This is a genomic window from Lacticaseibacillus songhuajiangensis, from assembly GCF_003946025.1.
Lineage (GTDB): Bacteria > Bacillota > Bacilli > Lactobacillales > Lactobacillaceae > Lacticaseibacillus > Lacticaseibacillus songhuajiangensis.
This window is the reverse complement of record NZ_RHNR01000004.1, coordinates 1-57671: the sequence shown is the minus strand read 5'-3', so window position 1 is coordinate 57671 and position 57671 is coordinate 1. Positions and strand designations below refer to the sequence as shown.

Below are 57671 nucleotides of genomic sequence, written 5' to 3'. Positions count from 1 at the left end.
ATGATGAAGGCAGAAGAATGATGGAGGTAACAGAGTTGGCAAAACGCTTATTTGAGTATCGGAACGGTGACGAGATGCAGTTGTCACTGCTTGTGAAATCCGCAGACACCCGCATTGCTAAGAACGGTAAGAAGTTCATTTCCTTTATTTTGCAAGACAAGAGTGGCCACTTGCCAGCCAAAATGTGGGACGCATCTGACGCTGCCATTGAGCAGTTTAAGTCTGGCGTCGTGGTGCGCATTACCGGCAAGCGCGAGCTCTACCACGACAACCCGCAAATTAAGCTTTACAGTATCCGCCTCGCCACCCAGGAAGAGGGCGACAACCCGAAGAACTTCCTGGAGCAAGCACCAGAGAAATCCACCCAGATGGAAGAAGAAATCGGCAGCTTCGTGTTCGATATTCTCAACCCGAACTGGAACCGCATTGTGCGCAAGTTGCTGGCTGATCACCACGATGCCTTCTTTAGTTACCCAGCGGCTAAGGCCAACCACCATGCCAACGGTGGCGGCCTGGCCTTCCACACGCTATCCATTTTGCGCCTTGCCAAGCAAATTGGAGAGCAGTACCCGAACATCAACGTGTCCTTACTATACGCAGGCGCAATTCTGCATGATATGGGCAAAACGATTGAACTAAGCGGGCCAGTCTCCACGGAATACACCGTGACGGGGAACCTGATTGGCCACATCGTGCTCATCGATGAAGAGATTATTCGCGCCTGCATCGAGCTGAACATCGATTCAACCAAGGAAGACGTGGTGATGCTTCGGCACACCGTCCTGGCGCACCACGGCCTGCTCGAATACGGCTCACCAGTGCGGCCACAGCTGCCCGAGGCGCAGATCCTGCACGACCTGGACGAACTAGACGCTTCCATCAACATGATGACCAACGCGGTTGCGCGCGCGGACGAAGGGGACTTCTCCGAACATCTCTTTGGGATGGACAACCGGCGCTTCTATAAGCCAGCCTCCATTCAGCACTACTCTGGGCGGGATAGTCAGAAATAAGCTCGACCATTTAGCGATTCGGATTTCCCGAACCGCTATTTTTTTTGCACTGCATTAATAAGCCAAGCGCAAAAAAAACCACCGCTATTCGGCGGTGGAAAATTATATTGGGGGGAATTTTTTTAGGGAGTGGGTAAAATGAATGAGTGGAAACCTGTCAATAAGGTAGCACTCATGTTGATAGGTATGGATATCATCTATCCATACACCTAATATAGCAGACCTATTTAAAAAGTGGACGCAGCATTTGAAAAGTAACGTTCTGTTTTTTGGAATAATTAGGCATAACTGATACTTGATTTAGTAATTTAGATGATTTTGTGCATAAATGCAGTCACAATCGACTTTGTCGGCCAATTTACTGTTGCCGCCAGCATTTTGGCAAAACAAAAAGGACCACGCTGCCGTGATCCTCAGTGTTACTTATTAGTTGCTGGTGGTTGTTGCAGTGCTGCTGGAAGAAGAGCTGCTGTCAAGGTAGGTTGACAGAACATCCTTCAGGTCGTTGTCCTTAATCTTGACGTCGGCCTTCTTGAGAACCTTGGCAATGACCTTGTTCATGACGGTCGTGTCGGATTCCCATGTGGTGTAAATCTGCTTCTTCAGTGCCTTCTGAACGGAGGCATCGCTGAGCTTACCCTTACCTGGGGTGCTGATCAGACGAATGACGTGGTAACCGTACTGCGTCTTAACAGGCGTTGTGGTGTACTGGCCATCCTTGGTCAGCTTGAAGGCAGCCTTCTTGAAGGTGGAATCAAGCTGAGTATCGGTGTTGTCAAAGGCGGTCAACTTACCACCGTTGCTCTTGGTACCAGTATCGGTGGAGTTCTTTTTAGCAAGCTTGGAGAAGTTTGCCGTGGTGTTCTTTTCCTTACCGAACTCGTCGATAATCTTCTGGGCCTGAGCCTTAGTCTTAACCAAGATGTGCTGAACAGTAATCTTTGGTTCGTAAGACTTGTACTGGCTAGCCAGCTTAGCCTTGCTAATCTTCTTTAAGTCCTTGAGGGCAACCTCGGACAGAAGGGAAGTGCGAATCTGATCCTTAAAGGAGGATTCGGTGTAACCGTTCTGGCTAAGAGTAGAAGCAAAACTTGAGCCGTATTGCGCCTTAACGGCGTTGAACTGCTTGGTCACTTTAGACTTGGAAACTTTGGAACCGTACTGCTGATCAAGTGCCTTGGCAACAATCATGCTGCGCAGGACCTGCTGGCCAGCAGAACTCTTCTTCATCTCTTTGTAGTAGTCGTCCTGGGAAATCTTAGCACCCTTCATACTTGCGACGGTGGAGCTAGAGCACCCTGCAAGCAAGACGGCAACGGCAAGTCCGGTGAAGCCGACGATCCATTTCTTCATTTTGACACATCCTAATCTATAGTATTATCCGCGCATGCGAATCTGGGTTCTAATATAACACAAGCGGCGCTTCTGTGCGCCGATTCACAGTATTTTCACAAATCCTTAGTGAAAAGGTCGTAGCAATTCCGTGCCCTTGACTGGGAAAATGAAAACTGCCACAAAATACAGGAGCATTGTCTTGATTTTTCAAAAAGAGCTTATAGTCCTGACCTATTTTGATAAATCAGTGTAGGTAATCAGCCACGACCCAAGTGCCGACTTAGCTTTCTTAATCTTGACGGTTACGGTGTCACCTTTTTTTACAGAGATTTTCGGATTCTCATCACTGATGAAGTTGAGATGTTTACCTGCCCACATCGTATGGCCGAGTGTTCCGTTTGGGACGACCTTTGCCACTTTGAAACTTACGGTTTTACCGTTAATGTTCTTTCCGGCATTGAGCGCAGACTCCGCTTTCGCAGCACTGGGATAGTCGGCCTGTTTTTGACCACACGCAACTAGGACAAGGCTGATTGAGAATAGGGTGAGAATGGTGGCGATGATTTTTTTCATTTAGTCGTCCTCGGTATTTGTTGTCTCTGGCAGGGCGTCGTTAATCCGTGTCATGCTGTCTTCAATTTTTGCCAAGTGCGGTGCCGTTTTGAAGTTAAACGCCTCGACGTCCTTTTGGATGCCGTCCAGTGCGGGCTCAAGATTCTCGACCTGCGCGGTTTGCAGCTTTTGCAGCGCAGTCTGCAGCTTAGTGATGCCATGGCGCAACTGCTGAACGTCTTGCATGGTGTCTTGACCCCATTTCTGGGCTGCAGCGCGGTTTTCACGGCCGCTGTGCTTGTTTGTGAGGGCACCGAGCACACCACCGAAAACGAGTCCGGCGACTAGTCCTTTACTAAAACTCATGCCTAGTCCTCCAGCTGCTGACGGATGCCGGCGGCGATGGCTTCCAGCTTGGCACTGTCATATTGGTCAGAGTGGTCACCAAAATGAATGGAGAAGTCATCATTGGCGCTGTAACGCGGGATGAGGTGAATGTGAGAATGGAAGACACTCTGGTAGGCAAGCTCACCATTGTTGTTGATGATGTTCATTGCTTTGATGTCGGGGTTGCTGGCCTTAATTGCCCGCGCAATTTTCGGCAGACGGGTGAAGACGCGGCTGGCTAGATCTTCGTCATAAGCGAAGATGTCGGCAACATGCTTCTTCGGCACGAGCAGTGTGTGGCCAGGCGTTGCTTGGCTCAAATCAAGGAAGGCCTTGACCTCGTCGTCTTCATAAATGGTCGTGCTGGGGATTTCCCCGCGAATAATTTTGCAAAAAATGCAGTCGTCCATGTGATTCCCTCTCTTCTTTAATTAATCCATATACCCGTATGTTATCATTTTGGTAGTCACAATTACAGATTGGAAGGTACGCTAAATATGAGTTTGGAAATTAAAAATCTGGTTGGCGGTTATGGGCAGTTGCCGGTCCTCCATGACCTGAGTTTCAGCGTTGCCGCTGGCGAAGTGGTCGGCTTAATCGGGCTTAACGGTGCGGGTAAGTCCACGACCATCAAACACATTATTGGTCTGCTGCGGCCGCAATCGGGCAGCATCACCGTCAATGGCGTTACGCTTAGCGAAAATGAGAATGCGTACCGCCAAGCGATTGCCTATGTTCCGGAGACGCCGGTGCTTTATCCCGACCTCACCTTACGTGAACATCTGGAGTTGAGCATGATGGCGTACGGACTGGACGAGCAGCTTGCTTGGCAGCGGCTCGACCCAATGCTCAGTAAGTTCCGCCTCGATAATAAACTGGACTGGTTTCCCGACAACTTCTCCAAGGGGATGAAGCAGAAGGTGATGATTGCGGCGGCCTTCATGAGTGATGCCCAGCTTTTCATCATCGACGAACCATTTACCGGTCTCGATCCAGTGGCGGTCCACGACCTGCTTGACCTGGTTGCGGCCAAAAAGCAGACGGGCGCCAGTGTACTCATGTCAACACACGTACTGGCGACAGCGCAGGACAACGCGGACCGCTTCGTACTTCTGGGCGATGGTCACCTGCGTGCCCAGGGGAGCCTCGCGCAGTTGCGGGCACAGATGCAACTGCCAGATGCCAGCTTGGATGACATCTATATGCGCATGATTCAGGAGGCCTAGCCGTGGACACATTATGGAGTAAACGGCGCGGCCGCCATTTGAAGCTGCAAAGCAAATACTTGCAGCGCGTCTTCAATGATCACTTCGTCCTCGTCCTGCTGATTCTGTTTGGGGCTGTACTATACGCGTACAGTCGTTTCGTGAAGAGTCTGCACGGCAGTTCCGCCTTGCTCATCGTCGCTGTCAGCGCCGCGTTGGCCTTGAGCTTAAGTATTGGCCGCCTAGCGACTTTAGTGCAAAAAGCAGATGCCGTCTTCTTGTTGCCCCAACTCGGCAAAATGCAGGCATACTTACGTGGGGCTTTTCGCTATAGTCTCGCCCTACCACTCACGGTGCAGTTGCTGGCGACTTTGGCTGTTTGGCCAATCATGCGCGGCGGCGCAGCTGTTCCCACTTATTGGGTGCTACTGCAGATGCTTGCCCAACTGGCTTGGAAACTGGCTGACATGTATTTGCAGGAACTTGGGCTGTTCTGGAGTGGACTGCAAACAAAGCGGGCGCGACTGGCACTGATGGTGCTTGCTTTTGGTCTGACGCTCGTGGGTTTGTCGACCAGTCCAGTTATTGCCTTAGCAGGCGCTGGGGCTGTTTTCGTCGCGATTCGTCTGCAAGCGCGGCGCATTCTGAGCGTTGCGAACGTGAACTTAGAGCTCATGATTAAGACGGAAGCCGCGCGGCAGGCGCGCATTTACCGTTTCTACAACCTTTTCACCGACGTCCCCGGATTGGGCGGGGGTACGTCGCGGCGGCGCTACATGGATGGCCCGCTGAAGCGAATTCAGCGCACGCAACAAAACAGCTGGCTGTACCTGTATGCCCGCGGGCTTGTGCGTAGTGATGAATATTTTGGCCTGACATTTCGCTTGGGTCTGGTTGGCGCCGTCCTCATCCTGATTGCGAACCAGTGGTGGCTTGTGCTCATTATTGGTTTGGCAATGCTATACCTGCTAGACGTGCAACTGGCACCACTGAGCAAACGCTATGACGAGATTGTATTCACCCACTTGTTCCCGATTGACCGCGCGCAGCGGGTGCCGGCTTGGCGCCAGGTGGCCATTGGCGCAACCTTAGCAGCAGCGCTGATTATGGCCGTAGCGGCAATTGTGCGCTTTCACGTCCTTGGCTTGGGCATTAGTGCGGCGTTCTTAGTTGCCGCGATAGTCATTCCGGGTGTGTTTGTGGTGGCGCGCGTGCGCAAGAATATGTAGAATATACTTCGGACTGAAAAAACTGCCGCGTATCGGTCCAGTGGACCCACGCGGCAGTTTTTATTCGTAGTAATGATGAATTAATAGAAAAGAAGAGGATTATTATATGCGTTTGCGCAACAAATCGTGGGCAAAGCCGCTGATTGCGGCTCACCCCGACATGATTAGCATTACCCCCAAGGGGATGCAAGGCAAGTGGCAGGAAAAATTTGCTACCGAGCAACCACTCATGCTGGAAGTGGGCTCCGGTAAGGGCCAATTTATCATTGGCATGGCCCAGGCATACCCAGAACGGAATTTCATCGCCCTGGAACTGCAGGAAGTGGCAATCGCGTACATTCTGCGGAAACAAGTTGAACTGCAGTTGCCGAACTTGCACCTGATTCTGGGTGACGGCGCGGACTTGAGTGAATACTTTGCACCGGAAGAAGTTGCCGGCTTGTTCTTAAACTTCTCTGACCCATGGCCAAAGACTCGCCACGAGAAGCGGCGCTTAACCTACAAGAGCTTCTTGGCGCAGTACGAGAACATCATGCAAAAGGGCGCCACCCTGCAGTTCAAGACGGATAACCAGGGCTTGTTTGAATACTCCCTGGTCAGCATGAACAATTACGGGATGCACTACGATTTGGTCAGCCTGGACTTGCACAAGGATGCGCGCGTTGAAGGCAACATCGAGACCGAATACGAGCAGAAATTTAGTGCTAAGGGCGGCCGCATCTATGAACTCAAGGCGCGCTTTAGCACGGCTGATTAGTCAAAAGTAATCACACCGGTGGCGATGTCCGCGGTGAAGCCGTGTGTGCGCCGCCCATTTTGGGTCGCAACAATGACGCCGCCGCGCATTTGCAGGCTATCGGTGTTGCCAGTAGGGATTTCCGTCATCCAGCCGCCAAGCACCGGCAGGCTTTGCATGTCTTTTGCAGCCTGCAAGAGTGACTTGATGCGGCGCGCGTGGACAATCTTGCTGCGCTGGACACTGGCAGCGGTCGCGATGGCAAGAAGACCGGTGGCAATTACTAGGCTGATTTTGGTAGATTTACGCATGGGGCGCCTCCTGTGAACTTGATTGATGCTTTCAGTATAACGCATCATTAGTTGGCGCCGGTAGCAGATTGAATTACGGGGTGTGCACGGCACACCGATTGGGAGGATATTATCACGATGTTGATTTCTAGTTACAACCACGCCGCACTTGGCGACGTACTCATCACCTTCGTTGCTGAGGACACAGACGCGCAAGTCAGCGAGAAGCGCGGTGATCTCGTGCAGATTAAGGACGCAAAGGGACAGCTGCTCGGTTACAACTTCTTTAACGTATCAAGTACACTGGGTCAGCTCGCTGATGGCCAAGTTTTCCTTGATCAGCAGCAGGTTGCCAAGCTTAACGAGCTCATTCAGGCTGCCGGCTTTGCTGAAGAATTGACCGCTGATGACGCACCAAAGTTCGTCATTGGGGTGGTCAGTGAGTTTGCGGCACATCCAGACTCTGATCACCTCCACGTGACGCAAGTTGATTTAGGCAACGGCCGGAGCGAACAGATTGTTTGCGGCGCACCGAATGCGGCGCTCAGTCAGCACGTTGTTGCGGCTTTGCCGGGTGCCATGATGCCAGACGGCAAAATGATCTGGCCGGGTGCACTGCGCGGCGTTGATAGTTACGGTATGCTCTGCTCCGCCCGGGAACTGGCGCTGCCGAACGCACCGCAGAAGCGCGGTATTCTGGTACTGCCTGACAGCATTCCTGCTGGGACCCCGTTTGATTTTGCCAAGGCTGCTAAGTTCCTGGCTAACGCGTAAATCCTAAATCGCAGCGACTAAAAACTTGTGCAAGTACCGGTGCATTTTTTTCACCTTGTGTATGTCATCACGGGTCTGGTCCGGACCAAATCTGTGCTATCATTGAACCACAGCTGAAGGAGGGATTGTCATGGCGCATTATGACGGACCGGCTTTTAACCGCGAAGGGCAAAAGCCTGATTCTCCGGCGCAAAAAGCGCAGGAACCAATCACGTATCACTCTGTTGATCCGATGTCCCAGTTTGTGACCCCACCAAGTGTGGCTTCACGGACGAGCAAGGCACCGGTGATTAACTACGCAGATATTACCGCCAAAATGCAGCGGCCGGATGATGCGGTGATTCTCATCGCCGGTGCTGATGATGCTGCGGTGGATGAGGATAGTGCCGAACCAGTTGCAGTAGCCCAGGTGGAGACGCCAGGTGCAACTGCAAAAGCACCAGAAACTACCAGTTCGGCGCAAGTAGACTCTGCGCACGTCGCTAAACGGACGCCGCGGGCTGTGCCGGTCGAGGACGAGTGGTGGCCGGTGGAACTGAACGCAGAGCCAGTGGTTTTGCGCGATGACTCACCAGCAGCGCAGCAGCACCGCAGCACGGTAAGTGCACTTACACCGAATTTTGCGCCGCTTCCGGATTGGAATGTGACGCATGACGCGGTGGCTGCATACTTGCGGCAAAAACAGCAGTAAGCTGACCAAACGAATATAGAAAGAAGAATTACTTCATGAGCGAAGAAACTGACTACTTCATTGGTATTAAGGGTTCCGGAATGAGCGCTTTGGCCCTCATTCTGCATGATTTAGGCCACAAGGTATTGGGCAGTGACATTACCCAGTTCACGTTCACACAGCGCGGTCTGGAAAAGGCAGGCATCGAGTGCTTGCCTTTTGACGCGGCTAACCTGAAGGAAGGCTACACCATCATTGCAGGGAACAGCTTCACGGATGAACATCCAGAAGTTGCCCGTGCCCGGGAAATGGGTCTCAAGGTCTACCGTTACCACGAATACCTTGGTAAGCTGATTGAAAACTACACCAGTATTGGCGTTGCCGGTGCGCACGGTAAGACCAGTACCACTGGTCTGCTGTCCCACACGCTCAGTGGCGTTGCCAAGACGAGTTACCTGATTGGTGACGGGACCGGTGTTGGCCAGAAGGATTCCCAGTTCTTCGTGTTTGAAGCGGACGAATACCGCCGGCACTTCTTGGCATACAGCCCAGACTACATCATCATGACCAACATCGACTTTGACCACCCGGATTACTACACCGGTATCGAAGACGTGTACGACGCATTCGAAACTGAAGCCAAGCAGGTTAAGAAGGGCATCTTCGCTTGGGGCGATGATCCTTGGTTGCGTAAACTCAAGGTTGATGTGCCGGTCTACTACTACGGGGTGAGTGATAAGGATGACTTTATCGCTAAGAACGTGGTGCGTTCAACTGAAGGTTCTGCCTTTGATGCTTACTACCATGACGAATTAATCGGTCACTTCATGGTGCCACTGTTTGGTGAACACAGCGTGCTCAACGCGCTGGCAGTGGTTGCGGTTGCGTACACTGAAAAGCTGGACCCTAGCTTCATCGCCCGGGAATTGGCCACCTTCAGTGGGGTTAAGCGCCGCTTCTCCGAAACTAAGGTTGCCGATATGACCATTATCGACGACTACGCACACCACCCAAACGAGATCAAGGCAACGCTGGATGCTGCTCGGCAGAAGTACCCAGACAAGAAGCTTGTGGCGGTATTCCAGCCACACACCTTTAGCCGCACGATTGCTTACCTTGACGAATTTGCGGAAACGCTCGACAAGGCCGATGAAGTTTACCTGACAGATATTTTCAGCTCCGCGCGAGAACAATCCGGCAGTGTCAGTGCCGAAGACCTTGGTGCCAAGATCAGTCATGGTGGCCGGGTGCTCAAACTCGACGACATGAGTCCACTACTCGAGGAGCAAAACGCGGTCGTTGTCTTCATGGGTGCCGGTGACATTCAGAAGTACGAGAACGCCTACGAAGATCTGCTCAAGCAGAAATCTGAGAAGTAATTCTGGAGTTGATGAAAAGACAGGGGGAACCGCTTAGGGGTGGTTACCACTGTCTTTTTTTGTTTTTTCAAAAGCTGTGTTTTCGCAAAATGTGACAACAGGCAGATTGCTGGCCATAAAGTTATTTATCGGTCTAAAGTCCGGTGGACGCAATCAGCATAAGTGTGTATACTTGCCTGTTAATAAGAGATATTTGAAAGGAATGATTAGATGCAAGAACGGCGTTCCGTCAGTGAGACGGGTATTGGTCAATTTTATGGCCACTTGTATGGCATGATGGGATTAGGTTTGTTGGTGACGGCAGCCGTTACTTACCTACTGGGGGTTGTCTTCCAGGCTCAGTACTTGGCATTCATCAGTACGAACCAGGTGTTCTACTACGTGGCGATGTTCCTGCCGTTTGTCTTTATGCTATTTGCTTCCAGCATGAAGTCAGCGCAGAATCCGGCCCGAGCGACCACGATGTTCTTGCTCATGGCGGCCAGTGAGGGGACGACCCTCTCCATCTTTATGATGATGTTCAAGAGCTCGACAGCCATCGCGGCACTTCTGGTGACCGCGGTGATCTTCGGCACCATGGCGCTGGTCGGGATTTACGGCAAACGGGATCTCAGCCGTGCCGGCAGTATCGCGACAATGTTCCTGATTGGAGCATTGGTCATGAGCTTCCTGAACTTCTTCATGCACTCCACTGGGATGGCGATGATTTTGAATTATGTTATCCTCGGGGTCTTCATCGTGCTGGTTGCCTATGATAACCAGCGCTTGAAGCAGATGTATTCCTACGCGGAAGCGGAAGGCGACGTTGCCGTTCGTTCTTTGGCAGTGCAGGGTGCCATCATGCTCTACCTGGACTTCCTCAACCTGTTCATCACCATTCTCCAAATTTTCGGAATTAGCGACAATCGTAACTAAAGTTAATTGCAAGAGCCCTGTGAGGGGCTCTTTTTTGTTGTTACTGCCCGTCAGCGTAAGTCCGCGCCCGCAAGGGTGCGACCTGCACTTTAAACAGCTTTCACAACGCCGCAAGGCGATGGGGTCGGCAACTCCGGTGGTGGTGCGCTTGGGCTGCGCTCCGGGAACTACGTCGGGCGGGGACCGCTTCAGCCCGCTATCGCGGTCTTCCACTGGCGGAGTTGCCGCAAGAACAGCGTCAACTCCGCGCTCCCGAGATGATTGTGTGCAGCCACGACGGCAAGTGCAGCCGTCCTGTCTCCAGACAATCATCTTTTCGCCCGACTCCGTTCCCTGCGCTTCGCCCAAGCGCACCACCATCTCCGTGGCCGACACGTTACTGAGTGGGGACAGTACGACTAACGATTGCGCGACGGGTACAAGTCAGATTGACTTCAATTAGAGATTGAAATCACGGTGACAGAAGGTGTTGGGTTATTGTCACTGTGTCTACCGGTTCGTTGATGTGTCACACCGCACATGATATGAAATCATCAGGTTAACGTCGTCCGGAAATAACAACACCACAGTATTGTGAATGCACTTAGGGTCTGGGGTGGATTGGTGTAGCGGGCAGGGACGGAGTTAGCGAAAATAAAATTGGCGGTGTATTCCCGACATGATTTTCGTCGGGGGTGCACCACCAATTTTATCGGGAGCGGGATATTGACGCTGGGCTTACGGCAATATCCCCAGTGGAAGACGGCGTAGCCGGCTGGAACGGTCCCCGCTAACGGAGTTCCTGCCCGCGAAGCCAATCCGCACCAGACCCGACCTTCGGTCTACCCCACTATTTTCAATTCCTGCATCCTTGCGGATGAAAGTTTCATGACTTATGCTGACGGACAGCGTTTGCCATCTTTGGTACAATAAGAGCAGACAAAACACAGGATAAAGAGAAACGAGGTAGCCTAGTGGCAGACACAGTATTGTTAATCGATGGTAACTCCATCACGTTCCGCGCGTTTTACGCAACGTACACTTCGCTAGATAGGTTTACCAACCACGCCGGCATTCACACCAACGCCATCTTCGGCTTCAACAACATGCTTGATATTTTGCTTAAGCGGATTGAACCCGATAAAGTGCTGGTGGCGTTTGATGCGGGCAAAACGACCTTCCGCACCAAGAAATACAGTGACTATAAGGGTGGTCGGCAGAAGACGCCTACCGAATTGCTCGAGCAGATTCCACTCATCAAGAAAATGCTCGCGGGTTACGGCATTACTAACTACGAACTGGCCGATTGGGAAGCTGACGACATTATTGGTACCTTGGCCAGGCAGGCTGAGGCTGCCGGTGATGACGTCATTGTCGTGACTGGGGACCGGGATCTCACCCAGCTGACCACTGATAAAGTGACGGTTGCGGTGACGGTGAAGGGTGTCCAAGACATTGAAGAATACACGCCAGCCCACGTTGAAGAAAAGCTGGGCGTCACGCCGCGTCAGATTATCGATTTGAAAGGCCTGATGGGAGATACTTCTGATAATTACCCCGGTGTAACTAAGGTCGGCGAAAAGACAGCCATTAAATTGGTCAAACAGTTTGGCTCGGTCGAAAACCTCTACGCCAACATCGACGAGCTCAAAAAGAGCAAGATGAAGGAAAATCTGATTAACGATAAGGACGCGGCCTTCATGAGTAAGGACCTGGCCACAATTCGCCAAGACGCGCCAATTACTGTGGGCTTAGCTGACATTGACTATGTAGGGCCAGATGTCCCGACTTTGCGCGAATTCTTTACTGACATGGATATGAAGACTGCAGTTGCGAAGCTGGGGGCTGATCCGAACGCGGCAGCACCCAAGGCCGACTACACCGTTTTGACACTGGACAATGTCGACGCATTGGCTCAGCTCAAGGCGCCAGTTGCCTTTGAACTGGAGATGCTCGGGGAAAATTATCACACTGAGGATGTGTTGGCGTTTGTGATTGGGGACGCCAAGCAGACTTTTGTCAGTCGCGACTTGTCGCTACTTGATGACCTTGAAGTGCACATGCGTCTTGAAGACGATGCGCTGGACATGACTGTGTTCGATGCGAAGCGCAACATTATCGCCGCTCGCCGTTTGGGCTTGAACATTGAGCCAAAATTCGATGCGCTCTTGGCCTCGTACCTCATCGATCCGGATGATAATAGCACGGATCTCGGGACGCTCACACGGGAACATGATTACCTGAACTTGCCGAGCGATGTGGATATTTATGGCAAAGGTGCCAAGCTGCATGAACCAGAAGAAGCCGAGTTGTTCAACCACTTGGCACTGAAGATCCAGGCATTGCTGGCGTTGCGGCCAAAATTGACTGCAGAGTTGGCGAAGCAGGAAGAAACCAGCCTGTTCACCGACCTTGAATTGCCACTGGCGCGGGTCCTTGCTGACATGGAGTACACCGGCATCACGCTGGATAGCGCGACGCTTGCCGAGATGGGCGATCAGTTTGCCGGCAGCATGGCCGTGCTTGAACAGAATATTTATCGAGAAGCTGGTCACGAGTTCAACCTGAACTCGCCAAAGCAGCTGGGCGTGATTTTGTTTGAAGAGCTCGGCCTGCCGGTCATCAAGAAAACCAAGACCGGCTACTCCACCAGTGTCGATGTGCTTGAGCAGCTGCGCAGTTCGCACCCCATGATCCAGATGATTCTGGACTGGCGGGCGTTGGCCAAAATTCAATCCACCTATGTTAAAGGCTTGCAGGCCGCTGTCCATGCGGATGGCAAGATTCATACCCGCTACCAGCAGACCTTGACCCAAACCGGCCGGCTGAGTTCGGTGGATCCAAACATGCAAAACATTCCAGCTCGTGATTTGGGTAAGCAGATTCGCCGCGCATTCGTTCCGAGCCACGACGATTGGGTCATCTTCAGTTCTGACTATTCGCAAATTGAATTACGGGTGCTTGCGCACATTTCCGGGGACGCCAACATGCAAGAAGCCTTCAAGGAAGGTCGCGATATTCATGCGAACACCGCGATGAAGATTTTCGGCTTGAAGGATGCCAGTGAGGTCACACCTGACATGCGGCGGCAGGCCAAGGCCACAAACTTCGGGATTGTGTACGGGATTAGTGACTTTGGTCTCGCCAAGAACATTGGCATCACCCGTAAACAGGCCAAGCAATTCATCGAGGGGTATTTTGCACAATACCCGCAGGTGCACGATTACATGGATAAAATGGTCAAACAGGCTAGTGAACAGGGCTTTGTTGAGACTCTGTTCCACCGGCGCCGCTACCTGCATGACATTAACAGCCGTAACTTTAACCTGCGTAGTTTTGCGGAGCGGACGGCGATGAACACCCCAATTCAGGGAAGTGCAGCCGACATCATTAAGATTGCCATGGTGCGCATGCAAAAGGCCTTAGCAGAGCAACATTTGCAGGCCAAAATGCTTCTGCAGGTGCATGACGAACTGATTTTTGAAGCACCGGCTAGTGAGTTGCCCGTCCTGGAGAAGCTTGTTCCCCAAGTGATGGACTCTGCCGTTAAGTTGGACGTGCCGCTGGTTGTTGAGAGTCACGCCGGCAAGACGTGGTACGAAGCCAAGTAGGAGGGATTAGATGCCTGAATTACCAGAAGTGGAAACCGTGCGGCGCACGCTCAGTGGGCTGATTACGGGCAAACAGATTGTGGCAATTGGGACCGACTGGGAAAAAATCATGAACGGCGGCCTCCAGTATTTCCAGGACCAACTGATTGGCCACCGGTTTACAGGTGTTGACCGCCGCGGGAAATACCTGCTGCTCCGATTGGATGGGGATCTGACCATCGTTAGTCACCTGCGGATGGAGGGCAAATACGCCCTCATGGTCAATAAGGACATGCCTTACGTCCGCTTTCAGCACGTTTGGTTCACTTTCAGTGATGACAGTGAGCTACGTTACTTTGATTCGCGCAAGTTCGGCCGGATGACGATTGTGAAGACCGGAACGGAAATGCAGGCTATTGGTGGTCTCAGCAAAATCGGCCCAGAACCGGTTGCCAGTGACTTTTTGGTCGCCGATTTCACTAAGAAGCTGGCGCGACACAAGAAGGCCATTAAGACGGTGATCTTGGATCAGTCAGTGGTTGCTGGGGTGGGCAACATCTATGCGGATGAGACCCTGTGGCTGAGTCGGATTCACCCGGAGCAGGCCGCCAACAGTTTAGACGTTGCTCAGATTCAGCGCTTGCATGATAACATCATTGACGAGCTTGCCGAGGCCATTCGCCTCAAAGGCACCACGGTGCATTCCTTCGTGGATGCTGAAGGAGAGTCAGGCGGTTTCCAGGATAAGCTGCAGGTATATGGCCGCAAGGGTGAGCCGTGCAGTCGTTGTGGGACGCCGATTGTCAAAATTAAAGTCGGTGGCCGCGGGACGCACTTTTGCCCACATTGTCAGGTGCGTACAGACCTGGCTGCAGATAGTGAGGATTAGGATATGACCTATAGATTAGGAATTACGGGCGGTATTGGTACGGGCAAGTCTAGTGTGCGCGCCGATTTTGCTGCCAATGGGGTGCTGACCATTGACGTCGACCAGATTGCGCGGGAGCTGATGCGTGCCGGTCAGCCGCTTCTTGAAGAAGTACGCAAGGCATTCGGGCCAATGATGATTAGTGGCGATGGTGAACTCAACCGCGGTGCACTGGCACGCGTGGTGTTTGCTGACCCCGCAAAACTAGCGAAGCTCAACGACATTGTGCAACCCGCCATTCGGGCTGCTTTTAACGCGCAGCTCCAGGCCGTGCCAGCAGACACCGACTTGGTCGCCTGCGAGGTGCCACTGCTGTTCGAACAGAACTACGATAGTTACTTTAACGGTGTGGCGGTTGCGGATTGCGACGCCCAGACGCAGTTGCAGCGCGTGATGGCGCGCGACGGTTTGACAGAGGTTGCGGCCCAGCGGCGCATTGATGCCCAGATGGACCAGGCGCAAAAGCGTAAGCGCGCCGACTTTTTAATCGATACCAATGGTCCCGAAGAACTGCGCAAGGTGCAGGTCATGCAGCTTGTGAGCCACTTGCGGGGTCTCTAGACAAGGCGGTAATTCGTCATTGACCGCAGCTTGCACCCGGCTTTTGTCACGGCGGCGTTTTCTGGTATAATTAAGCCACTTACTACGAGGAGGGATACCAGTGCAGTGTCCACATTGTCATCACAATAGTTCACGCGTTGTCGACTCACGGCCAACCGACGGCGGTGAGGCCATCCGCAGACGGCGGGAGTGTGAAAATTGCGGGTACCGCTTCACGACTTTTGAGCGCGTCGAGCAGACACCGCTGCTGGTCATCAAGAAGAACGGTACACGCGAAGAGTTTAACCGCGAGAAGATTCTGCGCGGTTTGATTCGGGCCGCCGAGAAACGGCCGGTCACCATGGAACAGATGCAGCAGATTGTTGAACAAGTTGAATCCAAGCTGCGTTCCATCGGCGAAAACGAAGTCTCTAGCCAGAGCATTGGCGAGCAAGTCATGAAACTGCTCGCCGACGTTGATGACGTGGCTTACATTCGCTTTGCCAGTGTTTACCGGCAGTTCAAGGACATGTCAGTGTTCATGAAGGAACTCAAAGAAATGATGAATCGCGAACAGAAAGATTAGGTTTGCGTGGTGGTCCGGGCCAGTTGCTAGCTGGGCGGGCCACTTTGTTTTTGTAGGGGGTAATGACGATGCAGCGACCGGCAGAATTAACACCACAGAGCGACTACCTGGTCACGCGTGCGCAGCTGATGAGTGACCTCGATCGGCAGACGCTGGTTTACCTATACCAACCGATTATTGGGCCACTGGCCACCGCGCTCTACCAGACGCTGTGGACGCAGGTGCGGACGTCGCCCCAGTTCACACGTGACCGCCAGCCGCACCGGCGCCTGATGCAAACGCTCGGCAGTGACATGGATGCGCTGTATGCAGCGCGCGTGCGCCTTGAGGCAGTCGGCTTAATTAAGAGCTATACGCAAGTCGACACCGTGCGCCATTACGTGTACGAATTGTACGCACCGATGCGGCCGCAGGATTTTCTGAAAGATGACCTGCTGAGTCTGGCATTGTACGACGTTCTCGGCAGTGCGGGCTTTGCCGAGGCCGCCGAACACTTTACAGTGACGCCAGTACGCCGCAGTGACATGACGGACGTGAGCAAGTCGTTCATGGACGTTTTTCACATCGCAAGCAGTCCGCTGAACCCACCTGCCGCAGTTGAAGAGCAGCGGCAGCGCAGTAGCGAAAAGGCCAACCCAATTCCCCGTGTTGATACGAGTTTAGTGGATTGGGAACTTCTCGGTCGCCTGCTGGAGAAGCAAAATCTGCGCAGCGACGAATTACTGCGCCAGCGCATGCCGATTGCCCAAATCAGTGGCTTTTACGGCATGAGTACCAGCGAGTTGGCCCGACTGTGTGCTCGGGCGATAGACACGCTTACTGGCCGCATTGATATCAAGGTGTTGCGTAATTTGGCGGAGCGCGATTTTGCCAAGCGGGATGTGGTTAAGAACGTCTTGAAGCGGGAAAATTCAACGCTGGCAACGACACCAACCACAAGCACCAACTCCCAAACTGCGTCGCAAGAATTCAGCGCAGCAGAGCGGGAGCTGCTCCAGAATGCGCGGCGCATGACGCCCCGTGAATTCTTGAATTACACCAAGAAGAAAAAGAGTCCGGACGCCTTCGCGGGCAAGAATGAGTTGTGGGCATTGCAGCAACTCGCCGGCCGGGATATTTTTACCAACGCAACCATTAACGTCCTGGTGGACTACCTTTTGCAGGAGCGCACCAGCATCAGTCAGTCCTACATGGATGCGGTAGCGAATTCGTGGCTTGAAGCGGGCGTGAACAGTCCGGAAAGCGCCTTGATGCAGATTAAGGCGTACCAGGCTGGCAAAACGAAGCGCACGCCCGTGCGACGCAATTATCAGCGCAATCGCGTAGTGGAACCGCAACCAGAATGGGCCAAGGAAGGCCATAAGGTTGCGGGGCGGGTGCTGAGCGCAAAGGAGCGGGCGGAATTGAACGCGAAACTCGCGAGCCTGCGCCAAAAAAAGGATGGTGACCAGTAATGCAGAATTTATCGAAGCAGCTGCAACAACTTATGAACCGCCGTGGGGCCAATGCGCAGTACGACAATCTGATGCGGATTGTCCTCGGTGACAAGCAGGTTTTGCAGTTTTTGAACGATCATGAATCCGAATTGGCAGAAAGTGCCGTTGACCGTGGTGCCGCGAAGCTGTACGAATACATGGTGCAGCGCGGCAAAGTCGAGCGTGGCGAGACGCCTTTTGCGCCTGGGTTTGAACCAACCTTAACGGTTAGCAATCACCAAATTGACGTTGAGTACCGGCCCACTGCGGCAAAGCTTGACGCGGATAAGTTGCGCGCTAAGAAGAACCTGGTGACCGCGCTCAACATGCCCAAGGACATCGCGGGTGCAACGCTCAACGGCTACGAGCAGACGACCGAGCGTATGGATGCGATTCTGGCCGCCACCGACTTCACGGTTGGCTTACGGGACGGTAAGCGGGTGACGGGGATGTACCTTTACGGCCCATTTGGTGTCGGCAAGACGTATTTACTTGGTGCCGTTGCCAATGAACTTGCTGATTGGCAGATTGCAACGACCCTCGTCCACGTGCCCACTTTTGCGGTGGAGATGAAGGCAGCGATTGGCAATAACAATGTGCTTGAGCAGGTGGATGCGATTAAGGCAGCTCCAGTTTTGATGCTTGATGACATCGGGGCCGAGTCCTTTTCGCCCTGGTTCAGAGATGAAGTGCTGGGGGTGATCTTGCAGTACCGGATGCAAGAGCAGCTGCCGACTTGCTTCAGTTCCAACAAGAGCATGAAGGAACTGCGTGACTACCTAGCTGGTATTGACCGCGGCAACGAAGAGGGGGTTAAGGCGGACCGCATTATGCAGCGGATTCGCTACCTGGCCAGCGAGATTGAACTGGGCGGTGCCAGTCGCCGCGAGCAGAACTAGCGAGTAGTTTTCTGCAAAATTTTGGCAGAATTCAGGAAATATGTTTGCGTACGGTGTGCAAGTGTGGTTTAATAATGGCATCGAAGACGGAACAAAAGGATTACCACCCAGCAGAGAGCGGAGCCATGGCTGTAAGCGACGCATTGAGTAACCCGCACCACTTCCCGAGATTGTCAGCAATGACCCTTACTCTGGTTACGAGTGTAGAAGAGGGCAGACGTGTCGTGCGTTTGCCAATCTGGGTGGAACCGCGATTTATGCAAATCGTCCCCGATACCAAGCAATTGGTACCGGGGATTTTTTGTGTTTCGTCTCCTAGATCAAATTGAGTTTGACGCCGCGCTTGCGGCTAAAATGAAAGGAAGAATTAGATATGTCATTATCCCTTACGTTCCCAGACGGTAGTGTTAAAGAATTCGCAGACGGTAGCAACTTCTTCGATGTTGCCAAGAGCATCAGTACTTCTCTTGCTAAGAAGGCCGTTGCCGCTAAGTTCAACGGCAAGTTGCTTGACCTTGCGGCAGCCGTGCCCGCTGACGGTGCCCTTGAAATTATCACCAAGGACAGCAAAGATGGTTTGAAGGTGCTGCGCCACACCGCCGCCTTCGTTCTTGCCGACGCATTGTCCCAGTTGTTCCCTGGTATTCGTTTCGGTCAGGGTGCCGCTACGGATGATGGCTTCTTCTACGACACTGATAAGGATGACGGCCAGGTTGCGGTGACCGACCTTGAAGCCATCAAGGCCAAAATGCAGGAAATCATCAAGTCTGGTGACAAGATTGAACTTGCCAGCATCAGTGCTGATGAAGCTAAAGCGATGTACAAGGACGACAAGTTCAAGAGTCAGCTTGCCGATGAAGCTGGCGACCAGATTTCTGGTCACAAGCTGGGCGATTTCTTCGATTTCGAAGAAGGCGCACTGCTGCCAGACTTCAAGCCACTCAAGCACTTCAGCTTGCTGAGCGTTGCCGGCGCATACTGGGAAGGTAAGTCCTCCAACCCAATGCTCCAGCGGATTTACGGGACGGCTTACTACAAGGAAGCTGACCTTGAAGAAGACGCTAAGCGCCGCCAGGAAGCTAAGGAACGTGACCACCGTGTCATTGGCCGTGACCTCGACCTGTTCTTCGTTGACCCAGAAGTTGGGGCAGGGATGCCTTACTGGATGCCAAATGGTGCCACGATTCGCCGCACGGTTGAGCGTTACATCGTTGACCGCGAAGTTGCTGACGGTTACGAACATGTTTACACACCAGTTGCTGCGAACCTGAACCTGTACAAGACTTCCGGTCACTGGCAGCACTACCGTGAAGACATGTTCCCACCAATGGACATGGGTGAAGGTGAAGAACTCGAACTGCGGCCAATGAACTGCCCAAGCCACATCCAGATTTACAAGCACCACATCCGTTCCTACCGTGACTTGCCACTGCGGATTGCTGAACTTGGTCTGATGCACCGTTACGAAAAGTCTGGTGCCCTCTCCGGTCTGCAGCGTGTTCGTGCCATGACGCTGAACGATGGTCACACCTTCGTCGCTCTGGATCAGGTGCAGGATGAATTCCAGAAGATTTTGAAGCTCATCATGAGCGTTTACGAAGATTTCGACATCACGGACTACAGCTTCCGTCTGTCCTACCGTGATCCTGCTAACACCGAAAAGTACTACGCTAACGATGAAATGTGGGACAAGAGCCAGACCATGCTGAAGGCAGCCATGGACAACCTTGGCCTTGACTACTACGAAGCCGAAGGTGAAGCCGCATTCTACGGTCCTAAGCTGGACATCCAGACCAAGACCGCACTGGGTAATGACGAAACGATGTCCACCATCCAACTTGACTTCATGTTGCCAGAACGCTTTGGCCTGACCTACGTTGGTTCCGATGGTGAAGAACACCAGCCAGTCATGATTCACCGTGGGATTGTTGGGACGATGGAACGCTTCATCGCTTACCTCATTGAACAGTACAAGGGTGCCTTCCCAACCTGGCTTGCACCACAGCAGGTTGTCATGATTCCAGTGAAGAACGAACTGCACCTTGATTACGTTAAGCAACTCAAGGAACAGATGGTTAAGGCTGGTCTGCGTGTCATCATCGATGATCGCAACGAAAAGATGGGCTACAAGATCCGTGAAGCCCAGACCAAGAAGATTCCATACACGGTTGTTGTCGGGGATGCTGAACTGAACGGTGGTAACGTCGCCGTTCGTCGTTACGGTGAAGAAAAGTCTTGGACTGAATCAGCCCAGATGTTCATCAACGCTGTTAAGGCGGACGTTGCGAACTACTCCCGTAAGGACGCTCGTCAGAAGTAATAACTGAACATGTCATTGTCAAAGCGGTCACGACCTCGTCGTGGCCGCTTTTGCTGTCCGTCAGCGTAAGCATGGAAAATTCCATCCGCAAGGATGGTGGAATTGAAAATAGTGGTTAGACCGAAGGTCGGAACTGGGCCGGATTAGCTTTGCTCCCAGGAAGGGCGTGCGTGGGACCGTTCCAGCCAGCTGCGCTGTCTTCCACTGGCGATTTTGACGCAAACCCAGCGTCAAAATCGCGCTCCTAACGAAAATGGCGGTGTACATTTCGCACGAAGTTCATGTGCGAAACATACACCGCCATTTTCGTGGACACGCACACCCTTCCCGTCCGCTATCGCCAATCCGGCCCAGTTCCGACGCGCATTCACATGACTGTGGTGGTGAATGTTTCGGGCTTCGGTGGCGAGAATGGCAGACAAAGATGAACACGAAATTAAGCAACTTTGGCATCGTGAGCGGTTCATCTAGCTGATCAAACACCTTGAATACTTTTACCATGCGGTATACAGGAATTTCATAATCGTCCAATTACACGGCCCATGTATAGTCGAACGTTGGTCTCAGCATTTCAGTGTCACAGCATGGACCTCTATCTGTAGTATTCTGCTCAGTAACGTGTCGGCCACGGAGGTGGTGGTGTGCTTGGGCGAAGTGCAGGGAACAGAGTCGGGCGAAAAGATGATTGTTTGGAGACAGGACGGCCGTATTTGCCGTCGTGGCTTCACACAATCATCTCGGGAGCGCGGAGTTGACGCCGTTCTTGCGTCAACTCCGCCAGCGGAAGACCGCGATAGCGGGCTGAAGCGGTCCCCGCCCGACGTAGTTCCCGGAGCGTAGCCCAAGCGCACACCACCGGAGTTGCCGACTCCACCGCCTAACGGCGTCATGAAAACACCAAAGAGGCCCAGCATGACTTCGTCACTGAAACACTTACGCTGACAGACAGCGTTCGCTTGAATCGGACATTTTGTAAAACGCTTATTATCGACTTAAGTGTTCAAGTAGTTATTGATACTCGTTATAAGTAGAAAATATAAGTTTTTGAATATGTGCCATAAACGCCGCCGTTACGGTATTTGTTAACTTTTGAAATGTATATGAACCGTTACAAAATTATTTGATAAGGGACTTGATTGTTGCTGGGATTGTTGTATTATAAGTGACGTGGAACAGGATTGAGTGATGGGGGTCACGTTGACATTCTGCTTCCGTTGTTGAATAGGTTAAGTACACATGGGAGTGTAGATTATGAAAACTAAATATTTGAGCGTTCTTGTTTCTTTTGGTGTCCTCTTGAGTGGGATTGCCGGGAGCTTCTCCGCAGTTGCACCAGCTGCTACGCAGACTGTTGCCGCTGCTAAGAAAGCGAAAGTGCAGCCTAAGGGAACCATTGCCTTCAGTGGTGTGACCGTTAAGGTGATTAAGGGTAACATGAAGGTAACGACAGCACCAAAGGGAAACCTTGCACAGACCTGGGGTGGTCAGACGAACTTGTCCGTAACGGATAAGCAGTCTACGCACATCATTGGTCACAACAACACCAGCTTCGGTAAGATTGTGAAGCTGAAGAAGGGTTCACCTGTGACTGTCCGTGATTCTAAGGGTCACAGCAAGACTTACCATGTTACCGCAGTTCGTAACGTTACTGACTACGGCATGATCCAAGGTACGAAGAAGGATGTTTGGAACCAGATTGTAAGTGCTAAGCAGGGCGAACAAGTTGTTCTGCAGACATGCCTGAGCAAGACGCTTAACCGCATCGTGTGGGCACGTTAATAAAGTTTTGGGGGGACCGGCTGGGGAGCCGGTCATTTTTTTTGCACTTTTTGAAAATGTAGTGCCTAGTTACTTGTTCGGTGAGTCAAATTCACGTTTATCCAGCTAGATCAATTGATTTAATTTGCAAAAACGAATTTATTTGAAAAAAATTGAAGAAATTTTGATTTGTGTAGATGCCTAATCAATCTAATAAGGTAAATCGAATTGATACGCGCGTAAAAGTAACGAAACCTATCAATACGGGGCTCAGAGGTGTTCTGATGAAACGGCTTTGGTCGAGCGAAACACGCGAAATAAACACTTATCTGAAAAAAGGTAAAAACGTGTTGACCGTAAACTAATAAGCAGTTATTGAATATTCGGATAAGAGATTTTTAATCGTTATTGTATGTGTCAAGAAAGGCTGCTACGTCGGTAAAATAATAAAACCATTTCGTTATCGCAAACGAATCTTGAAAACTTGCAATGCGATAGCGTTGCTGTATGATGTTGTTGAAAAGAGAAGCGGAGTGATGGGGGTCACGTTGAGGCAACTCTTAAACTAATATCGGGATTTAAGTTTAGGGAGCGGAATTATGAAAACCAAATACATTAATGTTCTTGTTGCTGCATCTGTGCTCGTGGGGGGCTCACTTGTCGGCGGAATGGTGTTGAACAATGCCAGTGCTACCGATGCGGAAGCAACGGGTTCAAGCTTGGTCAGTCGTGAAGCGAAGATTAGTAGCAAGCGCGTACCGACAGCTAAGAAAGTCGCAGAGAGTGCTTCTGCCAAGGGACACGCGGCCTCTTCATCCAAGCCAGCCGTAAGCAGTGCATCATCGAGCAAGGCGAGCGTTGCCGCAACTGCTGGCCAGTCTAGCCAGTCGGCCACAACGCAAAGCAGTCAGCAGAGTAGTCAAAACGCGCAGACAACGCAGCAGTCTGCACCTGCAGCAAGCGTGTCGGTCAGCTCTAGCACGCAGCAGCACCAGACAACGCAACGTAGTAGTAGCACACCGACACATGCGCGGAACACCATCAGTTTTCTCGGTGTAACTGTTCCAGTGATTCAGGGCAACATGAGCATTACGACCGCACCTTCTGGCAACCGGGCTCAGACCTGGGGCGGCCAGACACACCTTTCCGTCACCGATGGCCAATCAACGCACATCATCGGCCACAACACGACCAGCTTTGGGCAGATCATTGGCCTCGCCGTTGGTTCTGCGGTCAGCGTGACAGATGGCAATGGCAATACCAAGACTTACCATGTGACCAAGACCTTGAACGTAACGGATCAGGGGAAGGTTGAAGGAACCAACACGGACGTCTACAACCAGATTGTTAGTGCAAACCAAGGTGAGCAGGTTGTCCTGCAGACCTGCATTAGTTCCACCATTAACCGCCTCGTCTGGGCGCGTTAATCATAGCTTCATAGTTCTTGGGGGGATCGGCTGGGGAGCCGGTCTATTTTTTTGCGCAAAAGTGGTACGAAGTGAGTATTTTGTTAAAACTTGGGGAAGCTTAAGCCTGCACTTATTGCCAACATTACATAAATCATGTTATCCTTATATTGAAATTAATGCCGCTCTTATACATACGGAGGACAAATATATGGACAAAATCAGGTCAAACCAATGGCTCAAACTGGGCTTTATTACAGCGGCACTTGCCGTCATTGCGCTCAGCATCAACCTTTTCTTTGCGCCGCATGGCGTTGCTGCGGGGGGAGCTACGGGGCTCGCAATCATTGTGTACGAACTCGCCAAAATTCCTACTGCAATCACGACACTGGTCATTAACCTCCTTTTGCTCATTTTGTCCGCTTTTCTACTTCCTAGGGCAACAACACTGCGCATTGTCTATGGTAGTTTTATGCTTCCGGTGCTCATGGCGCTCATTCCTACGACTAAAATCGTGGCTGACCGCACGCTTGCCGTGATGGTGGGTAGTGTGGTAATCGCCTTGGGCTTCACCATGCTGTACGCTGTGGACGCGTCCAGTGGGGGAACAACGGTGCCACCACTCATTTTCAAACGTTATTGGAACGTGAAGACGGCCACTAGCTTGTTCGTCACAGACGTTGTGGTGTCGTCGCTGAACATTCCGGTATCAGGACTCGAAGCATTTATCCTTGCTATTTTCTCTTTGGGGATTACGAACGTGGCAATGAACTACATGCAAACCGGTTTGGATCGCAAGCGGATGCTCCACGTGTTCAGTCATCAGCGCCTTGGTGAAATCAATCGGAAATTGGCCGAGATTCCGGCGAGTCATGTGGAGACAATGCTGGTGTCCGGTACGGATGATGGGGCAGGCCAGGATATGTTGCTTGTTGTCATTGATCAGCAGTATTATAAGTACGCACTGCATGTCATTCGCGCACTAGATAAGCAGGCCATTATCGTCGCTGGGGAAGTAGCGGAAGTGCACGGCGTCAATTAATACTTGACGGGGGCCGGTCGGCAGTGTAAGCTATAAAAGTTGAGAAAAAGCAGAAGTTCCCACTTCTCGCCCAAGTCATTAGACCTCTAGGCTCATTATGTACGGATATATTTCGTGGTGGTGGGATTATGCTGAATGGCATCCTGCCACCACATTTTGTTTTTTCTCGGAAAATATCTGGAGGTGAATAACCATAGCAAAAGATATGTTGGTAAACGATGGTATTCGTGCTCGCGAAGTTCGGCTGATTGCCGCTGACGGTGAACAGCTCGGAATTAAGAGCAAGCAAGACGCCATTGCCCTTGCTGAAGCGGCTAACTTGGACGTTGTCCTCGTTGCGCCGACTGCAAAGCCGCCTGTCGCCCGCATCATGGACTACGGTAAATACCGTTTCGAACTGCAGAAAAAGCAGCGTGATGCTCGGAAGAAACAGAAAACCATCAATATCAAGGAAGTTCGCCTTAGTCCTACGATTGAGGATAACGACTTCCAGACCAAGCTTAACAACGCCGTTAAGTTCCTGAATAAGGGTGCCAAGGTTAAGGTATCCATCCGCTTCCGCGGGCGTGCCATCACGCATAAGGAAATTGGTCGCAAGGTGCTGCTCAAGTTGGCTGAGGCAACGAAAGATGTCGCAACCGTTGAGTCATCACCAAAGATGGATGGCCGCAGCATGTTCTTGCTGCTGGCACCAAAGGCTGACAAGGAAAACTAGTCAGTACTAAATGCTAGATGTAAATGCATCTGGAGATAATTTTTAGGAGGAATTCATTATGCCTAAGTTCAAGACACACCGTGCTTCCGCTAAGCGTTTCAAGCGGACTGCTAGTGGCCTGCTCAAGCGCGGTCACGCCTACACTTCCCACCGTTTCCACGGTAAGACCAAGAAGCAGCGTCGTCAGCTTCGTAAGTCCGGTGTAGTGCACGCAACGGATATGCGTCGTATCCGTCAGATGCTCACCTACATGAAGTAATTGCTGCGGCAATTACTATTCCGGCTTCATTAATGAAGCCACGTACGTTTTTTCTAATCTAGGAGGTTTTTACTATGCCACGTGTTAAGGGTGGAATTGTTACTCGCAAACGTCGTAAGAAGGTTCTGAAGCTCGCCAAGGGTTACCGCGGTTCTAAGCACCGTCTCTTCAAGTCCGCAAACACCCAGGTAATGGTATCTTACCGTTACGCTTTCCGGGACCGTCGTGCTAAGAAGCGCGAATACCGTTCTCTTTGGATCACCCGTATCAACGCTGCTGCACGTCTTAACGACATTTCCTACAGCAAGCTGATGCACGGTCTGAAGGTTGCCGGCATCGACATGAACCGTAAGATGCTCGCAGACCTCGCCGTTAACGATGCTGCTGCATTCACAGCACTCGCAGAAACAGCGAAGAAGGCAAACGCTTAAGTCGTGTTTACCATCTGAAAGCACCTCTGACCATACGCTCTTGAGCGTTTGGTCAGAGGTGTTTTTTTGCGTAACGCTGTTCGTCAGCGTGAGTGTTGAAAATTCCATCCGCAAGGATGATTTCTTTGAAAATCGACCGAAGGTCGGGCCCGGGGCGGATTAGCTTCGCGGGCAGGAACTCCGTTAGCGGGGACCGTTTCAGCCGGCTGCGCCGTCTTCCACTGGGGATATTGCCGCAAGCCCAGCGTCAATATCCCGCTCCCGATAAAATAGGCGGTGTACCCCCGACGAAAATCATGTCGGGAATACACCACCAATTTTATTTTCGCTAACTCCGTCCCTGCCCGCTACGCTAATCCACCCCAGGCCCTAAGTTCGTTCACGATACTTTGATGGTGATATTTTCTGGCGACGTTGAGTCGAAGATTTCATACCCTAGTACAGTGTGACACATCAACGATTCGACAAACACAGTGACAACAGATCGACGCCTCCTATTAGCGAAGCATCAATCTCATCCAGGCGTCAATATGACTCGGAACTGCCGCAAGATTGTTAATGGCACTGCCCCCACTGAGTAACGTGTCGGCCACGGAGGTGGTGGTGTGCTTGGGCGAAGCGCAGGGAACGGAGTAGGGCGAAAAGATGATTGGGTGAAGACAGGACGGCCGTATTTGCCGTCGTGGCTTCACCCAATCATCTCGGGAGTGCAGAGTTGACGCCGCTTTTTGCGGCGACTCTGCCAGTGAGAGACTTTAGGCTCGAACGGTCCCCGCCCGACGTAGTTCCCGGAGCGTAGCCCGAGCGCACCACCACCGGAGTTGCCGACCCACCGCCTTGCGGCGGTATGAAAACAGCTTAAAGTATAGAGCGCACCCTTGCGGGCACAAACTTACGCTGACGGACAGCGACAAGCAAAAACGCCCCAACGATGTCGGGGCGTTTGAACGATTATGCATGTTTGTAATCACGAGGGCGACCTAATTTAACCGTGTACGTGAGAATCCAGGAGATTGCGAGAATCACGACCGTTACAGCGTACGGAATGTGGTAGTTGATGTCGAGCAGTGATCCCGCCATGAGCGGCCCGACGATATTGCCAATGCTGGTGAGCGAGAGGTTGAGGCCGTTGATGATACCCTGATTTTGAGTTCCTTGCTTCGTCAGCAGGGTGGTAATGGCTGGCCGCAGCAGGTCAAAACTCGTGAAGACAATTAGTGTTGCGACCATGACTTCCCATTTTGTGTGCGCCAGCATAATCCAAGCAATTGAAACGAAACTGAGAAGGAAGGCGTAGCGGGTCAACTTGATTTCGCCCATGAATAGCACCATCCGGTCGAAGAAGACCACTTGAAAGATGAGCGAGATAATCCCGTTAAGGGTGAGAACAAGCGCAATATCGCCCAGGCTAAAGCCGAAAACTTCATTCACAAAAATGCTGTAGATACTTTCGAAACTTTGCAGGCCAAACGATGAAACCAGAATGAGCAGGAACAGCATGAGCATCGGACCGCCAAGGACCTTGCGCCAATCAGTCGTGCTGGTTGTGGTAGCTGCTGCAGCTTGCTTAGTTGGCGCTTTGTAGTGCGGCAGGAAGAACAGGGTTGCAAGCATTGCGAGTAGACCGAGCACCGCGGCCAGGTAGAAGGGCGTTTTGTAGCTGATTCCGGCGAGAATGCCACCAACACCTGGGCCCAGAATTAGGCCGCCACTCAGTGAGGCGGATAATAAACCGATAACGCGAGCACGCTGCTTGTGCGTGGTGATGTCGGCCGCCAAGGCCTGCGCAGTGGGAATGAACATACCCGCCGCAATCCCCCCGATGATCCGGGAGATGTCAAACATGACCAGGTAGTTCGTCACCGCGAAGAGTAGTTCTGAGACGGCAAAGAGTCCCAAGCCCACAATCAGTACGGGTCGCCGTCCGATTTTGTCGGACATGTGCCCAATAATAGGAGAGGAAACGAATTGTGCGAACGCGAACAGCGAGCTCATGATGCCCATGTCGGTAGCGGAAAGATGGAGCTCGTTTTTCAGGAAAGGCATCACTGGGAAAATGAGGCTCATACCGAGGCAAACTAAGAACTCGCTAAATACCAGAATGAAAATTGCACGTTTTGTGGTTTTGGACAAGACGTCAAACCTCCTCTACGAATTTGTGCCGATTTACTCAGTGTAGCATTTTGCCATCTGAATGGCAGTAGGGCGCTTCAAAGTCAGGGTGGACTAAATCCAAAAAACGTCCGTTATCAATACAGAACACTAGTTTGCTTAATTCAAATGCGCTACACTAAAATTATTCTGAGAAGTGGGGACGAAGCAATGGCAAAGAAGCGGCGCAAGACGAACAAAAGGTACGGGACGCAACTTGGCGGGATTATTGCCATCATTTTTGCCGCCGCACTTTATCTTTATCGTGGCGGCTATTTGGATGAATGGGTGCACCCGCAAGAAGGCGTGCAGATTAGTGCGCAGACCACCAGCGACAATCAACTGGATAAAAAGGCATACGCGGCACTAGCAAAGCTGAATTTTGCCAGTGGGGACAAGCCCATTGTGCAAGTGAATAACGGCAAGAGTACGCTAAGCACCGCCGCTTGGAAAACTGAGCGGATCGATTACGGCAACTTGGATCATTTGAATCGCACAACGACGGACACCGCCTATTTGTCGCGCAAGAATCTGGGCAAAAGCGATGGGCGCCCGAGCCAGGATTGGACGCCCACAGGCTGGCATTATAATCACGGCAGCGTGGATATCTACAATCGGGGACACCTCATTGCATATACCTTGACCTTCAACATTAATCAGGATGGCCAATACGAGCAAGGCACGGAAGGCTCATCGGATAATCCCAAGAATCTGGGGACACAATCTGCTTATTCGAACCAAGTGTTGATGCAGATTTACGAAGGTAAGGTGCGCAGCGCATTAGCAAGTGGCAAAAAAATGATTTATCAGGTAACCACGGTCTTTCGCGGCGATGAACTGATGCCACGTGGTTATTGGCTGCAGGGCCTCGCCACTGACTCAAGTGTGAATTTTAACGTTTATATTTTCAATGTGCAGCCTGGTTATCAATTTAATTATGCAAACGGCAGCAGTTCACGGGCTAGTGGTATGCACGTTGATGAATCCGATTTAGAGAATTAGCTCTTTCAATCTCGCTGCAAACGACCGATAATGAGTGTAATTATCAGGAGGTTTTAATATGGACTTTAAGAAAGTGCAATACGAGCGCCCTGAATTCTCGGCGTACAAAACGCAAATGACCCGTTGGTCGACGCAGTTGCGGGCGGCCGAAGATGCGCAGGCGGCAGTCACCGCTGCGGGCAAAATGCTGGATCTTTTCAACGCCGCGCAATCCCAAGCCATGATTGCGTCGATTCGGCATAGCATCGATGTTAACGACGCCTTCTACGCGGCTGAGGACGATTATTGGAATGAGTACGAACCGCAGTATGCTGACGCCGACACGCTGTTCCTAAGTGCCGTCGTGCAAAGCCCATTTCAGAAGGCGCTGGGGGAATTGTTCCCAGCACCGTGGATTGCGGCCGCTAAGAATCAGCTGCGCGTCAATGACCCGAGCGTGATTGAACTGCGGCAACGCGATAATCAACTCATTAGTCAGTACGGTCGTTTAATTGCGGAGGCGCAGGTGCCATTTGCTGGTGGGACATACACACTAGCCCAGTTGGGTACCAGTATGTCTTCAGCTGATCGCGACACGCGCCGTGCAGCAAGTGAGGCTTATTGGGGATTTTACGCTGATCACGAAGCAGAAATCGACAAAATCTATGATGAGATGGTCAAGGTCCGCACACAGATAGCGCACCAGCTGGGCTTTGCAGACTTTTCCGAGATGTCTTACGTCTTCATGGACCGCTTTGGCTACGATGAAAAAATGGTGGCTAATTACCGTGCCGAAATTCAGCAAAAAGTGGTGCCACTGGTACTTAAACAGCGCCAGAAGCAGGCCCGCCGTCTGGGCTTGGACAAACTCGCCTATTATGACTTGAATGTGCAGTTCAAGACGGGTAACGCAACGCCAAAAGGGACCGCAGATGAACTCGTCGCAACGGCGCAGCAAATGTATCATGAGCTGTCTGCTGAGACGGGACCATTCTTTGACCACATGATTGACAGCAACTTGTTGGATTTGCTCGCGAAGAGGGGCAAGCAAACTGGTGGGTATGCTGAATTCATTCCTAGCATCAGGTCGCCGTTTATTTTTGCGAACTTCAACGGGACGAGCGGAGATGTGGATGTGCTCACACACGAAGCGGGGCATGCCTTCCAGACGACGATGGCAAGCTGGATTAAACCTGGTGATGCGGTCTTTCCAACCAACGAAGCGGCTGAAATTTTCTCGATGAGCATGGAGTTCATTGCTTACCCGTGGATGAAGAATTTCTTCAAGGAAGATACAGATAAGTATTTGTACGCGCATCTGCAGTCGGCACTCGAATTTTTGCCGTACGGGATTTTGGTCGATCACTTCCAGCATGAGGTCTACACACACCCAGATTGGACGCCGGATGAACGCAAGGCATGCTGGCGGCGGCTGGAGAAACAGTACAATCCAGACAAAGATTACAGTGAAAATGCTGATCTTGACCGCGGCATTTACTGGATGCGGCAAGCACACATTTTTGAAGTGCCTTTCTACTACCTGGATTACACGATTGCGCAGGTTGTGGCTTACCAATTCTGGAAGCGATTCGATGTCGACCATGACGAAACTGCATGGGCCGATTACTTGCGGATGGCAAAAGCTGGCGGTAGTCAGACTCTACTTGAGTTGCTGAAAACTGGGCACATGCGCTCACCGTTTGAGCCGGGTGCACTCGATGACACACTGACTGCAATCGGTAGCGCACTTGATGCCGTCGATGATCAGGCACTTGACCGGTAACGATGTCCGTCAGCGTAAGTGTCCGTGCCCTGCACTTTAAGCCGTTTTCATACCGCTGCAAGGCGTGAGTGGGCAACTCCGGTGCGGGTGCGCTTGGATTCTGCGCTTTAGGGCGACGCGGCGGGGCCGGAGTTAGCGAATATAAAATAGGCTGTGTATTCTCGACATGATTTTTGTCGAGGGTACACAGCCTATTTTGTTGGGAGCGGAATTTTGACACCGATCTTGTGTCAAAATTTCCAGTGGAAGACGGCGGAGCCAGTCGACCTCGCGCTTTAGCGCCTAGTGAGACGGACACCGTAGGGCCGGCTGGAACGGTCCCCGCTAACGGAGTCCCTGTTCGCGAAGCTGATCCGCCCCAGACCCGACCTGTGGTCGATACTTACGCTAACGAACAGCAACGCTACTTGAAGACTTCGCCGGAAGTCTTAGCCGCCTTCACAATTTTAGCAGGGAGGGTAATGCCGAGTTTCTTGGCTTCGGTAGTGTTAATGACGTATACACCATGAGTCACGTGCTGAACAGCGTAGTTAGCGGTCTTCTTGCCCTTGAGGACGTTTGCGGCCATTTTGCCGGCAACGCGGCCGAGCTCAAACTGACTGATGGCGTAAGCAGCGATGCCGCCGTCTTTAACCATGGTGTCGGCAGCAGGGATAACTGGCACCTTCGCGCCGTTGGCAACGCCAACCAGGGTCTTCATGGAACTAGCAACAAGGTTATCTTGAGGAGCGTAGACAACATCACATTCACTGACCATTTGCTGGGCGACTTGCTCAACGTCATTGGTGTTGCTGATGGTGTAAAGCTTAACCTTCTGGCCGTCTGCTTCAGCCAACTTTGCGAACTTCTTGGCGTTGTATGTGCCGCCGTGATCGCTTGGACTGTAGATAATCCCGATTTGTTTTGCATTTGGCTTGATGGCCTTGACCACCTTCAAATCCATTGGCAGTGGAGCTTCACCTGAGGTCCCCGTAATGTTAGCGCCCGGCTTTTTTTCGGACTTAATGATGCCACTACCTGCGGGGTCGGTGATACCGGCAAGAATAACTGGGGTTTTGCCGTTGGCGGCACTGGCGAGTGACATTGCGGCAGGGGTTGCAATTCCGACGGTCAAGTCGTCGCCGTCAGAAATGAATTTCTCGCTCATACTCTTCAAGTTGCTCTGGTCGGCTTCAGCATTTTGCTGCTTAATCTTGAGGTTTTTGCCAACCTTGTAGCCGCCCTCGGCGAGGCCCTTGATCACGCCTTTGTTGATTTGGTCAAGCGCAGGGTGCTTCATAGTCTGCAGAATGCCGACAGTAACGGTTTTTGTTTTTGCAGTGCTCGTGTGTTTATTCTGTCCGAATACAAAGGCCCCGGCAATAATGACAATTAGGGCGGCAATAACTGCGTACATCTTCTTCATAACTAAACTCTCCTCATTTTCAAATCGTGATTTGGCAATAAAAAATGGCAAACCGACTGGTCGGTTTGCCATGGAGAGCTTGCCGGAACCTGTCGCGTCTATAAGCGCGCAGACTCCAATGTGGAAGAAGCCGGCGCGAATACGAACTGTTTGCCAGATCGCATTCGCACCTTACGAATACGACCGACTAGCGCCAGGCCTGCCAAGAATTGTTAAGCTGGAATGTGTTGGTCTTGGTCATGATATTCGTCTTCCCTTCGTAATTGATGTGCCAAGTATATTTGTAAAAAATGAGCGTGTCAATAGCTAAATTAAAAATAAATTAGTCTTTGCGAACGCGCTGATTTTCTTCGCGACTGCAAATGATCTTGCCCGCGGCGTGGTGGGTGCCCAATTCGACTTGCGCTTCCCGCACGCCAGCAAGAGTCATTGGGAACACGTCCGCAACGTTGAGCCAAAGGTCAGCCTTACTCCGCATTTCGTTTAGGAACGCGAAGGCGGCCGCAACGTCCGGCTTACCAGCCTCGCCGACAACGTGGAAATTGGGGTCGCTGGCCTGCGCTTCCGGTAAATCGTTCAAACTAACGTATGTGCCACCCGGTTTCAACATCCACAAGCCAGCATCGTCATCCTTGCCGCTGGTCGTCGCGTTCAGCACGTAATCGGCCTGGTCAGCGAACTTAGCACCGACGTTCTCGTGGTCGTAATGGCCCACAAAATCAGCACCTAGGCGCATCATGAGATCATGGTTCCGGGAGTTACCTAGCGCAATTACTTGCAGGCCATAGTACTTGGCAATTTGGACCACGATGCTGCCAACGCCACCGCTAGCTCCCTCGACGGCGATTGTTTTGCCTGCCTTGAGGTTCAGCAACTTGGCCGCTGCGTACGCCGCAACGCCGATTTGCGGGAAGCCGGCGGCAATAGTTAGAGGCACATCGTTGGCGATGACGCCCACCTTGCTAGCGCTCGCCGTCACGTACTCACTGTAACCGCCACGCGGGCGGTAATTCATGACGTGGTCACCGACCTTGATGTCCGTCACCTCTGCGCCGACAGCGGTGACAATCCCTGCAAGTTCAGTACCCGGCACAATCGGCATTTTGGCTTGGTCGGCGTGGGGGAGTTTACCCTGGCGCACCTTAATGTCGTATGCGTTGAGACCGAATGCGAGTACTTTGATCTGGACCTGTTGCGGTTTTGGTTCCGGAATTTCCGCCTCAATTGCGCGGAAAACCTCGGGCCCACCGTATTCATTGAAGCCAAAACGAATCATAATTTCCTCCTACGCGATAATCGCTAAATCAAGCAATGTTTCTGGACGGGTGAGCATGTACTCAGCACCGTGGAAACGACTCAGGTCGAAGGCGCCCCAGGTGGCGAGTGCAAAATCAATTCCGGCGTCGTGCGCGCTTTGCATGTCGTAGATGGAATCGCCGATGTAGAGCGTGTCATCAGGATTGGCCTTTAACTCGGTCATGGCCGCAACAATCTGGTCGCCAGATGGTTTGGGTTTGAGGCTGGCACTGGCCGTGATGATGACGTCAAAGTAATCATTGAGGCCAAAACGGTTAAACTCATTTTCCATCTCCACGTCATTCTTGGAGGTGATAATCCCCATCCGGACACCGCGGCTCTGCAAGTGGGCGAGAGTGCGACGCATGGTGGCGAACACGGTCACTTGCTTTTGCTTTAGTGCCAATCGCTCTGGCCAAACCTTGGCCACCTCAGCGCGCTGCGCATGCGGTAAGTGCAACTCATCCAGCGCTTCGGCACTCGGGATTCCCAGGGTGTAGCGCAGGTCGGCGTGGGTATATTCGCGGCCTGTTACTTGGGAAAGCGCCTCTTGCAAGGAAGAGATGATGACTTCTTCTGTATCGATGATGGTGCCATCGATGTCAAACAAAATTGTGGAAAACATAGGCGTACCTCCCAATCTAAACGGTTGTAACCGTTTTCTTAATCATACAATTTTGCCCGCAACTCGGCAATGGTAAAGCAGCTTTTCTTGTGAAAATTGTTCAAGCACTGTCTAAGGTAATCCGTGCAAAATAACGAACGCGACTTCCGCGCTACAGGTGTGGAAAGTGGAGCCAATCTCCTTTATAATTAGTGGGATAACTACACGCTAGGAGGCGCCATATTGGCACTTGTCACACCAAAGTGGATGGTCAAGGCCATCTACAATATTCGTCCGGCAACACTGAAACGGCTGGGAATCCAGGCCGTACTGACGGACTTAGATAATACATTAATTGCATGGAATAACCCCAACGGTACCGAGCAGTTGCGTGAATGGTTGGCAGAAATGCATACCGCTGGTATTACGGTGATGGTTGTTTCAAATAACAATCACAAACGGGTTGCCAAGGCGGTTGCGGGTTTTGACGTGCCGTTTACTGCCCGTGCGCTGAAGCCACTGGCCGTGGGAATTGACCGGGCGGTGCGGGAACTCAAACTGCCGAAAAAAGCCTGTATCATGGTGGGGGATCAGCTACTGACGGATGTCATCGCTGGGAACCTGGCTGGGGTACGGACCGTGTTGGTACAGCCACTCATTGAAACCGACCAGTGGAACACACTGCCGAACCGCTTCTTTGAGGGTTTTATCAAGCGCAACATGAAACGCAAGGGAACTTATCACTATTTGGAGGACATTGATGACGGAAATTGATAACGCGCTCTACTGTATCGGGTGCGGGGCAAAATTACAGACTGAAGATAAGACGGCGGCAGGATACCTGCCAGCTGGGAGTCTGAAAAAAGCGGCGGACGGTGAGAGCGAGGCGTATTGCCAGCGCTGCTTCCGTTTGCGCCACTATAACGAGATTCAGCCTGTCGGCTTAACTGATGATGACTTTTTGCGCCTGCTTAATCTGCTCGGCCAGACCGACGCTTTGATCGTGAACGTCATTGATATTTTTGACTTTAACGGCAGTCTGATTCCGGGTCTGCACCGCTTCGTCGGCAAAAACCCAATCTTGCTTGTTGGTAATAAAGCTGATGTGCTGCCCAAGTCACTGAAGCGACCGCGACTGCGCGATTGGCTTAGCCGTCAAGCACACGCGGCTGGTTTACAGCCGGTCGAAACGGTGCTGATGAGTGCCAAGAATGCGGACGATGTGGAGATGCTGCTCAGCAAAATCGAGAAGTATCGCAACGGCCGGGACGTGTACTTTGTTGGGGTAACCAACACGGGCAAGTCGACACTGATTAACGCCATTTTGAAACAGACGATGGGTGTCAGTGATTTGATTACCACTTCGCGTTTCCCAGGGACCACGCTCGACCGGATTCGCCTGGAATTGGATGATGGCGCCGGGCTTATCGACACGCCAGGGATTATCCACCGTAACCAAATGGCCCATTACCTGGATGCCAAGGACCTGCGGCTTGTCTCACCAACGAAGGTGATTCGGCCGAAGACCTACCAACTCCACGACCAGCAGACCTTGTTCCTGGCGGGCTTGGCACGATTTGACTACGTGCGCGGACCCAAGGCGGGCTTCACAATCTACGCGGATAACCAGCTACTGATTCACCGCACGAAGTTGGAGAACGCGGACGACTTTTACGACCGGCAGAAGGGCGATGTGCTGCAGCCACCACGCCAGGACACTTTGGCGGACTTTCCGGAATTGGTGCGGGTTGAATTCACCCCGCAAGAAGATTCTGACATTGTCTTTGCTGGCCTGGGTTGGATTAACGTGCCGGCTGGCGCTGTGGTCGCAGCGTACGCGCCTAAGGGTGTGGATGTGGCCATGCGGCCGGCGATGATTTAGGACCATTTTTTGGTCGTGCCTCACGTCAGCAGGTCAAGTGAAATGAATAACTTTGGATTAGCAATTAAGGAGAAATAAACATGTTAAGCGGTAAACAAAAGCGCTTGCTGCGCAGCAAAGCCATGACGCAGCGTGCCCTCATCAACTTGGGCAAGGGCGGCCTGACCCACAATTTTGTGCAGGGGGTTTATGACGCCCTCGATGCGCGCGAAATGATCAAAATCGCGTTGCTGCCAGCAGCTGCGGAGACGCCCAAGGAGGTGGGCGCGTACTTGCACGCTGAAATTCCGGAACTGGAAGTCGCCCAGACAATTGGCCGTAGCCTCGTGGTTTACATGCCTTCTACCAAGGAGGACAAGCAGAAGCTGTCCAAGCAGGTAGCGGCTTTGGCAAAGTAAAATGGACACGCGGACAGTGAGCCTGAAGCACCCGGTGCTCTCAACTGAACTGCGGGAACAGATACTGGGGCCGAACCACCGCCGGCAGGTCGGTTTGTACGGGGGAACGTTTAATCCTGTGCATACTGGCCACCTCGTGATGGCCGATCAGGTAGGCACCCAGTTGGGCCTCGAAAAAGTCTATTTCATGCCTGATGCGCAGCCGCCACATGTGGATGCGAAAAAGGCGGTACCGGCCAAATACCGGGTGGAAATGCTCGCAGCTGCAATTAGTGGTAACCCACTTTTTGCGCTGGAGCTGTGTGAAATCGAGCGCGGTGGTGTGAGCTATACTTACGACACCATGGTTTACCTGAAAAAGAAGCATCCGGACACGGATTACTATTTCATCATTGGTGCGGATATGGTGAACTACTTGCCGAAGTGGCACCGCATTGACGAACTAAGCAAACTCGTTACTTTCGTTGGCGTTAAGCGGCCTGGTTACGCCCCAAGCAGCCAGTACCCCGTTGTGTGGGTGGACGCGCCGCTACTGGAGATTAATTCCACGGGCATTCGCCAGCGGGTGGCTAATGATGAAAGCATTCGTTACTTGGTGCCCGATGCGGTGGCCGCGTACATCAAGAAAGAAGGCCTATACCGTGAATGATTATGAATATCCCTTAAACATGACCGGGGGTCATACCCGGACGCAATTACTGGCGCTCATGCATCAGCGCCTGGATGACGCACGCTTTGACCATTGCGTGCGTGTGGAGCAAACCAGCCGTGAGCTTGCTGCGCAGTACGGTGTGGATGTGGATCAGGCGGGGTTGGCCGGACTTTTGCATGATTACGCCAAGCAGGTGGCACCGGCTGATTTTGAGCGGGTCATCAAGGTGCAGGGGCTCGGCACTGAGTTGCTACAGTACAACCGTGGCGTGTGGCACGGCATGGTCGGGGTCTGGTTTCTGCAGGCCGAAACCGGCGTGAGTGACCCAGCCGTCCTGCAGGCCATCCGGCGGCACACCACCGGCGACCCGGAAATGACTAAGCTGGATATGGTTGTTTTCCTCGCGGACTTCATTGAGCCGGCGCGGGAACTAGACGTCGAGAAAAAGGCACGCCACGTGGCCAAGAAGAGTTTGACCGCGGCTTGTCTGGTGGAATTACAGTCCACATTGAGCTTTTTAGTCAGCAAGGGCGCACGGATTCACCCGCTCACGCTGGCAACCTACAACGCGCTCGTTGCGCGCAAAACCAAGTAAGCAACATTGACAGGGGATGCGACTGCAAGCTGGACTTGTGGTCGCGTACTCAATTAAAGGAGAAATATTAATGGCTTTAAGCAGCAAAGAAATTTTGGAAATCGCCGTACGCGCCGCTGATGAAAAGCGTGCTGAGGACATCGTCGCACTGGACATGCAGAACGTGAGTTTACTCGCGGACTACTTTGTGATTGCCAACGGTGGTTCAGAACGCCAGGTGCAGGCGATTGTTGATAACATCGAAGACAAGCTCGAAGAAGCTGGCGGCACGGTGAAATCCATCGAAGGTAAGAAGGGTTCCAAGTGGATTCTGATGGACCTCACGGACGTTGTTGTGCACGTCTTCACACCGGAAGAACGCGCCAACTACAACCTCGAACAGTTCTGGCAGGATGCACCGCTGGTTGATGTTAGTGGGTACGTTGCCGAATGATTTACTCAACCTTTGCGCAAGTCTACGACACCCTGATGGATCAGGACCTCTATGACGACTGGGCGCATTTTGTGACCGAACGGGTGCAGCCCAAAGGTACTAAGTTGCTAGAACTGGCCGGCGGCTCTGGTTCGCTGGCCGTAAAGTTGGCGCAGGCGGGCTACGATGTGACCTTGCTCGATTTGAGTGCTGAAATGTTGTCGCTGGCCATGAACAAGTTAACGGCAGCGAACTTGTCCTTGCCGATGATTCAGGCAGACATGCGTGATTTTGGGGTCATTGATCAGTTTGACGTCGTGACCTGCTTTGACGACTCGATTTGCTACATGAGCAATCTTGACGATGTGCGGGCCGTGTTTACCGAAGTGGCGGCGAATCTGAAGCAAGGCGGCCAATTCATGTTTGACGCACACTCGCTTTACCAGATGGACGAAGTTTTCCCTGGTTATATGTACAACTACCAGACTGAAGATTACGCCTTTCTCTGGAGTAGCTACGAGGGTGAGCAGCCGCATTCCGCTGAGCATGATTTGACCTTCTTCATCTATAATGAAGACATTGATGCATACAAGCCATTGATCGAACAGCACAAGGAGCGGACGTACCCAATCACGGACTTCGTGGCTGCGCTGGAAGATTGCGGCTTCACCGACGTCAAGGTCTCCGCAGATTTTGGGCAAAGCGATGTGCAGGCTGACAGCACGCGCTGGTTCTTTACGGCGGTTAAAAAGTAGTCGGCGGTGCAAGCGGGGGAATGACGATGAACGCTGTGGGCATGATTACCGAGTTTAATCCGCTGCATAACGGCCATGTCTACGCGATGCAGCAAGCACGCAAACTGAGCGGTGCCGACGCGCTGGTCATCGTCATGGCCGGCAACTTTGTGCAACGCGGGGAGCCGGCCATTTTGGACAAGTGGGCACGCACTGAGCTGGTACTTGCTGCCGGAGCGGACCTGGTCATTGAATTGCCCCTGAGTGCGGCCGTACAGTCCGCACGCGAATTTGCACAGGGCGGGGTGCAGCAGCTAGCGAGCCTGGGCGTTAGCACTCTGGCCTTTGGGACCGAGATGCCCCAGCTAGACTATGCCGGAATTGCGGTCAAGCAACTGGCTGAAGAGCGTTATGGTCGTGGCAATTTCACGGACTATACGCAAACTTATGCTAGTCAGCTGGCGAGCTTTTACGCACAACTAGGTTTAGGAAAAATTACCGCGCCAAACGCCATGCTTGGGCTCGCCTACGCGCAGGCGGTCGCCAGTTTATCACCTGATATGCGTTTACTGCCGCTGAACCGTTTGGGCGCGGCGCACGATTCTAGTACGGGTAGCGTGGCGTTTAGTAGTGGTAGCGCGATTCGTCAGCAAGTCCGTAACGGCGAAACTCCCAGCGCTGTACCACGGCGCACTGCAGATTTGTTGCAAAACCGGCCCAATTACTCTTGGGAGCAGTTGTGGCCGCTTTTGCAGTACCGTTTGCGGACAGCTGGACTGGATGAGTTGCGCCAAATCGACCAGATGAGTGAAGGCTTGGAGTACCGGCTCCGCGGAGCGGCCGCCGCGGGAAATTTTGCTGACTTCCTGAAGCAGGTCAAGTCCAAGCGTTACACCTATGCACGTTTGCGGCGCTTGAGCCTCAACGTGCTGTTAAATCTGCGTAATGGTGAGGTCCTGAATGCTCGCTGGCGTCCGGTTACGCACGTCCTCGGGTTTAACGCTCGTGGTCGTCAGTTGCTGCATGCGGTCAAAAAGGATGCGCGCCTGCCGATTGTGACGCGGGTGAGTCAAGACATGATTAAAGAGGACGGTGTGCTGGCCTTAACGCAGCGCGCTGATAGCCTCATCGAAATGCTGGGCGGTGGTCGTCAGAATTACGGGCGTCGACCGCTCATGGAGGATAATGAATGCTGAATTGGTCAATCAATACACTTAAACAGTACGCGCACCATCCGCTTGAGTTCGACGAAACGGTTGACATCAAAAAGGAACTCATGGAACGCAACCCCGACATCATCGACATGAGTCGGGTGCGCGCGCAGGGGACGATTTTGTACGTTCGCGGTGACTTCGCCGTGCACGCCAAGTTGACCGCGCAAGTGACCTTGCCATCAACGCGCAGCCTGGTACCAGTTGAGGTCCCAATTGACTTCGACTTTGCCGAAATCTACTTGGGTGCACCGGACCACGCGGAGGAATACGAAGATGATGAACTGCTCATTCCGCTTAAAAGTGAGTGGCTCGATTTGCTGCCAGCAGTGAAGGACAACTTACTCCTGGCACTGCCATTGCGGGTGCTGAGCCCGGAAGAACGCAATGCGCAGACCCTGCCCAGCGGAGATGACTGGTCGCTGATTACGGAGGAAGAGGCCAAGCCGCTCCCACCAGAAGAACGGGCGGACAATCCGTTTGCTGGACTCAAGGGCATGTTCGGGGATGACGATGATTCGACGGGGGACAAGAAGTAAGGCTTGCCGGTTGAATTATGCCTGAATTTTGCATAGTATTAACTTGTTAAGCACCGCTTTAGGCAGTGCCGCATTGTGTTTTTACGAACAATAAGAACAAAATATTGACGGAGGGTTTTACAGAATGGATAAACCACAAATTGGTGTTATCGGGATGGCTGTCATGGGCAAGAACCTCGCCCTGAACATTGAAAGCCGCGGTTACACCGTTGCCATCTTCAACCGGACCGGTTCTAAGACCGAAAAGGTGATGGAAGAGCACAGCGACAAGAAGCTCGTTGCCAGCTACAAGATTGAGGACTTTGTTGCCTCCCTTGAAAAGCCACGCCGCATCATCATGATGGTCAAGGCTGGTGCCGGCACGGATGCGGTTATTGCGCAGTTGCTGCCACTCCTGGACAAGGGGGATGTGCTCATTGATGGTGGGAACACCTTCTTCGAAGACACCATGCGCCGCAACGCTGAACTGGACAAGTCCGGTATCAACTTCATCGGTATGGGTGTTTCCGGTGGTGAACTGGGTGCCCTTCAGGGTCCTTCCATGATGCCTGGTGGCCAGAAGGAAGCTTACGACCTGGTTGCTCCAATTCTCAAGCAGATGGCGGCCAAGGCTGAAGACGGCGAACCTTGTGTTACCTACATCGGACCTAACGGTGCAGGTCACTACGTTAAGATGGTCCACAACGGGATTGAATACGGGGACATGGAACTTATCTCCGAAAGTTACAACCTGTTGCGGAACCTCGTTGGCCTGTCCGTTGACGAAATTGCCGACATCTTCAACGACTGGAAGCAGGGCGAACTGAGCTCTTACCTGATCGACATTACCGCCGACATTTTGACCCGCAAGGACGATCTTGGTTCTGGCAAGCCAATGGTTGACATGATTCTGGATGCCGCTGGTAACAAGGGGACCGGTAAGTGGAGTTCTCAGTCTGCTCTGGAACTTGGTGTTCCGCAGTCCGTCATTACCGAATCTGTTTACGCACGTTACATCTCCGCAATGAAGGACGAACGTGTCGCCGCAAGCAAGGTGTTGCCTAAGCCGGTTGGTAAGGTTGACTTCGACAAGAAGGAAGTCATCGAAATGATTCGCAAGGCGCTCTACTTCAGCAAGCTGATGAGCTATGCTCAGGGCTTCGAACAGATGCGTGTGGCTTCCGAACACTACGACTGGAACCTCCAGTACGGCGAACTTGCCAAAATCTGGCGTGAAGGTTGCATCATTCGTGCTAAGTTCCTCCAGAACATCACGGATGCCTTCGAGAAGAACCCAGAACTGTCCAACCTGCTGCTGGATGACTACTTCAAGGACATCGCCCGCAACTACCAGGAAGCTGTTCGTGACCTCGTAGCGCTTGCCGTTAAGGCTGGTGTGCCAGTGCCTGGTTTCTCCGGTGCTATCTCTTACTACGATAGCTACCGTAGTGAAGTGCTCCCTGCTAACCTGATTCAGGCGCAGCGTGACTACTTCGGTGCTCACACCTACCAGCGGACTGACCGCGAAGGGACCTTCCACTACACCTGGTACGAAGAACAATAAGCATTTTCAATGATGCAAAATAAAGCAGCGGTTCAATTTTCCATTGTCGGAAAATTGAACCGCTGCTTTTTTGCATGAACGACAGTCTGAGCAAGCAAACAAAAACACCCGCAAATTTTGCGAGTGTTTTGCGAATCTAAATCAAATTAGTCGTTCAGTGTGAACTGCAACTTCATCTGCGGTGCAGCGAGGGCGACCATCTGGCCGAGCAACTTGTTAGAGTTGTCGAAGCTGACGGCAGCCATCTTCTCGTTGACACTTTCGAGGTAAGCGGACAGATCCTTTGCGGACTGGGCCTCTTGGTCAGCGTGCATCTGCAGGTTGCGGCATGCACCGACTATCTTTTCTTCGAAGATATTTTCGAAGTCTTCGAACAGACCGAAGTTGGTGTCACCGAGCACGCCGAGCGTGCAGCTGAGCCAGTACATCTTGCTGATGTCGAAGTCCTTGGTGATGTCGCGGTAAACGGCAGGGGTGTCGTTGACATTGGCATAGAAAGGTACGACGGCGTTGAAGGTGTTAGGGCCAAAGGCCAACCAGTGAATGGCGGCAATTTCGGCGGGAACGTCATTACGAATCTGCAGAATGTGCAGTTCCTGGTTGCGGTTAATCCCGATTGGCCGGAATTGCTTCTTCTGGGCAGGGGTACCGGTACCGTATGGGTCGTAAGGCGTGTTTTCATAGTGGGAGCTGAGGACGAACTTCATGTCTTCGATGCTAATCTTGTGCGGTGTCCGGCAGATGAATGGCAGGTCCTGGTCGATTGGCGTCGTGTCGAATTCAGGGTTGAAGTACTTCTGGCCGTACCAAGCGCGCGCGTTGTTGTAACGGGTGTCCTTGATGGTGGCACTACCGAAAATATGACGGAAGTTGTAACCTTCTGGATCTGGGTTGAGGTGGTGCTTTGCAATCAGGTCAGGCAGGTCAGCCGCGTACATGTAGTCGGGAGAATCGAAGTCGAACCAGTCGATGTTCAGCCGGTTTGGTGCAACGACGTAGGCGTCGTCAGGAATACGCACAGCAGCCCAGTGGTGACCGGCGATGGATTCGAAGTACCAAGCTTCATCCTTGTCGGCAAAGCAGATTCCGTTTGTTTCGTAAGTCCCGTATTGTTCGAGCAGGCTACCCAGACGCTGGACACCTTCACGAGCAGAGTGGATGTAAGGGAGCACGATGGTTGGCATGTCTTCTTCGCCGAAGCCGTCGTCAACCAGCGGGTCAACACCCAAGATGCGGGAGTTGGTGGTGATGGTTTCAGTTGAGGACATCGCCACGTTTTCACTGTTAAAGCCCGCAGCGCCCCAGACACCTTCGGCCGGGTCGGCATTTGGTGTGGAGGTGTAGCGTAGCGGCTTGTCTGGCAGGTCAATGTTGAAGGTACTCAGAACGGACTGGTAATGCTTAGGCTGGTCCTCTGGCTTCACAACAATAAACTTCTGGGGAACAAGAGGGACGTTGCCATCTTCGTTCCGCGCAATAATAACTGATCCATCGATGCTGGCATCCTTACCCACCAACATGGTGGTGCAGGAACCTTTGACACGTTTAGACATTGCATTCATCTCTTTCAATTTATTCAGCGTTTAGGCCTTATGTACAAGTGTAGGTGAATTGCGGAAAAAAATCAGCCCTTTAGCCTGAGAAATTCAGCTTGCGACATAATTCTTGCGTAAAAGGTCACTTGGCGGGTCGCTTAATATTCCCCAATCAGGTTCTCATGGTGAAAGCCATGAGAGCCGCGACGGCAAAAAACGCGTCAACACGCGTCGATAGTGGCAAAATTAGCCTTTCTTAATCTTGTGTGTTAGTATTTTTAGGAACAATTATCTTGTATAATGAGAATCAATACGGCAAGGGTTAATGAATAAATTGCCGGGGACGACACGTTAATTAAGGAGTGACACAGTAATGAGTAAAATTTTGATTATTGAAGATGAAAAGAACTTGGCACGGTTTGTTGAGCTCGAACTGAAGCACGAAGGGGACGAAACCGCCGTTTACATGAACGGCCGCAAGGGTTTGGACGCTGCGCTTAACGAAGATTGGGACGCAATCCTGCTCGACCTCATGTTGCCAGACCTGAACGGTTTGGAAATTTGCCGCCGTGTGCGGCAGGTGAAGAACACGCCAATCATCATGATGACCGCGCGTGATTCCGTCATCGACCGCGTTTCTGGTCTTGATCACGGTGCCGACGACTACATTGTGAAGCCATTCGCGATTGAAGAATTGCTTGCACGTCTGCGCGCATTGCTGCGCCGCGTGAAGTCCATGGACGAAGGTAACAAGGCTAAGCAGACGACCATCAAGTACCGCGACCTCGTCATCGAAAAGGAAAACCGCATTGTGCGGCGCGGGGATGACATTATCGAACTCACCAAGCGTGAATACGAATTGCTCTTGACCCTGATGGAAAACATCAACGTGGTGCTTGCCCGCGACGTCTTGCTTAGCAAGGTTTGGGGCTACAACTCTGACGTTGAAACCAACGTTGTGGATGTTTACGTCCGTTATATCCGTAACAAGATTGACCGTCCAGGTGAACAAAGCTACATCCAGACCGTTCGGGGTACGGGCTACGTTATGCGTTCCTAATGGCCGAATCCGTTCAGGACAGTCCCAAACCGCGGCGCTTCGTTTCGCTGCGGTGGCGGTGGGCGGCAACTGTTGGCTTTGGGATATTCCTCACGTTCTTAGTGTTTTCCATTATCATCTATGGGGTGATGCGGCAAACGCTGATTGCGCAAGAAAAGAGCACGGTCACCGATACGGTGAACGCGGTGCGGTCCCGGCTAACCCCAGTCGCGGACAATCTTACGGTCAGTTCGGTGCGTCCACTGCTAGATTCAAGTTCCAACGAGAATTTTGATCAGTACATTCCTGGTGACACCACGCACCGGAGCATTTTTTTGGATACCACTTTTGAAAAAATGTCGCGTGAAGACATTAACGTCACGGTCTACGACAAGAAGGGTGCGTTGCTCTTTAACTCGCGGAGTACGCCGCAACGCTTTATCAAGTCACCGCACCTGACGATTAAAGCGGAACGCAACGGTCATTTTGATGGCCTTGTGGGCCGCACCACTGTCGTGAGTGATTCCACCGGGCGGCGCATCGGTTACATTCAAGTGGCTGATTCCATGACCAATTTCCACAAGACGATGAACCGCATCACGGGCACCATTTACGCCGTGAGCGTTGCCGCATTGCTCATCTCCGCGATGGTTGGTTTCTGGATGGCCGCACGCTTCCTGAAGCCGATTAAGCGGATCACCACGATGATTGACAAAATTAACTCGGAACCGCAAAGTGATTCCCGCATTGAACAGATTGATAGCAACGACGAGCTGAGTCACCTGATTAGTGAGTTCAACGCGATGTTGGACCGAATTCAGCGTTTCATCGACCAGCAATCTGACTTTGTCGGTGACGTCTCACACGAACTGCGGACGCCGGTCGCCGTCCTCGAAGGGCACCTGCAACTTCTGAACCGTTGGGGGAAAGATGACCCTGAGGTCCTTGATGAATCCCTGACTGCTTCCCTGCAGGAGGTGGCGCGGATGAAGAGTCTGATTCAGGAAATGCTTGATTTGACCCGTGCCGACCAGGTTGACACCCAGTTTCCAACGGCCGTCACCGACGTGCGGGCCGTTACCTCGCAGGTGGTTGGCGACATGCAGATGATTCACCCTGATTTCAACATCACGCTTGAAGATGAATTAACAGGCGAGACATGGGTGCAGATTTACCGCAACCACATGGAGCAGGTTCTGATCATCCTGATTGACAACGCGATTAAGTACTCACGCGACCGCAAGGAAGTGCACGTCTCAATTGCGTCTAGCCACAACGAGGTTGATTTGGCTATTCAGGATTTTGGTGAGGGGATTAGCCCCGAGAACGTGCAGCGGGTCTTCCACTGCTTCTACCGGGTGGATAAGGCGCGTAGCCGCGAGAAGGGCGGTAACGGGCTCGGACTCGCCATTGCTAAGCAGCTGATTGACGGCTACCACGGCGAGATTTCGCTCGATTCTGCCGTCGGGTCCGGTTCCGTCTTTCGCATCGCATTGCCACGTTTGACGCCAGAGCGACTCAAAGAGTTGCAAAAGTTGAACGAGGCCGATTCAGAAGATGCTGAAGCTGTGATCGGGCGTGACATCAAAAATTCTGAATTATAACTATTTGATCCTCCACGCTTATGTGTGGGGGATTTTTGCTGTCCGTCAGCGATAGCATTTCAGTGACGGAGTCGCGCCGGGCCTCTGCAGTGTTTTCATACCGCCGCTAGGCGGGTAAGTCGGCCACGGAGGTGTGCGTGCACTTGGGTTCCACGATTGAGGACTGCGCGGCGGGGACCGTTCAAGCCCTTTGGGCTTTCACTGGCGATTTTGCCGCAAACCCAGCGTCAAAATGCGCGCTCCCGCGAATCATGTACGAAGCTCCGGCAAAAACCGCCGGATCTCCAAACATGATTCGTTTCGCCGCTCCGTCCCCAATCGTTCCACCCAAGCGCCCCCTCACCTCCGTGGCCGACACATTACTGAGTGGCAAATATCATCAAATTTCAGACATCGCAGGAGTAATGACAAGAGCGGATCTACACGTGTGGTCGACTATTGGTCAAGCATCCTGCGGTGACGTAGCCACAGTTCCGCCTCAATTGCATAGTCGTGCTGAACGCATCGTTTATTGTATCAACCGTTGTAGCAGAAAAATATCATCTCTAAAGTGACGTAGGTGCACGTAGGGACTGGGACGGCTTAGCGTAACGAGCGCGGACAGATGACGCGAAAAGAGCGCAGAGCACCAGGACAACCGGCGTTAGCCGTTTTGTCCTGGCGCTTTGGGCTCGGGGTAAAGCTTGTTGACGGGGTTTTCGGCAACAAGTTTAGCGGCAGCCTGGCTTGCCAGGCGTGAGCGACCCCGCGTCATCTGTCCGCGAACGTGAAGCTAAGCTGTCCCAGACCCGACCTTCGGTCGATTTTCACAGAAGCCATCCTTGCGGATGGTATTTTCAATCCTTACGCTGAGGGACAGCAACAAAAAGGCCGCCTGGATATCCAGGCGACCTCGTGTTGTCTTCAAATGTTATTCGCGGTGTTGCTTGCCCTTGTTACGCGCGCGCAGGTCATCCGCAGTAGGTGTTGCTGATTCGGAGCTGGAAGTTTCACCATCGCTGGCTGCTTCGTTACCTGCCGCGAAGCCTTGCATCTGTGCAAAGCTGCTGGCAACCGGTGCACGGTCGGTGATGCGACCGTCTTCATCAAACATGTCCGGGGACACGACGATGACAGGTGGTTCCTTCTCGTACTCGGCGTCCAGACGCTTGCGGATGCTTGGCACGATAGCGTAGCTGATGATGGCTTGCTGCACGACCATGATAATCCCGGTGCCCAGGAAGTACAGGCCAAGACCGGCAGAAGAAATCATGGAAATCCAGAAGGTCATGATTGGACCGACCCACATCATCGTGGACATCGACTTGCGCTGATCAGGGGTCGCACTCTGCAGACTCATCCAGGCCTGAATGGCGTAGAAGATTGTCGCAACGATGGTGATGACAATACTTGGCTTTCCCAGCTGAATCCCAAAGAAGGTACTTGCGGACATTTCTTTGGAGTACGCAACTGCCTGGTACAAACCAGACAGAATTGGCAGCTGGATGATGAGCGTCAAGCACCCCATAGATGGAATCATGCTGCTGCCGTTCTTCTTGTAGACATCCTGCATGAGGCCGTTGATGCGCATGGTGTCATTCTGGTCACTGCTGAGCTTGGCCGCCTTTTGCAGGAGATCAAGCTGTGGCTTCAGAATTTTGGCCTTTTCTTGCTGTTCAGTCATCTTGCGCTGGTTCTTCAGCATGCTTGGCATCAGAATGAGGCGGATGATGATGGTGAACACCAGGATGGCAATCCCGTACGCCGTGCCGGCGCCGCCGAGCACGCCAGCGAACCATTCGAGCAAGCGCTGCATTGGGTGGCCCAGAACGTTGTACAACCAGGCGTATGGCCCGTGAGTTGGGGCGGTCATGACACCTTGTGCGGTTTTACGACCACAGGCTGCTAGGAAGAGCAGCATCGTGCTCAGACTCGCTGCGGTAACAATTCTTTTCTTATTCTTCATTTAATTGTGAATCCCTTTCGCGATTATCTAGTCAATCTTACTTTAAGCCCCATGCGCTTTCAAGCGATAACCGTGAATCTGTCATAGTTGGGGAGGGGGAGGATACGTTCCTCCTCATAAGTGGAGACGCGGCTGTACGGACTGGGGCCCTTTTTGACGGCCGCCTTGAACTTAGCCATGGTGTCTTCATCGGTTTGCACGTGAATTTCGACCGAACCATCCGCCATATTGGCAACAGTACCGTGCACGCCCAGTTGGTCGGCCACCATTTTGGTTGCCCAGCGGAAACCGACACCTTGAACGAGTCCACTGACCCGAATTTTGTAAGCAACTTGTGTCATGAATACTACCTCCTGCTGCAGGTGCAAAATGAGCACCATTTATCTATCTACAATATTAGCACAGCCGGGGGCGTGGCTATGCTATACTTTGCAACGGAGGGTTTGAATATGGAAACCATTACATCACCAAAGAACGACCACATCAAGTTGGCTAAGAAGCTGACTGTTAAAAAATACCAGAAGGATTACGACCGTTACCTACTTGAAGGTCCGCACCAGGTGCACGATGCCTTGGCTGCCGGCGCACAGCCAGACCGTCTGTACGTCACCAGCAAGTATGCGCAGGATCGCGAATTCAAGGAATACTACAACCGCATGACCGAAATCACCGCGGATGTTGAGCAGCACCTCAGCTCCACCCAGTCGCCGCAAGGGGTGTTTGGGGTCTTCCCGCTGCCGCACAACCAGTTGCCTAAGCAACTGCACGGGAGTTTCTTGTTGCTAGACGGCATCCAGGATCCCGGCAATGTTGGGACCATGGTCCGGACCGCGGACGCAGCCGGCGTGCAAAATGTAGTGCTTGGTAAGCAAACTGCCGATGCCTTCTCACCAAAGGTGCTCCGCGCGATGCAGGGGAGCCAGTTCCACGTGAACATTGTGAGTGCTGATCTGACCAAGTTGGTCCCACAGTTGCAGCGTAGTGGTGTGCCGGTTTACGGGACCGAACTGAACGATCAGGCAAAACCTTATGCCTCAATTGCCAAGACCGATAACTTCGCCTTGATCATGGGGAATGAAGGGAACGGCATGCGTCCAGAACTGCTTGCACGGACTGACGTTAACATTTACATTCCAATGCGTGGGAACGCGGAGTCACTGAATGTCGGCGTTGCAGCCGGTGTGGTGCTGTTCCACCTGCTTTCCTAGAGCTAAGCAGCGCATTTTTTACTAAAGCCTTTTCACTGTTATGTGAGGGGCTTTTTTTATTTTCATTAAGTTTATTTTGCAAAATCGCTGACCGCCTGTTGTTGAAGCATTTATTACATTTCTTTTTCTTATCTGAAGGCGATTGTGGCGCCTGCTTAGACCTGTTATAATGGCGACAACAAAGCAAAGGAAGGTTAGTTGATGGAGAAATATCGCGCTTGGCAACATGATGAAGAGTACCTTGCACTTGTCGGTGATTTGCTGGCAAAGCCCGAAGTTCAGCGCCTTGCGGACTTCACGCAGCACCACTTCTCAAACCGCCTCGAACATTCGATTCGTGTTTCGTATACCAGCTACTTAATCGCCAAGAAGATGCACCTGGACGTGCGCTCGACCGCGCGTGCGGGATTGCTCCACGACCTCTTCTACTACGACTGGCGCACAACCAAGTTTGATCTTGGGACACACGCATACGTGCATCCCCGGATTGCCTTGCACAACGCTGAGCACCTGACCGAGCTGAATGCGAAGGAACGGGACATCATCATTAAGCACATGTGGGGCGCGACCCTGGCACTGCCTCGTTACGCCGAGAGTTACATTGTATCGCTTGTTGATGATTACGCTGCAACCGCTGAAGTCGTGCACCCATGGCGCATGCGGATGATTGAGAAGGTAGCGGGTAAGGCCGCTAACTAAACTGACAATGATTACTCAAGGCCAATTGACGAGAAACCCCGTCAGTTGGCCTTTTTGACTGCAATAACAGCGGCTAACTGCCAAGGCTTTTGCAAAATGTCGCTAACTATTAATAAGTTACCCTTGCGTTATCGCGGTAGTAAGGTATACTAATCCTAAGATTACTTTCAATTCGTAAGCAAATGTGAGGGATAAATTATGCAAGCGACAACGACAACACCTTGTACACAGAGTACAAGCAAAACGATTTGCCCGCATTTTCAGCGGACATTCATGATTTTGGGTAAGAAGTGGAATGGCCTCATTCTTGAGGTGCTCATGGACGGCCCACATCGCTTCAAGGATATCGCCTCAGCCGTGACCAAATGCTCTGACCGTGTCCTTGTTGAACGCCTGAAGGAGCTCGAAGCGGATGGGTTGGTGCAACGTGTGACCCACGAAGATTCAGAACTGATTGAATACCGCTTGACACCGAAGGGTGAAGGCTTGTCTGACGTCTTGGCCGACGCACATGCGTGGGGTGATGTTTGGCTCAGCGACGAAGAATGTGTTGACTAGACGCACTATTGCGGCTAGACTAGTCACTGACAAACAAAGGCGTTGAAGAAAACGCAGGTGCAATATCCGCAAGGAAGTGGGACCCACTGACTGGAAGGTTCCTCGGAGAAAAGTGCCCGTATTCATTTTCTGAGCTGACTTACTAGCTGCGGCGGTAAGCTCCGGTAGCACCGTTACTGCTTGAATGAAGTGCACAGTAGTGTGAACAAGGGTGGTACCGCGGCTCAGCTCGTCCCTAATCGTCGATTGACGGTTAGGGACTTTTTTTGTGTCCCGGGAACACACACGAAAGGAATTAGACAGATGGATTTACAGGATAAGCTTCTGGCGCTGCTTAGCGAGAACCAGAAGAAGATTGAGGACACCAGTGAACTGGCTGATCTGGACAAAATTCGGGTCAACCTGCTTGGTAAGAAGGGGCCAATTACCGAAGTATTGCGCGGCATGAAGAACCTGGAAGCGAGCGAACGTCCTAAGGTCGGCTCTTTTGCCAACAAGGTCCGTGATGACCTGCAGGCGGCCATTGACGCTCGCCGCGGTGACTTACGTGCGGATGCGATTAACCGCAAGCTGGAAAAGGAAACCGTTGACGTCACGTTGCCAGGGACACCAACGCGTGTTGGTACGCCGCACATTTTGCAGCAGGTCATCGATGACCTGTCCGACCTGTTCCTCGGCATGGGCTACCAGATTGTCGACAGTTACGAAGTCGAAGAAGATCACTACAACTTCGAAATGCTGAACATTCCAGCTGATCACCCAGCGCGCGACATGCAGGACACCTTCTACATCACTAAGGAACTGCTGATGCGGACCCAGACCTCCGCTGCCCAGGCGCGGACGCTGGAACGCCACGACTTCAGCAAGGGGCCACTCAAGATGGTTTCCCCAGGTCGCGTTTACCGCCGCGATACTGATGATGCGACCCATAGCCACCAGTTCCACCAGATGGAAGGGCTCGTCATCGACAAGCACACCACCATGGCAGACCTTAAGGGCACACTGCTGGCAATGGCTCAGCACGTCTTCGGGGCTGAACGTAAAATTCGCCTGCGCCCGTCCTACTTCCCATTCACGGAACCAAGTGTTGAAGTCGATGTTTCCTGCTTCCGTTGCGGTGGTAAGGGCTGTGCCGTCTGCAAGTACAGCGGCTGGATTGAAGTGCTCGGTGCCGGCATGGTGCACCCGAATGTGCTGACCGCAGCTGGGGTGGACCCAGAAGTTTACGGCGGTTTTGCCTTCGGGGTAGGGCCAGACCGACTTGCAATGTTGAAGTATGGGGTCGATGACATCCGTAGTTTCTACACGGATGACGTCCGGTTCCTTGAACAGTTCCACACGGAGGGTTAAGCACAAATGGATGTTTCATACGCATGGTTGAAAGAATTGGTCGACGTTCCCGTAACGCCACAGGAGTTGGCCGATAAGGTATCCGTTACCGGTATTGAAGTACCCAGCGTCACCTACCGTGGTGCGGGGATGAAGAAGATTGTGATTGGCCACGTTGAGAGTGTTGAAAAGCACCCTGACTCCGATCACCTGCAGATCTGCCAAGTTGACGTGGGCGAGAACGAACTGCGCCAGATTGTCTGCGGCGCGTCTAACGTCGCGGCCGGTCAGACCGTCATTGCGGCCCTGCCCGGTGCACGCATTGGCGACAACAACAAAATTAAGCGCGGCAAGATTCGCGGTGTTGTCAGTGACGGCATGCTCTGCGCACTGCAGGAAATTGGTTTCTCCGATAGTATTGCGCCTCACAAGTACGCAGACGGCATCTACGTATTCAGCGATGCCATCAAGCCAGGGACGGATGCCCTTGAAGTGCTCGGCATGAATGACGCCATTCTCGATTTCGACATCACCCCTAACCGTGCCGACACGCTCGGCATGCGCGGTGTGGCTTGGGAAGTTGGTGCCACGTACGGCAACAAGCCGCATTTTGAAGACAAACCGCTGGTTGAAGGCACAACCGATGTGAACAGCCTGCTCAGTGCCGAAGTGGAAGACCCAAAGGATGCGCCTAGCTACAATCTGCGTGTTGTGACGGGCGTGACCGTCAAGGAAAGCCCACTATGGTTGCAAAAGCGGCTCTGGAATGCCGGCATCAAACCTCACAACAACATTGTCGACATTACCAACTACATCATGATTTACTTCGGCCAGCCACTGCACGCCTTTGATTACGACAAGATCAAGAGTCACAAAATTGTGGTGCGCCGTGCACATGCTGGTGAACAGCTGCAGACGCTGGATGGTGAAAACCGCGAACTGGTTGCCGAAGACATCGTCATCACCGATGGCGACCGTCCGCGTAACCTCGCCGGTGTCATGGGTGGCTTTGACTCTGAGATTACAGACGACACCACGAACGTCATCATCGAATCCGCACTGTTCAATCACGCCAACATTCGCAAGACTGCGCAGCGTTACAACCTGCGTAGCCAGGCATCGTCCCGCTTTGAGAAGGGGATTGATGAAGCCAGCATCAACCTGGCGCTCGACCAGGCGGCCCGCATGGCTAATGAACTCGGCGGTGGGGATGTTGCCAAGGGTACCGTCACGCCAACGAGCGTCAGCGGTGCCGACACCAACATCGACATTACCCTTAGCAAAATTAACGGCGTGCTTGGCACCACCATCTCTGCAGATGAAGTGGCCACAATTTTTGACAACCTCGGCTTTGGTGTTCAGACCAAGACGACGGACGATGACACAACCTTTAGCGTTGCGGTACCAGCTCGGCGTTGGGATATTGCCATTGTGCCGGACCTGATTGAAGAAGTGGCCCGCCTTTACGGTTACGACCGGATGCCAAGCACCCTGCCGACCACCAGCCAGACGGTTGGGAAGTTGACCAGCGTGCAGTCGCGCATCAAGCGCAGTCGCAAATTGCTGGAATCTTTGGGTCTTTCCCAAGCCATCACCTACGCGCTGCGTCGTGAAGATGACAACCAGCACTTCACGCTGGAAGCTGGCAGTGAAACCACGCTGGCATGGCCAATGACGCAGGATCACCAGGATTTGCGGCAGAACATGATTTCCGGCTTGCTGGATGCCATCAAGTACAACGTTGCGCGCGGTAACCACGATATTTTCCTGTACGAACAGGGCCGTGTCTTTGTCCGTGAACAAAATGAGCAGCGGCCTTCCGAACACGAATACATTGGTGGTGTGCTGACCGGTAACATGCAGGCGCAGAGCTGGAATGAAGCGGCTCAGCCCGTTGACTTCTTCGCTGTGAAGGGGATTGTTGAAACACTGCTGGCAGACTTTGATTTTGCCGGCAAGCTGACTTTTTCCGCTCAGGACCTGGATTCTGCGATGCACCCTGGTCAGAGCGCATCTATCTACTTGGATGACCAGCGTATTGGGCTGATTGGGCGCTTGCACCCAGCGTTCGAACAGCAGCAAGGCCTGCCCCAAACCTTCATCTTCGAACTCAACTTGGAGCCACTCTTTGACGCGCAGCGCGGCGACAAGACGGCCATTCCAGCACCGAAGTTCCCAAGTGTGACCCGCGACATCGCGCTGCTGGTGGCTGACAACGTCACGAGTCAGCAGGTCGAGGACATCATCTGGGAGAATGCCGGTAAGTACTTGGTTGACGTGACAGTATTTGACCTGTACCAGGGGCCAAAGCTGCCTGCCCACAGTAAGAGTTTGGCCTACACGTTGACCTACTTGAACCGGGAAGAGACGCTCACTGAAGACGTGGTTGAAAAGGCCTTCGCCAAGGTGAAATCCGGGCTTGAGGAAAAGCTTAATGCAGTTATCCGCTAAGCCTATCGCATTTTTAGCCGTCATTCGCTATACTAATGTGGATATTAAAACACATGTGGGGGTCTAACGGTGGCTGAAAACAACAGAGACACAAACCAAAAGCGGGTCATGCGCAAAACGCAGGCCGGCGTGGTTCACCGCATCGTTTTATGGGTGGTCGGCATTATTGTCGTCCTCCTGCTGATTGTTGGCTTCATGGGCGTACGCTACGTGAAGTCTTCTTTCGGCGCTGTAGATGCAAAATCAACCGAGACGATTAACGTCAAAATTCCAATTGGATCAACGAACAAGGATATCGCCGCACTTTTGGCCAGCAAAAAGGTCATTAAGAGCGCAATGGTCTTTGATTACTACGTGAAGTCCAAGAACTATACCGACTTCCAGGCGGGGGTATACCAACTGAAGCCATCTATGAATCTGCAGCAGGTGATTTCAACGCTGCGGACGGATGACGGCGCGGTTGCCCGGCCGGTTGCACACGTTTTGGTGCGTGAAGGGGTGACGGCGGAGACCATTGCGTCCAGCATGCACAAGTACACCAAGAAGGACAAGAACCTGACTAAAAAGTCCTTCATGGCTGTAATGAAGGATAAGACCTTCTTCAAGCGTATGGCAGTCAAGTACCCTGAATTACTTGACTCTGCAAGTAAGGCCAAGCATGTTCGTTACCGGCTTGAGGGTTACCTTTTCCCAGCAACCTACGACGTTTCCAAGAACATGTCGGCTGAATCACTGGTTGAATCCATGCTCGCCAAAACGGATGAGACATTGAGCCCGCTTTACAAGACCATCAAGTCGAAGGGCTACACGGTGCAGGAAGTTATGACTCTGGCGTCGCTGGTTGAACGTGAAGGGGTCACGAACTCAAGCCGCAAGAAGATTGCCGGTGTCTTCTTCAACCGTATCGACGCGAAGATGCCACTGCAGTCTGACCTGACGGTAATGTATGCTCTGAACACGCACAAGAAGAATCTGACGAATAAGGATACGTCCGTTGATTCGCCGTACAACTTGTACATTCACACGGGTTACGGACCTGGTCCGTACAACCAGCCTAGTTTGGAATCCATCCAGGCAGTGCTCAATCCAAGTGATCGTAGCGCTGGGTACTTGTACTTTGTTGCCAACATGAAGACCGGGAAGATTCTCTTCGGCCGGACATTGGCAGAACAGAATGCAAACATCGCAGCCATTGGTTCTGACAACAACTAAGGCATTCGGGGGATAGCGTGACAGAATTACAAAAACCGATTGTAATCGGGATTACTGGTGGCTCTGCCTCCGGTAAGACGACGGTTGCACACGAAATATTTGAACACTTCTCTGGTAACAGCTCGATTCTACTGATTCAGCAGGATTCGTATTATAAGGCGAGTGACCTGCCGTTTGAACAGCGGAAGCTGATCAACTACGACCACCCCCTGGCATTTGATACGAAATTACTCGTTGACTCACTTAAGAAGCTGCTTAATCGGGAGCCCATTGACAAACCGGTTTACGATTACAAAATCCATAACCGGAGTAGCGAAACAATCCGGGTTGAGCCAAAGGACGTCATCATTATTGAGGGCATTCTTATTCTCGCGGATGAAGATTTACGTAATTTGATGGATATTAAGGTGTTTGTGGACACTGATGACGATATTCGTTTGATGCGGCGCATCCAGCGTGATATGGTAGAACGCGGACGTTCTCTGGACAACATCATGGCGCAGTATATGGGCACCGTGAAGCCGATGTATCACGAATTCATCGAGCCAACCAAGCGCTACGCTGACCTGATTGTGCCAGAGGGTGGCGAAAACCACGTGGCAATCGATCTACTGGTTACCAAAATTAAATCTATCCTCGCTGAGCGTGGTCTCGCTTAACGGGTGCTAAGGAGTATTGACTATGGCAGAAAAAAACTACCCAATGACAGCTGACGGTAAGGTCAAGCTGGAAGAGGAACTTGAAAACCTGAAGACGGTTAAGCGTCCCGAAGTAATCGACCGCATCAAGATTGCGCGGTCATTCGGTGACTTGTCCGAAAACTCAGAATACGAAAGTGCCAAGGACGAACAGTCTTCACTGGAAACCCGCATTGCGCAGGTTGAAACAATGTTGCGTTACGCGCAGATCATTGACAGTGACGCCGTTGCCAAGGACGAAATTGCGGTCGGCAAGACCGTGACCTTCCTTGAAGATGGTGAAGACGAAGACGAAACCTACACCATCGTGGGTGCCGCTGAAGCCGATCCTTTTGAAGGCAAAATCAGCAACGAATCACCAATTGCTGAAGCCTTGATTGGTAAGCACAAGGGCGACCACGTTGCCATCCAGACCCCGGGTGGCGAGATGCAGGTCAAGATTACCGACGTTAAGTAACAAAAAACCACTCCGGGTTTCCGGAGTGGTTTTTTGTTACTGTCCGTCAGCGTGAGTCGGGAAACTTTCATCCGCAAGGATGATCGGTTTGAAAATAGTGGTTAGACCGAAGGTCGGGACTGGGACGGCTTGGTTACGTGCCCTCAGGCAGGTGGCGCGGGGTCGCTCACGCCTGGCAGGCCAGGCTAATGCTAAACTTTTTGCCGAAGCCCACGTCAAAAAGATTTACCCCGAGCACAAATAGCCCACACAAAACGGCTTTCGCCGGTTGTGTGGGCTATTCGTGCTCTTTGCGCGCCACCTACCTGCGTTCACTCCACCAAGCCGCCCCAGTCCC

Annotated in this window: 55 protein-coding genes; 43 read left to right on the top strand and 12 right to left on the bottom strand. The window is 52.3% G+C overall.

The features are described 5' to 3' along the window. Nucleotides 1–35: 35 nt before the first annotated feature. Complete coding sequence (locus EKM97_RS02220; RefSeq protein WP_125570645.1) at nt 36–1013, top strand: 3'-5' exoribonuclease YhaM family protein; 978 nt, start codon at nt 36–38, stop codon at nt 1011–1013. A 426-nt stretch (nt 1014–1439) separates the two neighbouring features. On the opposite strand, the gene EKM97_RS02215 is transcribed toward EKM97_RS02220, so the two are convergent. The 4 genes from EKM97_RS02215 to EKM97_RS02200 all read right to left on the bottom strand — a co-directional run bounded on the left by EKM97_RS02215 (nt 1440) and on the right by EKM97_RS02200 (nt 3697). After that, a complete protein-coding gene (locus EKM97_RS02215; protein WP_125570644.1) occupies nt 1440–2366 on the bottom strand; it encodes a peptidylprolyl isomerase in 927 nt (308 codons plus the stop codon). A gap of 213 nt (nt 2367–2579) precedes the next feature. After that, a complete protein-coding gene (locus EKM97_RS02210; protein WP_125570643.1) occupies nt 2580–2921 on the bottom strand; it encodes a lipoprotein in 342 nt (113 codons plus the stop codon). After that, entirely contained in the window at nt 2922–3266 is a 345-nt protein-coding gene (locus tag EKM97_RS02205) for a hypothetical protein (protein WP_125570642.1), read from the bottom strand. 2 nt (nt 3267–3268) lie between these two features. Beyond that, a complete protein-coding gene (locus tag EKM97_RS02200) occupies nt 3269–3697 on the bottom strand; it encodes an HIT family protein (protein ID WP_125570641.1) in 429 nt (142 codons plus the stop codon). Nucleotides 3698–3784: 87 nt separating this feature from the next. Between EKM97_RS02200 and EKM97_RS02195 the strand changes: the two genes are divergently transcribed. The 3 genes from EKM97_RS02195 to trmB all read left to right on the top strand — a co-directional run bounded on the left by EKM97_RS02195 (nt 3785) and on the right by trmB (nt 6478). Then, nucleotides 3785–4513 carry an ABC transporter ATP-binding protein gene (locus EKM97_RS02195; RefSeq protein WP_125570640.1) on the top strand — a complete coding sequence of 243 codons (729 nt, stop codon included), beginning with the start codon at nt 3785–3787 and terminating at the stop codon, nt 4511–4513. 2 nt (nt 4514–4515) lie between these two features. Further along, a complete protein-coding gene (locus EKM97_RS02190; RefSeq protein ID WP_125570639.1) occupies nt 4516–5721 on the top strand; it encodes an ABC transporter permease in 1206 nt (401 codons plus the stop codon). A 106-nt stretch (nt 5722–5827) separates the two neighbouring features. Continuing rightward, nucleotides 5828–6478 (top strand): tRNA (guanosine(46)-N7)-methyltransferase TrmB, encoded by a 651-nt coding sequence (gene trmB, locus EKM97_RS02185; RefSeq protein WP_125570638.1) that lies wholly within the window; start codon nt 5828–5830, stop codon nt 6476–6478. Here trmB and EKM97_RS02180 read toward each other — a convergent pair. Continuing rightward, entirely contained in the window at nt 6475–6768 is a 294-nt protein-coding gene (locus tag EKM97_RS02180; RefSeq protein WP_125570637.1) for a hypothetical protein, read from the bottom strand. The two genes, trmB and EKM97_RS02180, sit on opposite strands and share 4 nt — an antisense overlap. A gap of 117 nt (nt 6769–6885) precedes the next feature. On the opposite strand from EKM97_RS02180, the gene ytpR reads away from it, so the two are divergent. The 17 genes from ytpR to rplT all read left to right on the top strand — a co-directional run bounded on the left by ytpR (nt 6886) and on the right by rplT (nt 26413). Continuing rightward, nucleotides 6886–7521: a YtpR family tRNA-binding protein gene (gene ytpR / locus EKM97_RS02175; RefSeq protein WP_125570636.1), complete on the top strand. Its 636-nt coding sequence runs from the start codon at nt 6886–6888 to the stop codon at nt 7519–7521. A 130-nt stretch (nt 7522–7651) separates the two neighbouring features. Next, nucleotides 7652–8212 carry a hypothetical protein gene (locus EKM97_RS02170; RefSeq protein WP_125570635.1) on the top strand — a complete coding sequence of 187 codons (561 nt, stop codon included), beginning with the start codon at nt 7652–7654 and terminating at the stop codon, nt 8210–8212. 35 nt (nt 8213–8247) lie between these two features. Then, nucleotides 8248–9570: a UDP-N-acetylmuramate--L-alanine ligase gene (gene murC, locus EKM97_RS02165; protein WP_125570634.1), complete on the top strand. Its 1323-nt coding sequence runs from the start codon at nt 8248–8250 to the stop codon at nt 9568–9570. A gap of 210 nt (nt 9571–9780) precedes the next feature. Further along, a complete protein-coding gene (locus EKM97_RS02160; protein WP_125570633.1) occupies nt 9781–10485 on the top strand; it encodes a Bax inhibitor-1/YccA family protein in 705 nt (234 codons plus the stop codon). A 953-nt stretch (nt 10486–11438) separates the two neighbouring features. Then, nucleotides 11439–14075: a DNA polymerase I gene (gene polA, locus EKM97_RS02155; RefSeq protein WP_125570632.1), complete on the top strand. Its 2637-nt coding sequence runs from the start codon at nt 11439–11441 to the stop codon at nt 14073–14075. Nucleotides 14076–14085: 10 nt separating this feature from the next. Beyond that, nucleotides 14086–14943 (top strand): DNA-formamidopyrimidine glycosylase, encoded by an 858-nt coding sequence (gene mutM / locus EKM97_RS02150; protein ID WP_125570631.1) that lies wholly within the window; start codon nt 14086–14088, stop codon nt 14941–14943. Nucleotides 14944–14946: 3 nt separating this feature from the next. Continuing rightward, nucleotides 14947–15543 carry a dephospho-CoA kinase gene (gene coaE, locus EKM97_RS02145; RefSeq protein WP_125570630.1) on the top strand — a complete coding sequence of 199 codons (597 nt, stop codon included), beginning with the start codon at nt 14947–14949 and terminating at the stop codon, nt 15541–15543. Nucleotides 15544–15643: 100 nt separating this feature from the next. Further along, the gene (gene nrdR, locus EKM97_RS02140) at nt 15644–16108 is read left to right on the top strand and encodes a transcriptional regulator NrdR (RefSeq protein WP_125570629.1); all 465 of its coding nucleotides are present in this window, start codon (nt 15644–15646) and stop codon (nt 16106–16108) included. A gap of 68 nt (nt 16109–16176) precedes the next feature. Continuing rightward, a complete protein-coding gene (locus EKM97_RS02135; protein ID WP_164507404.1) occupies nt 16177–17562 on the top strand; it encodes a replication initiation and membrane attachment family protein in 1386 nt (461 codons plus the stop codon). Further along, the gene (gene dnaI / locus EKM97_RS02130) at nt 17562–18482 is read left to right on the top strand and encodes a primosomal protein DnaI (RefSeq protein ID WP_125570627.1); all 921 of its coding nucleotides are present in this window, start codon (nt 17562–17564) and stop codon (nt 18480–18482) included. The genes EKM97_RS02135 and dnaI overlap by 1 nt, the downstream gene beginning before the upstream one ends. A 373-nt stretch (nt 18483–18855) precedes the next feature. Beyond that, complete coding sequence (gene thrS / locus EKM97_RS02120; protein WP_125570626.1) at nt 18856–20802, top strand: threonine--tRNA ligase; 1947 nt, start codon at nt 18856–18858, stop codon at nt 20800–20802. 1251 nt (nt 20803–22053) lie between these two features. After that, nucleotides 22054–22581: a sortase domain-containing protein gene (locus tag EKM97_RS02115; RefSeq protein WP_125570625.1), complete on the top strand. Its 528-nt coding sequence runs from the start codon at nt 22054–22056 to the stop codon at nt 22579–22581. A 578-nt stretch (nt 22582–23159) separates the two neighbouring features. Next, nucleotides 23160–23987, top strand: a complete 828-nt coding sequence (locus tag EKM97_RS02110; RefSeq protein WP_125570624.1) for a sortase domain-containing protein — start codon at nt 23160–23162, stop codon at nt 23985–23987. 190 nt (nt 23988–24177) lie between these two features. Beyond that, nucleotides 24178–25008, top strand: coding sequence for a YitT family protein (locus EKM97_RS02105; protein WP_125570623.1), 831 nt, complete (start codon nt 24178–24180; stop codon nt 25006–25008). Nucleotides 25009–25195: 187 nt separating this feature from the next. Beyond that, nucleotides 25196–25723, top strand: a complete 528-nt coding sequence (gene infC, locus EKM97_RS02100) for a translation initiation factor IF-3 (protein ID WP_125570622.1) — start codon at nt 25196–25198, stop codon at nt 25721–25723. A 58-nt stretch (nt 25724–25781) separates the two neighbouring features. Continuing rightward, nucleotides 25782–25982, top strand: a complete 201-nt coding sequence (rpmI, locus tag EKM97_RS02095; RefSeq protein WP_054679784.1) for a 50S ribosomal protein L35 — start codon at nt 25782–25784, stop codon at nt 25980–25982. A 74-nt stretch (nt 25983–26056) separates the two neighbouring features. Further along, nucleotides 26057–26413, top strand: coding sequence for a 50S ribosomal protein L20 (rplT, locus tag EKM97_RS02090; RefSeq protein ID WP_125570621.1), 357 nt, complete (start codon nt 26057–26059; stop codon nt 26411–26413). A gap of 951 nt (nt 26414–27364) precedes the next feature. Here rplT and EKM97_RS02085 read toward each other — a convergent pair. Then, nucleotides 27365–28546, bottom strand: a complete 1182-nt coding sequence (locus tag EKM97_RS02085) for an MFS transporter (RefSeq protein WP_125570620.1) — start codon at nt 28544–28546, stop codon at nt 27365–27367. Between the two features lie 189 nt (nt 28547–28735). On the opposite strand from EKM97_RS02085, the gene EKM97_RS02080 reads away from it, so the two are divergent. Then, nucleotides 28736–29566, top strand: coding sequence for a DNA/RNA non-specific endonuclease (locus EKM97_RS02080; protein ID WP_125570619.1), 831 nt, complete (start codon nt 28736–28738; stop codon nt 29564–29566). A 58-nt stretch (nt 29567–29624) separates the two neighbouring features. Next, on the top strand, nt 29625–31328 hold the full coding sequence (locus EKM97_RS02075; RefSeq protein ID WP_125570618.1) for a M3 family oligoendopeptidase: 1704 nt from the start codon (nt 29625–29627) through the stop codon (nt 31326–31328). A 403-nt stretch (nt 31329–31731) separates the two neighbouring features. Here the strand turns inward: EKM97_RS02075 and trpX are convergent, their stop codons facing one another. From trpX to EKM97_RS02060, 3 genes are all read right to left on the bottom strand, one after another. After that, entirely contained in the window at nt 31732–32733 is a 1002-nt protein-coding gene (gene trpX, locus EKM97_RS02070; protein WP_125570617.1) for a tryptophan ABC transporter substrate-binding protein, read from the bottom strand. 322 nt (nt 32734–33055) lie between these two features. Further along, a complete protein-coding gene (locus tag EKM97_RS02065; RefSeq protein WP_125570616.1) occupies nt 33056–34009 on the bottom strand; it encodes an NADP-dependent oxidoreductase in 954 nt (317 codons plus the stop codon). 9 nt (nt 34010–34018) lie between these two features. Next, nucleotides 34019–34654: an HAD family hydrolase gene (locus EKM97_RS02060; RefSeq protein WP_125570615.1), complete on the bottom strand. Its 636-nt coding sequence runs from the start codon at nt 34652–34654 to the stop codon at nt 34019–34021. Nucleotides 34655–34876: 222 nt separating this feature from the next. Here EKM97_RS02060 and EKM97_RS02055 point away from each other — a divergent pair, with 222 nt between their 5' ends. The 10 genes from EKM97_RS02055 to gndA all read left to right on the top strand — a co-directional run bounded on the left by EKM97_RS02055 (nt 34877) and on the right by gndA (nt 42599). After that, a complete protein-coding gene (locus tag EKM97_RS02055; protein ID WP_125570614.1) occupies nt 34877–35407 on the top strand; it encodes a YqeG family HAD IIIA-type phosphatase in 531 nt (176 codons plus the stop codon). Next, nucleotides 35394–36515, top strand: a complete 1122-nt coding sequence (gene yqeH, locus EKM97_RS02050) for a ribosome biogenesis GTPase YqeH (RefSeq protein ID WP_125570613.1) — start codon at nt 35394–35396, stop codon at nt 36513–36515. Before EKM97_RS02055 ends, yqeH begins: the two co-directional genes overlap by 14 nt. 80 nt (nt 36516–36595) lie before the next feature. Then, a complete protein-coding gene (locus tag EKM97_RS02045; RefSeq protein WP_125570612.1) occupies nt 36596–36913 on the top strand; it encodes a YhbY family RNA-binding protein in 318 nt (105 codons plus the stop codon). 1 nt (nt 36914) lies between these two features. Further along, nucleotides 36915–37562 carry a nicotinate-nucleotide adenylyltransferase gene (locus tag EKM97_RS02040; protein ID WP_125570611.1) on the top strand — a complete coding sequence of 216 codons (648 nt, stop codon included), beginning with the start codon at nt 36915–36917 and terminating at the stop codon, nt 37560–37562. Then, complete coding sequence (yqeK, locus tag EKM97_RS02035; protein WP_125570610.1) at nt 37555–38160, top strand: bis(5'-nucleosyl)-tetraphosphatase (symmetrical) YqeK; 606 nt, start codon at nt 37555–37557, stop codon at nt 38158–38160. The genes EKM97_RS02040 and yqeK overlap by 8 nt, the downstream gene beginning before the upstream one ends. A gap of 70 nt (nt 38161–38230) precedes the next feature. Then, nucleotides 38231–38593 (top strand): ribosome silencing factor, encoded by a 363-nt coding sequence (gene rsfS, locus EKM97_RS02030; protein WP_125570609.1) that lies wholly within the window; start codon nt 38231–38233, stop codon nt 38591–38593. Continuing rightward, a complete protein-coding gene (locus tag EKM97_RS02025) occupies nt 38590–39327 on the top strand; it encodes a class I SAM-dependent DNA methyltransferase (protein ID WP_125570608.1) in 738 nt (245 codons plus the stop codon). Before rsfS ends, EKM97_RS02025 begins: the two co-directional genes overlap by 4 nt. Nucleotides 39328–39353: 26 nt before the next feature. Further along, nucleotides 39354–40502, top strand: a complete 1149-nt coding sequence (locus EKM97_RS02020; RefSeq protein WP_125570607.1) for a nucleotidyltransferase — start codon at nt 39354–39356, stop codon at nt 40500–40502. Then, nucleotides 40496–41056 (top strand): YceD family protein, encoded by a 561-nt coding sequence (locus EKM97_RS02015; protein ID WP_125570606.1) that lies wholly within the window; start codon nt 40496–40498, stop codon nt 41054–41056. Before EKM97_RS02020 ends, EKM97_RS02015 begins: the two co-directional genes overlap by 7 nt. A 124-nt stretch (nt 41057–41180) precedes the next feature. Further along, complete coding sequence (gene gndA / locus EKM97_RS02010; RefSeq protein ID WP_125570605.1) at nt 41181–42599, top strand: NADP-dependent phosphogluconate dehydrogenase; 1419 nt, start codon at nt 41181–41183, stop codon at nt 42597–42599. 146 nt (nt 42600–42745) lie between these two features. On the opposite strand, the gene EKM97_RS02005 is transcribed toward gndA, so the two are convergent. After that, the gene (locus tag EKM97_RS02005) at nt 42746–44152 is read right to left on the bottom strand and encodes a C69 family dipeptidase (RefSeq protein ID WP_125570604.1); all 1407 of its coding nucleotides are present in this window, start codon (nt 44150–44152) and stop codon (nt 42746–42748) included. Nucleotides 44153–44507: 355 nt separating this feature from the next. On the opposite strand from EKM97_RS02005, the gene EKM97_RS02000 reads away from it, so the two are divergent. Both EKM97_RS02000 and EKM97_RS01995 read left to right on the top strand, forming a co-directional pair. Next, nucleotides 44508–45194: a response regulator transcription factor gene (locus EKM97_RS02000; protein ID WP_125570603.1), complete on the top strand. Its 687-nt coding sequence runs from the start codon at nt 44508–44510 to the stop codon at nt 45192–45194. After that, on the top strand, nt 45194–46777 hold the full coding sequence (locus tag EKM97_RS01995; RefSeq protein WP_125570602.1) for a sensor histidine kinase: 1584 nt from the start codon (nt 45194–45196) through the stop codon (nt 46775–46777). Before EKM97_RS02000 ends, EKM97_RS01995 begins: the two co-directional genes overlap by 1 nt. Before the next feature lie 910 nt (nt 46778–47687). On the opposite strand, the gene yidC is transcribed toward EKM97_RS01995, so the two are convergent. Beyond that, on the bottom strand, nt 47688–48722 hold the full coding sequence (gene yidC, locus EKM97_RS01990; protein ID WP_125570601.1) for a membrane protein insertase YidC: 1035 nt from the start codon (nt 48720–48722) through the stop codon (nt 47688–47690). A 59-nt stretch (nt 48723–48781) separates the two neighbouring features. Then, a complete protein-coding gene (locus tag EKM97_RS01985) occupies nt 48782–49063 on the bottom strand; it encodes an acylphosphatase (protein ID WP_125570600.1) in 282 nt (93 codons plus the stop codon). Between the two features lie 108 nt (nt 49064–49171). Here EKM97_RS01985 and EKM97_RS01980 point away from each other — a divergent pair, with 108 nt between their 5' ends. The 8 genes from EKM97_RS01980 to greA all read left to right on the top strand — a co-directional run bounded on the left by EKM97_RS01980 (nt 49172) and on the right by greA (nt 57334). Then, nucleotides 49172–49930 carry a TrmH family RNA methyltransferase gene (locus EKM97_RS01980; RefSeq protein WP_125570599.1) on the top strand — a complete coding sequence of 253 codons (759 nt, stop codon included), beginning with the start codon at nt 49172–49174 and terminating at the stop codon, nt 49928–49930. Nucleotides 49931–50131: 201 nt separating this feature from the next. Further along, complete coding sequence (locus EKM97_RS01975; RefSeq protein ID WP_125570598.1) at nt 50132–50629, top strand: HD domain-containing protein; 498 nt, start codon at nt 50132–50134, stop codon at nt 50627–50629. A gap of 198 nt (nt 50630–50827) precedes the next feature. Further along, complete coding sequence (locus EKM97_RS01970) at nt 50828–51187, top strand: winged helix-turn-helix transcriptional regulator (RefSeq protein WP_125570597.1); 360 nt, start codon at nt 50828–50830, stop codon at nt 51185–51187. Nucleotides 51188–51490: 303 nt separating this feature from the next. Next, the gene (gene pheS / locus EKM97_RS01965) at nt 51491–52537 is read left to right on the top strand and encodes a phenylalanine--tRNA ligase subunit alpha (RefSeq protein WP_125570596.1); all 1047 of its coding nucleotides are present in this window, start codon (nt 51491–51493) and stop codon (nt 52535–52537) included. Nucleotides 52538–52543: 6 nt separating this feature from the next. Further along, nucleotides 52544–54967, top strand: a complete 2424-nt coding sequence (gene pheT, locus EKM97_RS01960) for a phenylalanine--tRNA ligase subunit beta (RefSeq protein ID WP_125570595.1) — start codon at nt 52544–52546, stop codon at nt 54965–54967. 69 nt (nt 54968–55036) lie between these two features. After that, a complete protein-coding gene (gene mltG / locus EKM97_RS01955) occupies nt 55037–56179 on the top strand; it encodes an endolytic transglycosylase MltG (RefSeq protein ID WP_225419195.1) in 1143 nt (380 codons plus the stop codon). A gap of 17 nt (nt 56180–56196) precedes the next feature. Then, the gene (gene udk, locus EKM97_RS01950; RefSeq protein ID WP_125570594.1) at nt 56197–56838 is read left to right on the top strand and encodes a uridine kinase; all 642 of its coding nucleotides are present in this window, start codon (nt 56197–56199) and stop codon (nt 56836–56838) included. A 22-nt stretch (nt 56839–56860) separates the two neighbouring features. Continuing rightward, complete coding sequence (gene greA, locus EKM97_RS01945) at nt 56861–57334, top strand: transcription elongation factor GreA (protein ID WP_125570593.1); 474 nt, start codon at nt 56861–56863, stop codon at nt 57332–57334. Nucleotides 57335–57671 lie beyond the last annotated feature (337 nt).

Bases quoted from the DNA above. Each gene is read 5' to 3' on its own strand.
- EKM97_RS02215 (WP_125570644.1), bottom strand. From the start codon at position 2,366: ATGAAGAAATGGATCGTCGGCTTCACCGGACTTGCCGTTGCCGTCTTG.
- EKM97_RS02210 (WP_125570643.1), bottom strand. From the start codon at position 2,921: ATGAAAAAAATCATCGCCACCATTCTCACCCTATTCTCAATCAGCCTT.
- EKM97_RS02205 (WP_125570642.1), bottom strand. From the start codon at position 3,266: ATGAGTTTTAGTAAAGGACTAGTCGCCGGACTCGTTTTCGGTGGTGTG.
- EKM97_RS02200 (WP_125570641.1), bottom strand. From the start codon at position 3,697: ATGGACGACTGCATTTTTTGCAAAATTATTCGCGGGGAAATCCCCAGC.
- EKM97_RS02195 (WP_125570640.1), top strand. From the start codon at position 3,785: ATGAGTTTGGAAATTAAAAATCTGGTTGGCGGTTATGGGCAGTTGCCG.
- trmB (WP_125570638.1), top strand. From the start codon at position 5,828: ATGCGTTTGCGCAACAAATCGTGGGCAAAGCCGCTGATTGCGGCTCAC.
- EKM97_RS02180 (WP_125570637.1), bottom strand. From the start codon at position 6,768: ATGCGTAAATCTACCAAAATCAGCCTAGTAATTGCCACCGGTCTTCTT.
- ytpR (WP_125570636.1), top strand. From the start codon at position 6,886: ATGTTGATTTCTAGTTACAACCACGCCGCACTTGGCGACGTACTCATC.
- EKM97_RS02170 (WP_125570635.1), top strand. From the start codon at position 7,652: ATGGCGCATTATGACGGACCGGCTTTTAACCGCGAAGGGCAAAAGCCT.
- murC (WP_125570634.1), top strand. From the start codon at position 8,248: ATGAGCGAAGAAACTGACTACTTCATTGGTATTAAGGGTTCCGGAATG.
- EKM97_RS02160 (WP_125570633.1), top strand. From the start codon at position 9,781: ATGCAAGAACGGCGTTCCGTCAGTGAGACGGGTATTGGTCAATTTTAT.
- mutM (WP_125570631.1), top strand. From the start codon at position 14,086: ATGCCTGAATTACCAGAAGTGGAAACCGTGCGGCGCACGCTCAGTGGG.
- coaE (WP_125570630.1), top strand. From the start codon at position 14,947: ATGACCTATAGATTAGGAATTACGGGCGGTATTGGTACGGGCAAGTCT.
- EKM97_RS02135 (WP_164507404.1), top strand. From the start codon at position 16,177: ATGCAGCGACCGGCAGAATTAACACCACAGAGCGACTACCTGGTCACG.
- dnaI (WP_125570627.1), top strand. From the start codon at position 17,562: ATGCAGAATTTATCGAAGCAGCTGCAACAACTTATGAACCGCCGTGGG.
- thrS (WP_125570626.1), top strand. From the start codon at position 18,856: ATGTCATTATCCCTTACGTTCCCAGACGGTAGTGTTAAAGAATTCGCA.
- EKM97_RS02115 (WP_125570625.1), top strand. From the start codon at position 22,054: ATGAAAACTAAATATTTGAGCGTTCTTGTTTCTTTTGGTGTCCTCTTG.
- EKM97_RS02110 (WP_125570624.1), top strand. From the start codon at position 23,160: ATGAAAACCAAATACATTAATGTTCTTGTTGCTGCATCTGTGCTCGTG.
- EKM97_RS02105 (WP_125570623.1), top strand. From the start codon at position 24,178: ATGGACAAAATCAGGTCAAACCAATGGCTCAAACTGGGCTTTATTACA.
- rpmI (WP_054679784.1), top strand. From the start codon at position 25,782: ATGCCTAAGTTCAAGACACACCGTGCTTCCGCTAAGCGTTTCAAGCGG.
- rplT (WP_125570621.1), top strand. From the start codon at position 26,057: ATGCCACGTGTTAAGGGTGGAATTGTTACTCGCAAACGTCGTAAGAAG.
- EKM97_RS02080 (WP_125570619.1), top strand. From the start codon at position 28,736: ATGGCAAAGAAGCGGCGCAAGACGAACAAAAGGTACGGGACGCAACTT.
- EKM97_RS02075 (WP_125570618.1), top strand. From the start codon at position 29,625: ATGGACTTTAAGAAAGTGCAATACGAGCGCCCTGAATTCTCGGCGTAC.
- trpX (WP_125570617.1), bottom strand. From the start codon at position 32,733: ATGAAGAAGATGTACGCAGTTATTGCCGCCCTAATTGTCATTATTGCC.
- EKM97_RS02065 (WP_125570616.1), bottom strand. From the start codon at position 34,009: ATGATTCGTTTTGGCTTCAATGAATACGGTGGGCCCGAGGTTTTCCGC.
- EKM97_RS02060 (WP_125570615.1), bottom strand. From the start codon at position 34,654: ATGTTTTCCACAATTTTGTTTGACATCGATGGCACCATCATCGATACA.
- yqeH (WP_125570613.1), top strand. From the start codon at position 35,394: ATGACGGAAATTGATAACGCGCTCTACTGTATCGGGTGCGGGGCAAAA.
- EKM97_RS02045 (WP_125570612.1), top strand. From the start codon at position 36,596: ATGTTAAGCGGTAAACAAAAGCGCTTGCTGCGCAGCAAAGCCATGACG.
- EKM97_RS02040 (WP_125570611.1), top strand. From the start codon at position 36,915: ATGGACACGCGGACAGTGAGCCTGAAGCACCCGGTGCTCTCAACTGAA.
- rsfS (WP_125570609.1), top strand. From the start codon at position 38,231: ATGGCTTTAAGCAGCAAAGAAATTTTGGAAATCGCCGTACGCGCCGCT.
- EKM97_RS02025 (WP_125570608.1), top strand. From the start codon at position 38,590: ATGATTTACTCAACCTTTGCGCAAGTCTACGACACCCTGATGGATCAG.
- EKM97_RS02020 (WP_125570607.1), top strand. From the start codon at position 39,354: ATGAACGCTGTGGGCATGATTACCGAGTTTAATCCGCTGCATAACGGC.
- EKM97_RS02015 (WP_125570606.1), top strand. From the start codon at position 40,496: ATGCTGAATTGGTCAATCAATACACTTAAACAGTACGCGCACCATCCG.
- gndA (WP_125570605.1), top strand. From the start codon at position 41,181: ATGGATAAACCACAAATTGGTGTTATCGGGATGGCTGTCATGGGCAAG.
- EKM97_RS02005 (WP_125570604.1), bottom strand. From the start codon at position 44,152: ATGTCTAAACGTGTCAAAGGTTCCTGCACCACCATGTTGGTGGGTAAG.
- EKM97_RS02000 (WP_125570603.1), top strand. From the start codon at position 44,508: ATGAGTAAAATTTTGATTATTGAAGATGAAAAGAACTTGGCACGGTTT.
- EKM97_RS01995 (WP_125570602.1), top strand. From the start codon at position 45,194: ATGGCCGAATCCGTTCAGGACAGTCCCAAACCGCGGCGCTTCGTTTCG.
- yidC (WP_125570601.1), bottom strand. From the start codon at position 48,722: ATGAAGAATAAGAAAAGAATTGTTACCGCAGCGAGTCTGAGCACGATG.
- EKM97_RS01985 (WP_125570600.1), bottom strand. From the start codon at position 49,063: ATGACACAAGTTGCTTACAAAATTCGGGTCAGTGGACTCGTTCAAGGT.
- EKM97_RS01980 (WP_125570599.1), top strand. From the start codon at position 49,172: ATGGAAACCATTACATCACCAAAGAACGACCACATCAAGTTGGCTAAG.
- EKM97_RS01975 (WP_125570598.1), top strand. From the start codon at position 50,132: ATGGAGAAATATCGCGCTTGGCAACATGATGAAGAGTACCTTGCACTT.
- EKM97_RS01970 (WP_125570597.1), top strand. From the start codon at position 50,828: ATGCAAGCGACAACGACAACACCTTGTACACAGAGTACAAGCAAAACG.
- pheS (WP_125570596.1), top strand. From the start codon at position 51,491: ATGGATTTACAGGATAAGCTTCTGGCGCTGCTTAGCGAGAACCAGAAG.
- pheT (WP_125570595.1), top strand. From the start codon at position 52,544: ATGGATGTTTCATACGCATGGTTGAAAGAATTGGTCGACGTTCCCGTA.
- greA (WP_125570593.1), top strand. From the start codon at position 56,861: ATGGCAGAAAAAAACTACCCAATGACAGCTGACGGTAAGGTCAAGCTG.